This is a genomic window from Paenibacillus jepli, assembly GCF_047238105.1.
In the GTDB taxonomy this organism is placed as follows: domain Bacteria; phylum Bacillota; class Bacilli; order Paenibacillales; family Paenibacillaceae; genus Paenibacillus_D.
Genome location: NZ_JBDFMD010000001.1, coordinates 5362747 through 5420417, shown reverse-complemented (window position 1 = coordinate 5420417; position 57671 = coordinate 5362747). Strand labels below are relative to the sequence as shown.

The 57671-nt window shown below is 58.2% G+C and carries 36 protein-coding genes (2 of these 36 only partly in view); 4 read left to right on the top strand and 32 right to left on the bottom strand.

The annotated features are described in order from the left end of the window. From ABC336_RS22980 to ABC336_RS22965, 4 genes are all read right to left on the bottom strand, one after another. Window positions 1-1473 carry the beginning of a carbohydrate binding domain-containing protein gene (locus ABC336_RS22980; protein ID WP_413240861.1) on the bottom strand. 2364 nt of this gene lie to the left of the window's left edge, so 1473 of the gene's 3837 nt are visible here — the first part of the coding sequence; the start codon lies at window positions 1471-1473; its stop codon lies off the left edge, out of view. Between the two features lie 34 nt (window positions 1474-1507). Continuing rightward, complete coding sequence (locus tag ABC336_RS22975) at window positions 1508-3028, bottom strand: ABC transporter substrate-binding protein (RefSeq protein WP_413240860.1); 1521 nt, start codon at window positions 3026-3028, stop codon at window positions 1508-1510. A 91-nt stretch (window positions 3029-3119) separates the two neighbouring features. Next, entirely contained in the window at window positions 3120-4013 is an 894-nt protein-coding gene (locus ABC336_RS22970) for a carbohydrate ABC transporter permease (RefSeq protein WP_413240859.1), read from the bottom strand. 36 nt (window positions 4014-4049) lie between these two features. Next, window positions 4050-5036: an ABC transporter permease gene (locus tag ABC336_RS22965; protein ID WP_413240858.1), complete on the bottom strand. Its 987-nt coding sequence runs from the start codon at window positions 5034-5036 to the stop codon at window positions 4050-4052. Between the two features lie 220 nt (window positions 5037-5256). On the opposite strand from ABC336_RS22965, the gene ABC336_RS22960 reads away from it, so the two are divergent. Then, window positions 5257-7593, top strand: a complete 2337-nt coding sequence (locus tag ABC336_RS22960; RefSeq protein WP_413240857.1) for a helix-turn-helix domain-containing protein — start codon at window positions 5257-5259, stop codon at window positions 7591-7593. Window positions 7594-7659: 66 nt separating this feature from the next. Here the strand turns inward: ABC336_RS22960 and ABC336_RS22955 are convergent, their stop codons facing one another. Next, on the bottom strand, window positions 7660-10191 hold the full coding sequence (locus ABC336_RS22955; RefSeq protein WP_413240856.1) for an S-layer homology domain-containing protein: 2532 nt from the start codon (window positions 10189-10191) through the stop codon (window positions 7660-7662). A 97-nt stretch (window positions 10192-10288) separates the two neighbouring features. Further along, window positions 10289-11332 carry a glycoside hydrolase family protein gene (locus tag ABC336_RS22950; RefSeq protein ID WP_413240855.1) on the bottom strand — a complete coding sequence of 348 codons (1044 nt, stop codon included), beginning with the start codon at window positions 11330-11332 and terminating at the stop codon, window positions 10289-10291. A gap of 218 nt (window positions 11333-11550) precedes the next feature. Between ABC336_RS22950 and ABC336_RS22945 the strand changes: the two genes are divergently transcribed. After that, window positions 11551-13014, top strand: a complete 1464-nt coding sequence (locus tag ABC336_RS22945; protein WP_413240854.1) for a sulfatase — start codon at window positions 11551-11553, stop codon at window positions 13012-13014. A gap of 2 nt (window positions 13015-13016) precedes the next feature. On the opposite strand, the gene ABC336_RS22940 is transcribed toward ABC336_RS22945, so the two are convergent. The 8 genes from ABC336_RS22940 to ABC336_RS22905 form a co-directional block, all read right to left on the bottom strand. Then, window positions 13017-13874, bottom strand: a complete 858-nt coding sequence (locus ABC336_RS22940; protein ID WP_413240853.1) for a helix-turn-helix transcriptional regulator — start codon at window positions 13872-13874, stop codon at window positions 13017-13019. A 72-nt stretch (window positions 13875-13946) separates the two neighbouring features. Further along, window positions 13947-15707 carry an arylsulfatase gene (locus ABC336_RS22935; RefSeq protein WP_413240852.1) on the bottom strand — a complete coding sequence of 587 codons (1761 nt, stop codon included), beginning with the start codon at window positions 15705-15707 and terminating at the stop codon, window positions 13947-13949. A 52-nt stretch (window positions 15708-15759) separates the two neighbouring features. Beyond that, window positions 15760-17262 (bottom strand): sulfatase-like hydrolase/transferase, encoded by a 1503-nt coding sequence (locus tag ABC336_RS22930; RefSeq protein WP_413240851.1) that lies wholly within the window; start codon window positions 17260-17262, stop codon window positions 15760-15762. Window positions 17263-17345: 83 nt separating this feature from the next. Beyond that, entirely contained in the window at window positions 17346-19055 is a 1710-nt protein-coding gene (locus ABC336_RS22925; protein ID WP_413240850.1) for an extracellular solute-binding protein, read from the bottom strand. Between the two features lie 110 nt (window positions 19056-19165). Next, window positions 19166-20062 carry a carbohydrate ABC transporter permease gene (locus ABC336_RS22920; protein WP_413240849.1) on the bottom strand — a complete coding sequence of 299 codons (897 nt, stop codon included), beginning with the start codon at window positions 20060-20062 and terminating at the stop codon, window positions 19166-19168. 12 nt (window positions 20063-20074) lie between these two features. Then, on the bottom strand, window positions 20075-21049 hold the full coding sequence (locus tag ABC336_RS22915) for an ABC transporter permease (RefSeq protein ID WP_413240848.1): 975 nt from the start codon (window positions 21047-21049) through the stop codon (window positions 20075-20077). 194 nt (window positions 21050-21243) lie between these two features. Further along, window positions 21244-23553, bottom strand: coding sequence for a helix-turn-helix domain-containing protein (locus ABC336_RS22910; protein WP_413240847.1), 2310 nt, complete (start codon window positions 23551-23553; stop codon window positions 21244-21246). Between the two features lie 133 nt (window positions 23554-23686). Beyond that, window positions 23687-25108, bottom strand: a complete 1422-nt coding sequence (locus ABC336_RS22905; protein WP_413240846.1) for a sulfatase family protein — start codon at window positions 25106-25108, stop codon at window positions 23687-23689. A gap of 105 nt (window positions 25109-25213) precedes the next feature. Between ABC336_RS22905 and ABC336_RS22900 the strand changes: the two genes are divergently transcribed. Continuing rightward, entirely contained in the window at window positions 25214-26011 is a 798-nt protein-coding gene (locus ABC336_RS22900; protein WP_413240845.1) for an AraC family transcriptional regulator, read from the top strand. Window positions 26012-26014: 3 nt separating this feature from the next. Here ABC336_RS22900 and ABC336_RS22895 read toward each other — a convergent pair whose 3' ends face one another. After that, window positions 26015-26911: a helix-turn-helix transcriptional regulator gene (locus ABC336_RS22895; RefSeq protein WP_413240844.1), complete on the bottom strand. Its 897-nt coding sequence runs from the start codon at window positions 26909-26911 to the stop codon at window positions 26015-26017. A gap of 104 nt (window positions 26912-27015) precedes the next feature. On the opposite strand from ABC336_RS22895, the gene ABC336_RS22890 reads away from it, so the two are divergent. Continuing rightward, entirely contained in the window at window positions 27016-28893 is a 1878-nt protein-coding gene (locus ABC336_RS22890) for an ADP-ribosylglycohydrolase family protein (RefSeq protein WP_413240843.1), read from the top strand. 55 nt (window positions 28894-28948) lie between these two features. Here ABC336_RS22890 and ABC336_RS22885 read toward each other — a convergent pair whose 3' ends face one another. From ABC336_RS22885 to ABC336_RS22805, 17 genes are all read right to left on the bottom strand, one after another. Further along, entirely contained in the window at window positions 28949-29872 is a 924-nt protein-coding gene (locus ABC336_RS22885) for a formylglycine-generating enzyme family protein (protein WP_459564714.1), read from the bottom strand. Between the two features lie 85 nt (window positions 29873-29957). Beyond that, window positions 29958-30485, bottom strand: a complete 528-nt coding sequence (locus ABC336_RS22880) for a chromate transporter (RefSeq protein WP_413242580.1) — start codon at window positions 30483-30485, stop codon at window positions 29958-29960. A 23-nt stretch (window positions 30486-30508) separates the two neighbouring features. Continuing rightward, the gene (locus ABC336_RS22875; protein WP_413240842.1) at window positions 30509-31117 is read right to left on the bottom strand and encodes a chromate transporter; all 609 of its coding nucleotides are present in this window, start codon (window positions 31115-31117) and stop codon (window positions 30509-30511) included. A 166-nt stretch (window positions 31118-31283) separates the two neighbouring features. Beyond that, window positions 31284-32399: an SGNH/GDSL hydrolase family protein gene (locus ABC336_RS22870; protein ID WP_413240841.1), complete on the bottom strand. Its 1116-nt coding sequence runs from the start codon at window positions 32397-32399 to the stop codon at window positions 31284-31286. Beyond that, window positions 32396-33850: a sulfatase family protein gene (locus ABC336_RS22865; RefSeq protein ID WP_413240840.1), complete on the bottom strand. Its 1455-nt coding sequence runs from the start codon at window positions 33848-33850 to the stop codon at window positions 32396-32398. The genes ABC336_RS22870 and ABC336_RS22865 overlap by 4 nt, the downstream gene beginning before the upstream one ends. A gap of 25 nt (window positions 33851-33875) precedes the next feature. Then, on the bottom strand, window positions 33876-35258 hold the full coding sequence (locus ABC336_RS22860; protein WP_413240839.1) for a sulfatase family protein: 1383 nt from the start codon (window positions 35256-35258) through the stop codon (window positions 33876-33878). 17 nt (window positions 35259-35275) lie between these two features. Beyond that, on the bottom strand, window positions 35276-36784 hold the full coding sequence (locus tag ABC336_RS22855; RefSeq protein ID WP_413240838.1) for a sulfatase family protein: 1509 nt from the start codon (window positions 36782-36784) through the stop codon (window positions 35276-35278). 44 nt (window positions 36785-36828) lie between these two features. Further along, entirely contained in the window at window positions 36829-38196 is a 1368-nt protein-coding gene (locus tag ABC336_RS22850; protein ID WP_413240837.1) for a sulfatase family protein, read from the bottom strand. 21 nt (window positions 38197-38217) lie between these two features. Then, the gene (locus ABC336_RS22845) at window positions 38218-39636 is read right to left on the bottom strand and encodes a sulfatase family protein (protein ID WP_413240836.1); all 1419 of its coding nucleotides are present in this window, start codon (window positions 39634-39636) and stop codon (window positions 38218-38220) included. 14 nt (window positions 39637-39650) lie between these two features. Further along, entirely contained in the window at window positions 39651-42761 is a 3111-nt protein-coding gene (locus tag ABC336_RS22840) for a glycosyl hydrolase (protein ID WP_413240835.1), read from the bottom strand. 18 nt (window positions 42762-42779) lie between these two features. Beyond that, complete coding sequence (locus ABC336_RS22835; RefSeq protein ID WP_413240834.1) at window positions 42780-44183, bottom strand: sulfatase family protein; 1404 nt, start codon at window positions 44181-44183, stop codon at window positions 42780-42782. Continuing rightward, window positions 44180-44986 (bottom strand): alpha/beta hydrolase, encoded by an 807-nt coding sequence (locus ABC336_RS22830; protein ID WP_413240833.1) that lies wholly within the window; start codon window positions 44984-44986, stop codon window positions 44180-44182. Before ABC336_RS22830 ends, ABC336_RS22835 begins: the two co-directional genes overlap by 4 nt. 31 nt (window positions 44987-45017) lie before the next feature. Continuing rightward, window positions 45018-46454, bottom strand: coding sequence for a sulfatase-like hydrolase/transferase (locus tag ABC336_RS22825; RefSeq protein ID WP_413240832.1), 1437 nt, complete (start codon window positions 46452-46454; stop codon window positions 45018-45020). Between the two features lie 73 nt (window positions 46455-46527). Beyond that, window positions 46528-47532 (bottom strand): LacI family DNA-binding transcriptional regulator, encoded by a 1005-nt coding sequence (locus ABC336_RS22820; RefSeq protein WP_413240831.1) that lies wholly within the window; start codon window positions 47530-47532, stop codon window positions 46528-46530. 136 nt (window positions 47533-47668) lie between these two features. Then, window positions 47669-51274, bottom strand: a complete 3606-nt coding sequence (locus ABC336_RS22815) for an S-layer homology domain-containing protein (RefSeq protein ID WP_413240830.1) — start codon at window positions 51272-51274, stop codon at window positions 47669-47671. 1 nt (window position 51275) lies between these two features. Next, window positions 51276-57566: a hypothetical protein gene (locus ABC336_RS22810; protein WP_413240829.1), complete on the bottom strand. Its 6291-nt coding sequence runs from the start codon at window positions 57564-57566 to the stop codon at window positions 51276-51278. Between the two features lie 18 nt (window positions 57567-57584). Continuing rightward, on the bottom strand, window positions 57585-57671 hold the 3' portion of the coding sequence (locus ABC336_RS22805) for an S-layer homology domain-containing protein (protein ID WP_413240828.1). It continues 81 nt past the right edge of the window; the window shows 87 of its 168 coding nt (coding positions 82-168); its start codon lies off the right edge, out of view; its stop codon occupies window positions 57585-57587.

Sequence of the window (57671 nt, the reverse complement as noted above, 5' to 3'; positions counted from 1 at the left end):
GACGCCATCCAGCACATTATAATCGGATTGCTGGTCGTATTTGATCGTTGCGGCATGAATATGCAAGTTTTCCAAATGAATGTGATCCTTGCCCGCCAGATCAAAGGCATATAGGCGCTTCTTCACTTCAATCAGCCCGTTCGGATTCCCGCCTCCGGGCACCCAGGCATACAGCGATGCGCCATCGTAGTACCACTCGCCTGCGGTATCCAGTGCGTCCTTGATGCCGTACACGTAATAGCTGCCCCCTGCCTTGGCCAGATGGTTGCCCGCAGCATCGGCATTGTTCACAATCTCGAGCGACCCCGTGCCCGAACCGGTGATGAGCCCGGTCCAGCTTAGCCAGCGATGGTCGCTGTTCACCCATACCGAGCCCCCGGTCCAGTCATAATCCGGCAGCTGCGCATCGACTATAGTCGTCGCCGTCGTGCCCTCATCCATCGTGGCCTTGTCGAACTCCAGCAGCTTATCCGGAGTATAACCTCCGGCATTCGGCCAACGGGCCTCGAACAGCATCTCCCCGTTGTAGAACACCTGATTTTCATGGCCGAGCTCCATGGCGACAGAGGCGCGGTAGATATGGCCCTCGTCCTGCACCCAGCCCGTTACTTCATCCGCGCCGCTGACCGTGACCTGCTCTCCCGGATACGCGCGAAACGTAATCGGATGCGCCTCCACCCCTCTGACAGCAGGCTTGACCGTCTCCCGATACGTGCCCTCGCGGATGATGACGGTATCGCCCGCGACAGCTTCATCGGCCGCCTTTTGAATGGTGCGCCAAGGGTTCTGCTCACTGCCGTCGCCCGCGCCATCATCACCGCTTGCTGAAGAAACATAATAGACGGCATCGCCGATGTCCGGTTCTTCCTCTCCAGGCTCCTCTGGCTGCTTGAGCAAGCTAAGCTCATCGATATAGAAGCTGTCGAGCGAATGGGTATTGAAGCTAATCTGGATATTTTTCACATCATCCAGATCAAGGCCAGTAAAATCTACATTCGCCTGCACCTGGGTCCAAGCTTCGGTGATGACCGTACTGTTGGTTAAATTGTCCTCTCGCAGGATGCCATTGTCATGACCCACAATTTTTAGATTGATTCGGGCATTCGCGGCGCCTGTGGAAGCCAGTCTCATATACGCACTGATGCTATAGACCTCTGCACCATGCGCCGCGACAACTTGCTGGATCTGCGTCTGTATCCCGGTCCAGGCCACGGTCCTGGCGCTGACCAGAGCTGCCCGTTCGCCTGCATATACTTCATCTGTGACACTGGCAACCTGAACCTGAACGCCTTGCTGTCCATTCGCACTGAAGCCAAGCGGCATCGCAGGGTTATTGGGATTCAGCGTCTCCAGTCCCGAGTTCGGCAGAAGCGACACCGGCGGCGACTGCGCTTGGAGCCTCTGCTCCGTGGGCAAGGCGAACAAACCGACGGCCATAGCCGCGATCACGATAACGGATAACCATTGTTTCATTTCGTGAACCACCCTTCCATTTTTTTGGAATGGACTAGCCTTGCGTCGCTTTCCATTCGGCGAGCTGCCGCTCCACTTCTTCTTTTACAAGCTCGATGCCCGAAGCCTTCATCTTCTGCTGGTATTCGGCAAATACCTTCTCGGCATCGTCGAGACCGTTTTGCAGAATCGGGATAAATTCCTTGGAGGTCGCGATGCAGCGGGCGATTTCATTTTGTACCGGGGTGCGGTCGAACACAAAGCCGATCAGCGGATCAATGATCGCTTCCTCGTCCATCTGCTCCGTAGCTTGCCACACATCGTCTGCCTGTCCCGGAATCAGGTAGCTGTTGAACACATTGCCCACCATCCAGTTGGTCACGTAATAGCCTCCGGCGATCGGCTCGATCCGTTCGTCCGATACCTTCGTGTAGTCCTGACCTTCCAATCCGAACACCAGTGTATTGTAGATTTCCTTATCGCTATTCAACAGGTCGAGCAGCATGAGCGCACGCTCCGGATTGTCGGAGCTTGTGCTTACCGCCGTCAACGAGCTTTGCACCGAGCTCTGCTGGATCACCGGCTCACCTGCGGCGATGACCTCGACATCGATGCCGAAGTTTTTCTGGATCTCCGCTTCATTGCCCGGCTTCTGGCGGCTGTACATCGAGAAGATCTTGCCGGCCTGGATCAGCTCATTCTGATTCTTGAGCGTAGCTACATCCGGCGGGAAGAACCCTTTTTGATTCCAGTCACGGAGCAGCTTGAAGCGCTCCAGCAGCAGCTCCGAGTCATCGATCACCTTCAGCGTCTCGGCATCGACGCGCACCCCGTCGGAATTGTGGAATTGTACGACGAGCGGGTTGAACTCGGTAAAGGTGTAGAAGATGCCTTCTCTCGCCGGATACACCTCCGGCTCATTGTCCTTGATCGTCTGCAGCACAGGCTCCAGATCCTCCAGCTTGGCGATACCGCTTACATCAAGCTGATGCTTGTCGAGCAGCGCCTTCTGGAACCAGTAGCCCTGCTGGTTGTTCATGATCTGCTTGTTGGGGATGCCATAGATCTGTCCGTCCATCCTGACCGCATCCCAGATCTCGGAGCGGAACATTCCCTTCAGATTCGGGAGCTTCTCCAGGTATTCATCCAGCGCCACATAGGCCCCTTTGGAGACGTTATTCTGATAATTGTTAGACCAGGCGGAGGTAAAAGCCAGGTCATACGCTTCCCCTGAAGACATGGCCAGCTGCATCTTGCTGTCATAGTCCGCAGGATTGACGAAGATGAATTCGACGGTCGCGTTGATCTTCGCTTCTACCATTTCATTGAAGCGGGCCAATACCGACTGTGCATTGTTGGGCTCGGCCTGCCTCAGATACCAGCGCAGCTTGACCGGCTCCAGCGGGTCTTCTGCTGTCGCATTGGTCTCTTCCCCTCCCCCGTTCGGTGCTGCAGGCGGATTGTTGTCTGCAGATTCGGGTCCCGAGGAGCAGCCGGCGATTACGATGCTCAAGATCAGCATCACCGCCAGCGCCAGATTCCATTTCTTGCTTGCCAGATTGCGGGTCGTTGCCATTGTGTGTACCCTCCTATATCTCTTGTTATGAATGTATCTTAAAGTCGGACAAGGATCCAACCTTAATTCGGAGATCAGCATTGCGTCACGCCTACTCTTTGATCGAGCCGACGGTCAGACCTTTTACAAAATACTTCTGAAAAAAGGGAAAGATCATCAGCATCGGCCCGATCGACAGGACCGCCATCGCCATGCGTGCGCTTTCTGTCGGCAGGCTGGCGATCTCGGCCGCCTGAAGAGAAAGCCCCTGGTTCATGCTTCGCATGATCTCATCCATATTCCTCAGGATGACCTGAAGCAGGTACTGGAGCGGGTACATCTCTTTATCGGAGATATACAGCAGCGCCTGGAACCACGAATTCCAGTACTGCAGCAGCTGCAGCAGGCCGATCGTCGCCATCACCGGCGTCGATAGCGGAAGGATGATGCGCCAATAGATCCTGAACTCGCCCGCGCCGTCGATCGTCGCCGATTCGACCAGGGCGCCCGGCAGCTGCTGGAAGAAGGTCCGCATGAGCAGCAGGAACCATACGCTGCCCATCAGCGGGATGATCAACGCCGGATACGTATTTTGCAGCTTCAGATAGTTGGTCATCAGGATATACGTCGGGACGAGCCCCCCGTTGAACAGCATCGTGAAGAACAAGAAGAACGTGACGCCGCGCCGATAGGCAAAGTCCTTGCGCGAGAGCGCATAGGCGCACATCGAAATCATCAGTACCGAAAGGATGGAGCCCGCCAAGGACATGATTATCGTTACTTTATAGGCGTTCCATATAACGGCAGGCGTAGAGAAAATATAGGCATACGCGTGAAAATCGATCTGTTTGGGCAGCAGCCGGTAGCCGTAGGCCATAATGTCCGCTTCCTTCGATATCGAGATCGCAAGCAAGGACCAGAGCGGGACAATAAATACGGCGGATACTGCGATGAGAAATACGTGAATGGACAAACTCGCTAGCGGGATAGGCTTGCGGCGATTCATGAGAACGCTCCTTTCATTTCTTTATTGCAACGGCAGCTAAAACAACGCATTTTCTTCGTTAGCTTTTCGTACCAGCGCATTCGCCCCGATAACCAGCACGAGCCCCACCACCGACTTGGCCAGCCCCGCCGCACTGGACATTCCGATATCGCCCAGCTCGACCAGCGCCCGGAAAATGTACGTATCGAGCACATCCGTCGTCTCCAGGATCGACGGCGAGTTCATCGGCAGCTGATAGAACAAGCCGAAGTCGGCGTCCAGGATGTTGCCGATCGCCAGAATCGTCAGAATCGTCATGATCGGATACAGGAAGGGCAGCGAGATCCGGAACACCATCTGCAGCCGGTTGGCCCCATCGATCCTGGCCGCCTCATAATACGTCGGGTCGATGCCCATCAGCGCGGCATAATAGATGAGACAGGCGACGCCGATCTCCTTCCACAGATGGGCAAGCGGAAAGATGAAGGCCCACGGCCCTGACGTATTGTACCAATCCACCCTTGTCAAGCCGACCAGCTCCAGCAGCTGGTTGAGCATGCCCGACGTGGCGTTCAGGAAAGCATAGGCCATGAAAGCTACGACAACCCAGGAGAGGAAATGCGGGATAAACATGATCGTCTGATACGCCTTCAGCGCCCCTTTGCTTGTCACTTCATACAAGAGCAAGGCGAACCCTACCGCGCAGATGAGCGTCAACACAATGAAGATGATATTGTAGCCCAGCGTATTGCGGAGCAGTCTTCCCAGGTCGGGAGACTGGATCAGAAACTTGAAATTGTTCCAGCCTACCCATTCGCTGCCGAAGATGCCCTGATTGAACTGATACCGTTTGAACGCGACGATCGACCCTGCCATCGGGATGTATTTGAAAACAAACGTAAACAAGATCATCGGCAAAGCGAGCAACAATAAAAAACGGTTTTTGCGAAAGCTCTTGCGCAGGGCTTGAAGCTTCCTGCTCAGGAAGCTCCGTTCCCCGTCCTCGCTCCCGGAGTGCACTGCGGTTGTCCCTGCATGTTTCATTACGCCACCTCGTGATTCGATTTAATACCTCTATCGTAATGACCTCCCCGGGCCCGAGGATAGAGTCAAATCGTGCGAATGAGTGGATTGCAAGCGGATCTAAAGGTTCAAAATCAGCGAATTCGTCTAATAATCGGCAAATTGCACGGCTCATCTTCCTATCCCGGGGGCATTCATCATATAATTGGGATGCTTTACAATCGGAAAGGCAGGGATGGGAATGTGGAAGCGCATCAGGTATCGGGGAAACGAAATTTACTTTTACAAGCTTTTTACGACCATCGCCTTTTCGATCTCCATCATGATTCTGATTCTGACTGTCTTTTTGTACGTCAATTTCAAATCCTACAGTCTGGACTTGCTCTACCGCGCCGACCAGCGCCAGATCCAGACCTCCTTCGAAAACGCGCTCCAGCTGCACGCCTATATGAAGACCTATTCCAATGCGCTGTACCATCATCCGGATACGCTGCAGCTCATGAGCGGGGACAGCTCGTCCGTCCTGGATACGTTGAACAGCCTCCGCGCGCTCGATACCACGGTGAACAGCGCGCCTTACCTGTACTCGGTGTATATCTATAATGGCAGCGAGGATATCTTCTATATGACAGGCGCCAATGCGATATCGCGCAGCAGTGCCGACTTCCATGACGAAGAAATGACAGCGCTGCTGAAAGACCGGCGGCAGCTGCTTACGGGACAGCCGGTGCCCCGAAGCGTGCCCGTCTCCAGCGAAAACGACGGCCGTGTGCAGGTGTTTACCTATGTATTGGCCGATTACCGTCTCGATGCCGCGATGCCGGTCCAGGCCTTGATCGTCAACGTGCGCATCGAATGGCTGTTCAGTACGCTGGCCTCCTACGGCCAGAAGGAACGTCTGGAAGGCCAGTCGCTGCTCGTCCTGGATGCCGACGGCCGGGCCGTGGCGCATTCCGACCGCCGGCAATTTCTGTCGGACCTCTCCGGGGAGAGCTATGTCCAGGCCTTGCAGCGCAGCAGCCCAGCGGCGGGTTATGCGCTCGATGAGGTGGACGGACGAGCATCTGTACTAAGCTACTCCACGTCCACCGATGCAAGGTGGACGATGGTCAGCATTACTCCGTATGCCTATATTGCAGACACCGTCAACAAAGTAAGGACGATTACGCTGCTGATCGGCTTCGCTATGTTTATCACTTGCCTGATCGTAGCCTTCCTGCTGTCCAGACGCCTGTATTCTCCGGTACGCCGTCTTCGCGAGGAAGTCGGCGCATGGCCTTCCCGGCCGGAGGCGGAGGGGCGTGAAGATGAGTTTTCCTTTATCTCCCGTTCCATGAACACCACGAAGAGCCAGCTGAGCTCGCTCGCCTTGTTCAAAAATTCGAATATCCATGCCTTGCGGCAGACGTTGCTGAGAAATGTACTGGACCGGACCCTTCCGGCTGCCCTGGAAGCGCGGTTTCAGGAATACCGCATCCCCCTGGATGCGCACGGCGGTGTGGCGCTCATGCTGCTCAAAATCGATCGGTATGCGCAGTTTGTGTCTGCTTACAGCGATCAGGATCAGGCATTGATCAAATATGCCATGATGAATATTGCGGAGGAGATCGTCAATGCGCACCAGCCAGGCGTTGGTGTGGATATGGGCGGGGATCATGTGGTCCTCATCCTCAACACCGAGGATGCGGAGAGCGGACAGACACGCCGGCTCGGCGAGGAAATCCAGGCCGGCTGCCGGCGCTTCTGCTCAGTCTCGCTGTCGCTGTTCCTGAGCGATGCTTCAGGCAGTCTGCGCGAAGCAGGCATGCAGTACCGCGAACTGCTGGACATGTCGCGGTACCGGATCTTTCTCGGTCACGGCTGCCTGCTGACCGCTGCCGAATTCGATGAACAGAGCTATGCGGAGCATCCGATCGAGCACCAGGCGCTGAGCCAGCTGATGGATGCGATCCGCAAAGGCAGCTTCGAGGATATGCAGCGCATGTACCGTGAGATGGCCGCTCGTCTGGAGGCGACCAGCTATAATGAGCTGATGCACAGTCTGTCGATGATGACCGCGCTCATCTTCCAGACGCTGGGCACGCTTGAGCGGAACAGCTCGGTCACCTTCGAGACGGATTTCATCGCCTTCGACCAGAAGATCAAATCGCTCGAAACCCTGCAGCAGATTCATGACGAGTTCGAGGCCTTCTTCGGCCTCATCGCCCAGCGCATCAACCAAAATAAAGGAGAACGATCGCTCCGCCTGGTCAACAGCGCAGAGCGATACATCCTCCTTCACTTTACGGATAAGACGCTGACTACGCATCGCATAGCCGAGCATGTCGGACTGTCAGCCGCCTATCTCGGCAAGCTGTTCCGCGAGCATAACAAGCAATCGATCTCGGAGTTTCTGACCGAAGCGCGCCTGCAGCAAGCAGCCAGACTGCTGCAGGACACGGGCGATACAGTAGACGAGATCATCCATCAGGTCGGTTGGGAAAACAAAAAGTACTTTTTTACGCTCTTTAAAAGACAATACGGCAGCACCCCTACCGAATACCGGCTGAAGGTCCGGCTGGCTCAGGACGGGGAGTAAGCGCCCGCAGCCTGTCGCCTGCCCGGCAGCTCCCGTCCCGCCCTGCAGCTCCCGTCAGTCTCTTGCTCAGCCCAGGCTGCCGGCATTGACGATCATCGTCGCCGCTTCTGCCCGGGTAGCAGGCTGCCTCGGCCGAAAGCTGCCGTCCGGGTAGCCGCTAATGACCGCATGGTGCTGTGCAGCAGCTACTGCTTCAGCCGCCCAGGACGACAGCTCCTGAGTGTCTGCAAATGCCGCATCCGCGCCAGAAGAGCCGAGGCTGGCCGCGCGCATCAGCATCACCGCCAGCTGTTCGCGCGTAATCCGGTCGTCCGGCCCAAACGACCCGGCGCCGTAGCCTTCCACGATGCCGCTCTCATATGCGGCAGCGATATAATCTCTGGCCCAGTGCTGCGAAGTGTCGCTGAACGTATGGCCCGGCTTCACGTCCAGACCGAACACCAGCGCCAGCAGCTTGGCGAATTCCGCTCTTGTGATGTCGCGGTCCGGACGGAATGTGCCGTCGGGATATCCGGATATCGCGCCGAGCTCCACCAGCCGGGCGATCTCTCTCGCCGCCCAGTGCCCGTCGGTATCGCCGAAGGCAGCAGGCCCGCCAGACGGTTCCGGCTCCCCTGCAGGGTCAACGGCAGACGGCTCCGGGTCCGCTGTCTGTTCCGCATCCTCCTCCATCTCTTCCTCCTTGTCCTCGGCCACTACAGGCACATACCCGCCGCCGTACCAGCCGGAGGGCGGCTGGTTCGCTTCTCCTGCCGTCTCCAATGCTACGATCAGCTCGGCGCCGTCCGCGTCCAATACCAAGTCGGCCGTTACTTCCTCCCCATTATGCGTGACCGTTACTTCATGTTCGCCGTGGAAGGCGCGCGTATGGAATTCCCCATGCTGATCGGTCGTTCCCGCCTCGTCGGTCCACCACTGATTATAGATCAGATCCATCCAGACCTCGCCGTTGGGCTTGATCGAGAAGTCCTGGCGGAACATCGCCGAACCGCTCTTGTCCATCTGGCCTTCCCAGAGTCCCCAGGTATGGAAGCCTGTAGTGGAGGGGTGACTGAACATGACGGTCAGCACATCCCGCCAGAAATCCGCCTGCAGCTGCTCATCCAGTGTATCGAACGTGAACTCGGTCACCTCGATATCCAGCCCCAGTCCGCCGAACCGGTCCAGTATCTCCAGCATCTTGACAGGCGCTACCGGATTTCTTCCGCTGAAATGGCCCTGCATGCCCAATCCGTGGATATCGGCTTCATTGTCGACCAGATATTCAAGCAGATTGTACGTGTAATTGCCATGGCCTACATCATTGGTCAGCAGTCCGTAATCATTCAGGAACAGGCGGGCGTCGGGATCGGCCTGATGGGCGGCCGCGAACCATTCGAGCATGACCTCGTTCCCCAGCACATTCGTGAAGTCCTGCGAGGACAGCGGCTCGTTGACGACGTCCCATGCCTCCAGTCTGCCCTTGTACTTCGTCACCGCCGTCGTGATATGCTCCAGCGTGCGCTGGCGCAAGAGCTCGGGGTCGCTCTGCATCTCGGCGACCAGATGTGCGGGCGGCTTGCTCCACTGACCCCAGATGAGCACATGACCTCGCATCTTCAGCTCATTCTCCTCGGCCCAGCTCAGATTGCGTTCGATATTGTCCTCCATCTCGTAGATCCGGTGCCACTTCAGGTTGTTCGTCTCGCCGCTGCTGTTCGAGGTCATCCGGATCAGGTCCAGATACTGGTCCTTCAGCGCCTGCGACCGGTCGCTGTCGATAACATTGAAGTTCATGATGCTGCCAAAGCTGTAGGCATGCCGCTTCTGGCGGACAGCTACCTCGGCGCCGGACAGCGGAGCTCCATTGTCGTCGACGACCTTCACCACGACATCGGACTTGCGGATATCCTCGATGCGTTGAGCCGCCGCCGCCCGCCATGGCGCATCGGCCTCTCTGCCCTCATACGTGATCTCGCGGTCCATCTGGGGGAGCTGGGACACATCGATATGCTGGCGGAAATTGATGATCTGGATATCTGTGATCTCCAGTTTTTGCAGCTCGTAGGCCATGTGGATGACAAATTGGGGAGTCTCTCCCTCCTGCGTGTCCCAGGTCGCGACGACGCCGCCGAAGATCTGATTCCACTCGCCGTCTGCGATTACTGTCGCATCGACCCCGACGCTTCTCCCCGGACGGGACGGCGAGGGCCGGACTTTATCGGAGACGGTCACTTCATTCGCCTCGTCCAGGCTCTCGATGCCTCTGAGCTTGTAAGCGATGAAGATGACATCGCCTTCATGGATCGGTCCTGCCAGATCCAAGAAGGACTGTGTGCTCCACCGGGCGTCGCCGAGATCGTCGACTTCGGCGTACAGCCCTTTCTGTGTCGTGCCTTCGTAATCAAGGTCCACGACCGAGACCTTGCCTGACTTGTCAAACGTGTCATACATGTCCTCGGACGTGATCAGTTCGCCGTGAGTATCCAGCAGCTCGCCGAACACCTCCTCAAATGTATACGCTTGCAATTGTTCCGCTGCCGCATAAGGCACCGTTATGGCCGTCATGGTGATGGCAATCGTGAGACAGATGGCCTTGTACCAAGCTCTCATTCTCATAGCCCTGCATCCTCCCTTGATTCAAATAATAGTCCGCCTGAGCGGTTGTCTGCCTGACGCCTAAACCGGGTTCACCTCCTTTGCGGGAAGAGCCGGACTACGGCTCCTCTCTTTCGGCCAGAAGCGGGATCACCATGTTCCAGGTGCGGACTGCCGTGTCGAACCCGCCCGGTCCCTCGGCCGTTGCCGCGAACAGATAGGCAGGCTCGCCGTTCTCCAGCAGCAGCTGCGGCCGTTCAAAGCTCGCCTGGACCGTCACGCTCCCGTCATCCCAGCGCACACGGCGCGAATAGGCCTTGGGCGGCTGGGACAGCGTCCACGACAAGCCGTCTGCGGAGTACGCATGAACGCCAGCGTGCAGCTCTCCGCTCAGTCCTCCCTTCATGTCTTTCATAATCAGCTCGTAACGGCGCTTGCCTGCCGACCACCAGATATAGCCATCCTCGATATGATCCCCCGTCTCGTCGAAGCGGAAGATCGGCTCCTCGGATGCGCGTTCGTAAGGTCCTGTCGGATGCGGCGCCCGGGCGATGCCGAACCTGAGCAGGTCTTGCTGATCCGCCGCCGATTTGTAGACTAGCAGCACGCTGCCGTCCTCCCGGATCCAGGGCGCCGGATTGGTCGTCATGAGCGCATCCCACCTTCCCTGACGAGGCTCCAGGATCGGCGTATCGCTTCGCTTCCAGGGACCGAATACCGAGGAAGAGGTGGCGAGTCCGATCCGCTGATTGGCTCTGGCCTCCAGCGCCTTCGGCGAGCGCACAAGCTCCGGCGCCTCTGGAGAGGGTCTGCCGCCGGTGTAGGTGGTTCCGACATAATACAAATAATAAGTGCCGTTATAATAATGAATCGTCGGATTGTGCTGCATCCCGCCGTCCCACAATGCTGCGTCCCGCTCCCCCAGCACCACCTCTTCGAACCGGTAGGGGCCGACAGGCGTATCCGAGGAGGCCCGGACAATCTCCGAGTTGGTCAGCCAGTGGGGCGAGAATGTCAGCGCCTTGGGCCAGCGCGAGGCGAACAGATGGTATCGCCCATCCTCTCCCCGGACCGGGGAACCGCACCACACCCAGTAATCGTCCAGCTCGAAGCCTCCGCCGACAGGCGCGTCTCCGAGTCTCTGATAGAATGAACTGCTCACGCGAATCTCTCCTTTCCCAGTCAGTGTACCTCCTTCGCATCGCCTCGCACGAGACACGAAAGAAGGATTAAATAGGACGATTCAACGATTCTTCGCCTCCTGCGTCCAAGACAATCAAAGTCGGATCGTCCTACTATCCCGGCGTCTTCTGCGTTCCTGTACAGATCTGAATGCATTATCGTAGATAGAGAAATCAATCAACTGGAAGGTGATGACGTATGAAAGCTATTATGATCATGTTCGACTCCCTGAATCGCCACCTGCTCTCCTCGTACGGCTGCGACTGGACGCATACGCCGCAGTTCCGCAGGCTCGCCGAGCGCTCCGCGCAGTTCGACAACTGCTATGCCGGCAGTCTGCCCTGCATGCCTGCCCGGCGGGAGCTGCATACCGGGCGCTACAACTTCCTGCATGGGAGCTGGGGACCGCTGGAGCCATACGACGAATCCATGCCGGAGAAGCTCAAAGAGCACGGCATCTATACACACCTGGTCACCGACCATTACCACTACTGGGAGGATGGCGGAGCGACCTACCACAACCGATACGCCAGCTGGGAGATCGTCCGCGGGCAGGAGTTCGATCACTGGAAGGCGCCCGCAGACGAGGCCGATGTGCCCGAGCACCTGAATGCCCCGGATATGCGCATCAACTGGGCCAACCGACTGCAGATGCCGGACGAGGACCGCCACTCGCAGAAGCTGACGTTCGAGCTCGGTCTGGACTTTATCCGCTCCCAGGCCGGCAAGGACGACTGGTTCGTGCAGATCGAGACCTTCGATCCCCATGAGCCCTTTTTCAGCAGCGAGAAGTACAAGGCGCTGTACCCGCATAGCTATGACGGGCCGTTATTCGACTGGCCTCCCTATGGCCGTACCGAAGGACACAGCCCGGAGCAGATCGAGCACATCCGCTATGAATATGCGGCGCTGCTCAGCATGTGCGACGCGTACCTCGGGCAGGTGCTGGATACGATGGATGAGCTGGGCCTGTGGGAGGATACGATGCTGATCGTCAATACCGATCACGGCTTCCTGCTCGGCGAACATGGATGGTGGGCGAAGACGAAGATGCCTTACTACAATGAGATGGTCCGGCTGCCGCTGTACATCTGGGACCCCCGGTCCGGCGCGGCAGGCGTGAGGCGGGACAGCCTCGTCCAGACCATCGATCTGGCGCCGACGCTGCTGGACTGGTTCGGGGTAGCCATCCCGGACACCATGACCGGCCGCCCGCTGCGCGACACGATCGCCCGAGATACGCCGGTGCGCGAGGCCGCGCTGTTCGGCATCTTCGGCGGCCAGATCAACTGTACCGATGGACGTTATGTGTATATGCGCGCGCCGTCAACGGCGGACAACAAGCCACTGTACGAATATACGCTGATGCCCACCGGTCATGGCACCGACCGGGCCTTCACTTCGCTGGACATGCTGCGCACAGCCGAGCTGTCCGGGCCGTTGTCCTTCACCAAGGGCTGCCGCCTGCTGAAGATGGACGCCGTCCCGCGGCCGGTCCAGGCTGCCACCCTTCCTACTGCGCTCTATGACACGGCTGCCGACCCCCAGCAGCGACGGCCGATCGACGACCCCGCCGCAGAGCGCAGGATGATGCAGCTCATGAAGACGCTCATGGCAGCCTCCGATGCCCCGCCCGAGCAATATGAGCGGATGGGCCTGTAGCGTTACGTCGCGGCATGCTTGCGCCGGTATACGCTGGGTGCGACGCCTTCAACTTTGCGGAAAACCCGGCTAAAGTAATTCCAGTCCTCAAAGCCGGTCACTTCCGCAATCATCCGGATCGGCTCGTCGGTCCGCTGCATCTGCTCCTTCGCCTTCAGCAATCTGACCCGGAGCAGATACGCCATAGGCGTGAGCTGCAGGCTCCGCTTGAACAGGCAGCGCAGATGGCTCTCGCTCAGATGCACCGCGGCGGCCATCTCGCGCAGCGTCCACTTGTCGGCATAACGCTCGCGGAGCAGCGAGCACAAGCGCTCGACCCGCTCGTCCACTGCCCGCGGCCTGGCTGCGGGGCCGGGCAGCAGGTGGTGGAGCGCCATGGCAAGCCAATGATGAAGAAGCGACTGTATGCGGATGTACTCCGCCAGCTCCGGCCGCGCCTGCCTGACGAAGGGCTCCCACCGTCCCTGCAGCTCAGCGAATATGTGCTGCAGCTCCATGCGCTCCTTCAATGTATCGATCGGAGCCACCGGCCGGACCGGATAATATTCGCTCAGATGAAGCGAGCCGACCCGACAATCGCAACCGATCGCCATGTACTCCAGCGCCGCATCCCCATCTCCCGCATGCTCGGCATCGAACGTTTCATTCGGGGGGATCGATACCAGATCCCCTTCCCTTACCTTGTACTGCTCGTTGTGCAGGGTGAGCCGCCCTTCGCCGCCCAGCACCAGCCAGAACGCCATATAGGGATTGCGCGCCTGCTCCATGCGCCACCCGCTTCTGCGTATCCACCGATAGACGAATTTGGGATGCATCTGCATCTCTCCCAGGCCGCCTCCCGCATGCTCCAGCCTTCCCATAGCCTCTCCCCCTTGCTTCGCGGATGGCAGGGCAAACAAGCCGGCGGTCTCCGCCGGCTGCGCTCTGCGGTATTACAGCTTGCGTACATAGACATAATAAGCCCCGATCGCCAGTTCTCCTTCTTCATCGGTCAGCCAAGTTTGCAGCGTCGTCTCGCCCTCTTGAAGCTGTATACGGAAATATACCGCATCCGCCCCGCTCTCGATCCGCTGCTCCGCCACCGGCTTATCGCTGCCGATCTGCAGCCTTGCCCTGGCCAGCGGCAGCGCCTTGCCGCCGGTGTAATAGTGACGCCACTGCTCCGCCACGCCCGTCTTGTCCCAGTAGATGTCATCCCCTTCGATCCCTGCCGACATCGCATGTCCAGCTTCTCTGGGCCAGCGCCTGAGCTCGAACGCATATTCGCCGCTGCGCTCCACCCGGATCTCCCAGTGTCCGTTTGCCTCGACACCCTGGCGGATCAGCCCCTGGTTCCAGGCGCAGCTGCAATCGCCATTGCGCCAGTCATGGCCGGTGAGGACAACCTCTTCATCCCCTCTGCCGAGAGAGATCGGGATCGGCTCGTCGAACTGAAGCGAGACCAGGCTCCACCACTGCTCATAATGTTCGCGCAGTCGCTCCACCACCTCCGGATACCGGGCCGATACATCCTCTTGCTGCGCCCTGTCCTTCAAGGCATCGTACAGCTCGCTGCCGTTGATGAGTCTCCACTGCCGCGTGACGACGGCGCTCTGGCGCCACTTGACCGGCTCAGTCAGCCGCTGTGAATCGGTGACGATCGCCCGGCCCGGCCAGTGCCGCTCCTCCCCGCTAAGCAGAGGCTTCAGCGACCGGCCGTGAAAGGTCCGGCCTTGCGGTACGGATACGCCGCACAGATCAAGGATCGTCGGCATCACATCCACATTGGCGGCGACCTCGTCGTGATCTTGTCCTTCCGCGATGCCGCCTGCCGGCCAGCGGATAAAAAACGGCACCCGGTGTCCTCCGTCATACGGAGACCCCTTCAGTCCCCGCAGGCCCGCGTTGTAGCCGTCCAGCACATGCCCGTCTCCATCGACAGTCGCTCCCGCACTGGTGCCGTTGTCCGTCATGAAGACGAGTATGGTCTGCTCCTCAAGCGACAGCTCTTGCAGCTTCCGCCGCAGCTTGGCAAAGTTTTCATCGATGTTCGCGATCATGCCATAGAATCGGGCCCGGTTCTCCGGCGCCAGCCCCCGATACGGATCGGCATAACGGTCGTCCACGTTGTAAGGCAGATGAGGGGCATTCGTCGGCAGATAACAGAAGAAAGGCGCATCTTTGTTCTGTTCGATGAACTTCATAGCTTCGCTGAAAAAGACATCTGTGCAGTACCCTTCGAACGCTTTCGGCTCGCCATTTACTATATACGTATCATCAAAATAGTCATTGCCCCAGTAGTCCGGCGTCTGACTGATGCCGCCTCCGCCATGGATTACGGTCGTTTCAAAGCCTCTGTCCTGGGGACGGTACGGCACGGCATCGCCAAGATGCCATTTGCCGAATATGCCGGTCCGGTAGCCATTCTCCCGCAGTGCCGAGGCGAGCGTCCATTCCTCCTCGCGCAGCAGCGAGCGGCCGCCGATCGTATGCCATACGCCGGTACTATTGGCATAATGACCGGTCATCAGGCCGGCTCTGGTCGGCGCGCACGTCGGCCCGACATGATAATCGGTAAATCGCGCGCTCTGCTCGTAGAAGCGGTCGATCGCCGGCGTCCGCAGCAGCGGGTTTCCCGTGCAACCGAGATCACCATACCCTTGGTCGTCGGTGATAACAAATACAACATTCGGTTGATTGGTACGTTCTTTCATGATATTAGGTTGCTCCTCTCGGAATGATCCGTCTCGCGCGGCCGAGGCGCGGTCAGACGTTCCTGCCGGCAGTGAGCGGCAGTGTCAATGGAGGGTGTCGATCGCCTCTGGCCTCTGATATCCTCTCGGCCAGCCGCCTGCGAAGCTGCTCCAGCACGGCGCTGCAAGACGGATCACCCGCCAGATTCAGCCGCTCGCCGGGATCCTCGGACAGATGATACAGCTCTTCATAGACGGGGCTCAGCTTGCCTGCCGCCGAGTCAAGCAGGAAATCGTCGTAGCTGTCGAGAGTGCCGCGATACGGCTTGCCCTCCTGCTCCGGGTCCTCGGTACGGTCGAAATAACGGATGTACTTCCACTGCCTGGTGCGGATGCACTCGCTCTTGGGGTAATTCTGAATATCCATCAGCTGCTCGGCCATGAAATCCTCGCGCCAGTCCGGCGATTCTCCATAGATCCAAGGCCTAAGGCTGCTTCCCTGCATCGAGCTTGGTGCGGAGAGACCCGCCAGCTCCAGCATCGTCGGCGCGAGATCAGGCACGACGACCAGTGGATCCAGCGTCCGACCCCGGAGCGGCTCCGGCAGACGGGGATCGAATACGATCAGGGGGATGCGCAGATCCTCCTCGTACAGGAAGCATTTGCCCCCGAGGCCGTGCTCTCCGAGGTGAATGCCGTGATCGGAAGAAAAGACGATGATCGTATCATCGGCCAGTCCTCTGCGCTCCAGCTCCGTGCGCAGCTTGCCGACCATCCGGTCGATCCCCGTGATCGTCTGCAGCATCCGGATCTGCCGTTCCCTGAGCGCCTCCGGCGTCTTAACATAGTCGTAGGATGCCAGGTAGCGGCCATTGTACACCTGCTTCGGCAGTCTTGGGGTACTGATGTCCTCATAGGGAATATACGTGTCCGGCAGAGGCAGCTGGTCCATCTGATCCCGGTAAGCACTCACGTAGAGCGCGTCATCCGTCTCCCGCAGCTCCATCGATTGCGTACCGAAGCTGTGCGGCAGATTGAAGGTCACGCACAGGCAGAAGGGACGCTCCCCGGCCAGCTCCAGAAACCGCAGCGCGCCTTCCTCGAACACCTCCACCTGGGTATCCGCAGCGGCTTGCTGATAGCGCTTGCCCCGCTCCAGCTCTTTCACATAAAAACCGCTGTGCCCGTGGTTGCCGTACCAGTAATCGAACGCCGACTCCAGGTAGCCACTCTCGTACCCGCCGTCGCCTGCGGGCACATGGTTTTTGCCGACCCAGCCAACATAGTAGCCCTGCTGCTTCAACTGCATCGGAAAGGAGGTCTCCCAGGCCTCCTGGGCCAGGCTGGACTCACTGTTGAAATTTACGCCGTGCCGGCGCTCCCACTGCCCCAGGTAGTGCGAGCATCTGCTGGGCGTGCAGACAGGACTTGTGCAGAATGCTTCAGTGAAACGAACGCCTTCCCGGGCGAGCTGATCCAGATGCGGCGTTTTCAGGACCGGATAACCCGCACAGCCCAGCATCTCGGCTCGATGATCGTCGTCTAGGATGTAGATGATATTAGGTTGCTTGTTCATTCGCCTCTCCTTCCTTGTCGCACAACTGTTGATCCGCCAAGCTTCCGGGGAAGGCGCGAAGCATGCCTTCCCCGGTCGATGCGTTATTTCACTGCATCGTAGGCCTCTTGATGAATGGCGACAAAAGCAGCCAGATTCATGTTCTCCAGCGTTTTGACATAGTTGTCCCATTCTCTCTCAATATCGAGATCGCCGATCGCGAACCGTGCGACCATCTCATCGATATAATTCATGATCGTCGTCTCCAGCTCCACCAGTTCTCCGGCTTGTTCCTGTGTGAACCAGAGCGGCGGCAGGATCTGATCCAGTGCCGGCCTGTATGGCTCATACTGGTTTTTGGTCGCTTCGTAGATGATGACCTCGTGGTTCACCGGCAAGCCTTCCACCTCAGCGGACTCGCTGTGACGGAATGTCATGGATTGATAGTCATGATTCGTCTGACCCCAATGGGCATTCTGCACATTGCCGTGCGCATCATAGCGCTCCCACGCGGCTTCGCCGCCGTCGATGCTCTTCTTGCCCTGGCCCTCGACCCTGCCCCAGCCTTCATTCTCGGCACCGAATCGCGAGCGCATCATAATATCCTGATCGTAAAATCCTTCTCCCCAGCGCAGCGCGACTTCCGGGTGCTTCGCAGCGGCCGTAATGATGAACCCGCTAGGGCTGTATGTGAAGTAAGGATTGTAAGGCGACACCTGCAGGCCGTTCGGACCTTGAAGCGGCGGTACCGCTTGCAGATCCAGCCATCTGCCGCTCTCGCTGCCGATCTGGGAGACGACGGACGGGGCGAGTGCAGGAACTGCGCCGACGATCGGCACGCCCGGATGCTCGACCATGCTCCGCAGCTGATTGCGGTCCTGGGTGAACGTCTCCGCAGCCAGCAAGCCATCGGCATACAGTCTGTTCAGATAGAGCAGGCCTTCCTTGAATTCCGGCTTGGTAAAGGATGGCTCCAGCTTGCCGTTGTTGACGATCAGCCCTTTGTTGTTGATCATGTCATAATAGACAAATGCGTTCATCAGGAAGTTGTGAATGGCCAGGTTGCCCTTGTTGGGGTTGGAGCCGACGAGCGGAATCTCGTCCGCCTGCCCGTTGCCGTTGGGGTCCTGCTCCTTGAAGGCCTTGAGCACCTGATAGAACTCTTCCGTAGTCGTCGGCATCTCCAGGCCCAGCTTGGTGAGCCACGGCTCGTTGATCCACATCTTCATCTGGTGGGTGCAATGGTAGCACTCCGCATACATCGGCAGCGCGTAGATCTCTCCGTCAGGCGATGTGATGGCGCTTTTCAGCAGTTCTTTTTCTTCCAGCAGGTTTTTGCTGAAGCTGCCGTGCTCCTCGATCAGTTCATTAAGACTGAGGAATACGCCTTGATCACCGTAGACCATCATCTGGGAAGGCGAGACGTCGAATTTCATGATGACATCCGGGTAATCGCCGCTGGCGAGCATCAGGTTCAATTTTTCGTTGGCTTGCGCCTGGGGCGTCAGTTCCCATTCGATATGGACATTGGTCAGATCCTCGTAATACTTCGTAAATTCATTGGTCTCGATATTCTCTACTCTGCCTGTATCAATAGCCAGCACCCGAAGCGTCACTTTTTCGTTGACGATCGGAAAGGTGCCAGGCTCGGTCAGATTGCTGTTTTCTTCTGCAGTGTCTGAATTGTCGGTGTTCCTCTCACCCGCAGGGGCATTGCCGCTGCCCCCCGAAGAGCCAGTATTATTACTGCAAGCACTCGCCACAATGGCAATGATCAACAGCATGCTAAACGCAATCCACAGCTTTTTTTTCATTTCTGTACCTCCCGAATAATGTGTGAACCGAACCCCTGATTTTGCATAACCGCATTTGTTTTCGCTTTCAGCAACGTCCAGGCATCCCCCCTTTCACGAACGGACAGCTGTCAGCCCTTCAACGAGCCGATCATGACGCCTTTTACAAAGTGTCGCTGCACGAAGGGATAGATGGCCAATACCGGAGCTGAAGCCACGACAATTAAAGAATACTTCAACAGCTCGATCAGTCCTTCCCGCTCCGACAACTCCTTGACATCGCTCACCATCGCCAGATCGACCTGGTTCTGGACGAGGATGTCATTCAGGACGAGCTGCAGCGGGAACAGGCTCTGGCTCTTGAGGAAGATCAAGGCGCTGAAAAACTGATTCCAGTGTCCGACTGCGTAAAACAGACTGATGACGGCAAGGATGGGCGCCGAGAGCGGCAGCACGATCTTGAACAAAAACTTGAAGTCATTGCAGCCGTCGATATGGGCCGCATCCAGCATCTCATCAGGGATCGTCAGCTTGAAGTAGGTGCGGGCGATAATGACCTGCCAGACGCCAAGCGCCGACGGAATAATAAGGGCCCACCGGGTATCAAGCAGTCCCAGATCCTTGACCAGCAAGTACCGGGGGATCAGCCCGCCGTCAAAGAGCATCGTAAAAATAACCATCATCATAAAGAAGTTGCGCATGAAAAAATCTTTTCTCGACAACGGGTAGGCAGCCAAAATCGTCATGATCACATTGACCAGCGTACCCACTATCATGTAGAAAAACGAATTGGCAAAGCCGCTCATAATGAGCCGGTGCTTGAACACCGCCTCGTAGCCTGCGAGCGTGAAATCAACCGGCCACAGCCAGACCTTGCCGGTGACAACGGCCTCCACGGAGCTGAAGGAAGAGCTGAGCACATACACAAGCGGATAAAGCACCAGCACCAGCAGGAAACATAGTCCGATTGTGTTGACTAACGTGAACAGCTTATCGCCGCGGGTTTCTTTAATATGTTCGATATTCAAGCGTGTTCCTCCTTACCATAAGGTCTCTTGACGCATCCGCTTGGCCGTGTAATTGATCGTCACGATCAAAATGAGGTTGACGACGGATTTAAACAATCCGATAGCCGATGCATAAGAGAAGTTGACGAGATTGGATGCCAGCCCCACTTTGTAGACGTAGGTATCAATCACCTCGGCGGTTCTCAGATTGAGCGGCGTCTGCAGCAGCAGCACCTTCTCAAAGCCGATATCCATCAAATTGCCCATATTCAATATGAACATGATCATCGCAATCGGCAGGATGCCGGGCAGGTCAATATGCCAGATCCGGCGAACCTTGCTGGCTCCGTCCATGATCGCCGCCTCATGCAGCGTTGGGTCGATGCTGGAGAGCGCGGCCAGATAGATAATGCAGCCCCACCCGACATTTTGCCAAATATCGGACCAGACGAAGATCGACTTGAACAGCTCCGGTCTCGCCAGAAAATGAATGGCATCGAAGCCAAGGGAGGTCAGAATCTGATTAACCAGGCCAGTCCTTGGATCGAGCAGCTGCATGATGATGCCGACCATGACGACCACCGAGATGAAATGCGGCGCATACGTAATCATCTGCACGCTTTTCTTGAAGAAGACACGGTGTACATAGTTGAGGCTCAGCGCAAGAATAATAGGGAACGGAAAACCTGCGAACAGCTGATAAAAGGCTAATCCCAGCGTGTTCCTCAGCACCCGCCAAAATTCATAGGAATGAAAAAAACGGCTAAAGTATTTGAGTCCGACCCAATCGCTCCCTGTAATGCCCTTGATGGCTACAAAGTCCCTGAAGGCAATCTGGGCGCCATACATCGGGTAGTACTTGAATACGAGGAGATAAATCAGCGGCAACAGAAAAAGCACTTGCAGCTGCCAGCTTTTCAGAAACGCCTGCCCCCATCTCTTCCGCGGTCTTGCATTCATCTTCTGGACGGTATCGGGATCCGTCCGCGAAATCTTCAATTCGTTCATGGTCTTTCGTAATACCTCCCGTCTTGAGCTGTCTTGCCTCCCCAATGTAAGCGCAATCAGCCGGATCGTAAAGAAGTAGTCTTCTCTCGATTGTGCAATCCTCCAGAATCGGCATTATTCCATGCGCCGCAAAGGTTGCTGCAAACCAGAAAACGCTCTCCCCGAAGGGAAAGCGTTCCGCTTGGCTGCGTAATTTACTTGATGGATCGTCTGTAAACCGTCGGGCTCATGCCGCAGTTCCGTTTGAAGGCCCGCGAGAACACATTCATCGAATGATACCCGCTTCTAAGCGTAATCTCATGGACACTCAGCTCGGTCTCCTGCAGCAGCTTCCTGGCCTGCTCCATCCGCAGGCTGTTCAGATGATCGGAGAAATTCGTCCCCGTCTGTTCTTTGAAAAACTGCGACAAGTATTTGGCTGACATCTGGAATCGGTCCGCCACCAGATCCAGGCAAAAATCCGGATCGTCAAAGCCGCTTGCCATCATGTCCAGAATATCGATCTTCAACTGATGGTTATGGCTTTTCTTGCGCTTGTCCACGATGTCGCACATGCTGGTCAGAACAGAGGTGAAGGCAGCGAACATCTCCCGCACATCCTCCAGGTCGCCTACCCGGCTGAACATCTGCTGGATATAGACCGACCCGTCCTTGCCGTCGATTTCCAATTGAGACTCGAAGTGGTCCATCAGCTTGGCCGCCGTCCCCCACATCTCATAGAACCATAGCCGCAGCATCGCGATGGACAAATGGCGCTCCTCGTTCTCCCGGTACAGCTCGGCCAGCAGGTGCTCCATGCTCTCCCGTTCTCCTGCCCTGGCGTAATTCATCAGCCTTGTCTCGACATCAGCTGGATAATAGTAGTTGTTATTGTCCAAGGGAAGCTCGTGATACCAGAGGGCAAGCACACGATCATGGTCGCGTCTGAAGCTCAAGGCGTGCCGGGCGTCTTCATAAGCGCTGGCGATCGCCAGCGGCGAGGCGTAGCATCTGCCGACGCCGCAAGTGACCCACACGCCGTGCTTTTGAAGGGCGGCCTGATCGATCTCTGCCAGCTGTGACTTCAGTCCCTCGGTGCAAGCTTGGGCGTCTGTGGAGTCGAGCGTCACCATCATCGCGATTTTGTCATCTCCTGTATCGAACAGATAGCCATGGCTCCCGAACACCGATTCGAAAGCTTCCGTTGCGATAATCCGCTTGATATCCAGCTCCTCCAGCAGCTCGGGATGAGTGACCTCTTCATAGCCGCGGATCTGGATCAGCACCACAGTATAGCCCGAGCCCTCCATCCGGATGCCTGCGTGAGCCATGGAAGCCTGCAGATCGGGCATCGTCTTGAACTCGCCCCGCAGCAGCCGCTCAAAAAAGGCGGCCCGGATAAACGGCAGCTGCTGCTTGATCTTGTCACTGAGCGTCTCGTTGTGATGCCACAGCTCGGAGAACGACTGCTGGATGTAACCGAAGGCATCCCGGGGCGTCTGCCGTCTGACGCCCATCTTCTCCGCGATCAGCGAGTGCAGATGGCGGATGGGCTTGCTGGAACGATAGGCCAGGTACAACGAGATGCCGATGCCCGCCGCCACCATGATCAGCAGCATGATGAATGCGTACTGGTGAATATAATTCACTTTCTCCATCACGATGTGGGGCGGCTGTACGGCCACGTAGGTCCAGCCATTGAACGATGACGTCGTATAGGTGACCATCATATGACCCGTGGCTTCGGTCGGCTCCAGCATACCGCTCCTCGCTTGCTCCGGGATCGGGATCGTCGCGCGGGGCGCTTGCTCATCCGAGATGTAGCTGATGACCTCCCCCTGCCTATCCATAATGTAAGCCCAGCCTCCGTTGCCGATGTTGACCCCGCTGAGCATCTTCTTGATTTCATGGTTGTCGATCAGCGCGATGATCGCGCCATTGAAGTAACTGGCATTGCCCATCGTCTGTACATAGGTGAGCAAGGAATACGGCCTTCCCTTGTAGCTGACCGACTCGGCCGGCATATAGGTCTTGCGGTATTGGCCCAGGTATTGCTCGTACCAGCTTGTATAATCCATATCGTACGTGAGTATGCCATCATAGAATTCGGACAGCTTATATGTTGCCGTAGACGACATGGCCACGCCGCTGTTCTTGAACAGCACAAAATAATCAACCAAAAACCGGTTGACGAGCGCATATTCGAACAGTTCCTTGCGGGTCTCCATAATGCGGTAAGGGTTAACACCTTGGAAAGGGGTGTTCACGTGTTGAAACGACTGCACCCGGTGATTGCTCGCCAGCTGCTGGATATTCATCTCGATGTCGTACAGTCTGCTGTCGAGGATGTCCCTGGCTTGCTCCAGAACGGTCATATTGGTCTGTACGACTTCCTCCTTCACGACCGTCACGGTCTTGTCGTACACAAGCATGCCGATCAGAAGCGGTACGAGCATAATGACCAGATATGGTCCGAGAAACCGAATGACTATGGCATCTCTGCCTGACGTCCACCTTTTTTTCATGCCGCTCCCCCACTTTATCTGATAACGCTTACAAATATAGATAATTATAACACAGGGCAGCTGTTTGCGGCCAGGAGCTGCAAAAGACGGCGCCAGGACTGCCCTGACACCGTCTCTTCTCCGCATGGATGGATCAACCGACTTCCTCCACCGGCTCGTCCGCCACAGCCAGCTGCAGCGACCGCAGCTCGCGCTTGAGCTCCTGGACGATCGCTCTATACGCAGGGTCTGCGTAGACGTTGTTCATCTCTGCCGGATCCTTCGCCAGATCGAACAGCTCCCACTCCGGCGGCCGGTCCTCATCGATGGATCCCGAGGTGCCCAGCGCCTGGCCGTAGTAATAGATGAGCTTGTACTGATGCGTCCGGATGCCATAGTGGGAATATACATTGTGATACTGATCCAGGTGCATCCAGTAGCGGTAGTACATCGAAGTCCGCCAGCCCTCGGGCGTCTCGCCCCCGAATACGCCGCGCAGGCTTTGCCCCTGCATCTCCTCCGGGATCGCCACGCCGGCGTAGTCCAGGAAGGTGACCGGGAAATCGACATTGAGCGCCATCGCATCGGTACGGGAGCCTGGGGCGATCGCCCTCGGGTACCGGACAAGGAATGGCATGCGCAGGGATTCCTCATACATGAACCGCTTGTCGAACCAGCCATGATCCCCCAGGAAGAAGCCCTGGTCGGAGGTGTAGATGATGATCGTATCCTCCGCGATGCCCTCCTCGTCCAGATAATCCAGCAAACGGCCGACACTCTCGTCGATCGAGGCGATACAGCGCAGATAATCCTTGATGTACCGCTGATACTTCCATTTCTTCTGCTCCAGGGCCGTCAGTCCCTCCGGCGGCTTGCCCTTCAAGTCGACTTCGTCATTCATATCCCGGTCGATCCGCATCTTGGCTTCCTTCGCGGCTGCGGCGCGGTTCTCATAATCGTCGTAGAATGTATCCGGCTCGGGAATATCACGGTCCTCGTAAAGGTCTTTGTACTTCTCATGCGGGTGCCATGGACGATGCGGCGCCTTGTGGTGGCACATCAGCATAAATGGCTTGTCCCGGTCCCGGCCGTTCATCCACTCGATGGAGAAATCGGTGATCAGGTCGGTCGCATAGCCTTGATATTGCTTCCGCTCGCCCATCTCGATAAATATGGGGTCATGATAGATCCCTTGATGGGGAACCACCGTCCAGTAATCGAAGCCGGTCGGGTCGGCATCGCCGCCGTGGCCCAGATGCCACTTGCCGATCATCGCCGTCTGATAGCCTTCCTGCTGCAGCAGCTTGGGGAAGGTCATCTGCCGCCCGTCCAATGAATCCTCGATTGACCGGACGCCGTTCAGATGATTGTACTTGCCCGTCAGGATCGCTGCGCGGCTGGGGGAGCAGATCGAGTTCGTGCAGAAGCAATTGTCGAAGAGCATCCCTTCCTGCGCCAGCCTATCCAGGTTCGGTGTCTCATTGATCTTGCTGCCGTAGCAGCCGATCGCATGAGACGCGTGATCGTCCGACATGATAAATACGATGTTGGGGCGTTTGCCCGCTTCATTATGCACTGTTCTTCACCTCAGGTTCATTATAGCTGCGGGGGCAGTACAAGGCGATGTATTATGTTACTATTAATAGTAGGTCTTCACTTTATGTTGGGAGGCGCTTCAGCGGTGATTCATATTTACAATACGTTCTTCGACGATCATATCCCGTACTGGCATAACCGCAATCAGCAGGTACAATATCACATTCTTGCCCTCATCACGGACGGCAAGCTGACCTATCGGCTCAATGGCCGGCCCCTGCAGGCATCAAAGGGCGATCTGCTGCTGATCCCGGCCGGGACCGAGCGCGAAGCGATTAATGCTCCGGAGGGCACGCATCAGAAATATGCGGTTATGTTTCGATGCGAGTTGCCCGGGCTGCCGCTGGTCTCATCGACCGAGCATGCCCTGATCCAGTCAGACAATTTCGAATATTACAAAGAACGAATCCTGCTTATTCATCGACATTCTCTCGAACAGGGCCCCTATAACGAAGTGATAGGCAACGGCATTCTTCTGGAGCTACTCGGCACCCTGCATAGAGAACTGGCCACGCCCGCCATGCCGCTGCGCAAGCTCACTCATGTTCGTCTGCTGAAGGAGTATATCCTGGAGCACTTCCGGGAAGCGATCACGCTTCGCGAGCTGGGCGGACTCATCGACCGCTCGCCCAACTATACGCTGGCGTTGTTCAAGGAAGCAACCGGCAAGACGCCTCATGCCTACATCCAGGACTTGCGCGTCTCAACGGCGATGGAGCTGCTGCAGCACACCAATCTTACTGTGTCCGCGATCAGTGCGCATCTCGGCTTCTATGACACCTCCTACTTCCACAAAGTATTCCGCCGTCGTACCGGGATGTCGCCCTCCCACTATGCGACATCCCGGAAGACGGGCAATGACGCAGCTGCGCCGCAGCGTTGAACGCTACTGCTGCGCCTCCCCGTTCATGGTGCGGAAGTGGAGCGGCGACAGACCCTCCAGCCGTTTGAAGATACGGCTGAAGTAGAAAGCGTCCTGGAATCCCACTTCAAAAGCAATGTCGCCGACGCTCTTGTCCGAGTGAAGCAGCAGATGCTTGGCCCGCTGGATGCGGAGCTGATGCAGGTACTGCACAATCGTAATGCCCGCATATTTCTTGAACACCTGGCACAGGTATTCGTACTTGCGATCCATCTCCTGCTCCATCCGCTCCTTGGACATCTCCTTCTCGTACCCGTTGTTCAAGAGATTCACCAGACGCCGATAGGTATGGTAGGAGGGTGAGAAGGAAGCCGCATGCTCGCGGCTGTCCAGCAGATCGCCGGCGATCAGCCCGAGGATCTCGCCGAGCAGCAGGGACTGCTGGAAGCGAAAGTATCCGTGGGGCTCCTCCGAGCATTGCACCAGCCGTTCGAACAGACTCAACAGTTGGAACCTTTGGCGGGGCAGATGAATCTTGGGGAGGATGAGCAGATCCTCGTGAGCGGCCGAGGTGGTGCGCAGCTCGGTTTTCTCGGAATGGATAATGTTAAGATCGATGGCTGCTTCAGGGTCAAATGTCTTCAGCGCAGGAGCGCAGGCGAACTGAACCCAATAGAAGGTGCCTTGCTTCTCCTGCATGTTCCAGCCGGTATGCTGCTCCCACGGCAGGAGCAGCAGCGATTCCCCTGTGCGAAGCTCATAGCGCGTGCCGCTCACGTCGATCCATACCGGGGCGTCGCTGGCGACGATGAGCTGATAGTACGGATTGGCATGGCTCCAGCGAAAAGAAGCCGAGCTGGCGTCAAACAGGTTGGTCCAACGGATATCAAGCGCCGAGAGCCTGGACAATGAATAATACATGACAGCCTCCTTGAGCAGGGTGTGATCAAATCTCAAGATTGTGCATGGCTAATGGCGGCTCCGGATTCTATAATGAGGTGGAAATCAGAAACCGGAGGTTGCATATGATGCCTACACGCATTCTAAATGAAAAGGATTACTACCGCCGCGTCTATGGCGGCTGGCTGGGCAAAAACATCGGCGGCACGCTGGGCGCTCCTGTGGAAGGCAAAAAAGAATTGCTGACCCTGGATTTTTATCCTGTGCTGCAGGACGGGCCGCTTGAAAATGACGATCTGGATCTGCAGCTCGTATGGCTGCACGCGCTGGAGCAGTACGGTCCGGGACTCACCTGCAGAGAGCTGGGTCAGGAATGGCTGGAGCACGTGTTTTTTCCGTTCGATGAATACGGTTACGCGCTGACCAATCTGCGGAGAGGAGTCATGCCGCCGCTTGCAGGCGCCTTCAACAATCCTTTCACCGACTGTATGGGATCGCCGATCCGCTCCGAGATCTGGGCCATGGCCGCGCCTGGCGCCCCGCACGTAGCCGCCTATTATGCGTATCAGGATGCCGTGGTCGATCATGCGGGCGGCGAGGGCGTATACGGCGAGATGCTGTTCGCAGCGATCGAGAGCGCGATCTTCATGGAGCAGGACCGCGACCGGCTGATCGCCATCGGTATGTCCTATCTGCCGGAGAACAGCCGCACGGCAAAGGCCGTCCGGGATCTGTTAATGTGGCACCGCGAGGGCAAGGACTGGCTCGAGGCCCGCTCGCTCATCCTGGAGCACCATGGGCGCGACAACTTCACGGACGCACCGCAGAATATCGCCTTTACGCTGCTGGGCTGGCTCTATGGCGAGAGCTTCGAGGATGCGATCCTGAAGGCCGTCAATTGCGGCTACGATACCGACTGCACCGCCGCTACGCTAGGCGCTATCCTGGGCATGATCTCCGGACCGGAAGGACTGCCGGAGCGGTGGGTCGCCCCTGTGGGCGACCGCGTCGTCGTCAGTCCGCCGATCAAGGGCTTCCCGGCACCGGCCGATCTGGATGAGCTGACCACACGGACGATCCGCATGGGCAAGCAAGTGCTGGCTGCCTGGGATACCGGCATCCTCGTTCATCCGGAGCTGGCTACCGAGCTGGACGGCTCTGCCGCAGAATCAAGCGATGCCGTGCGACAGCTGTGGACAGCCGACGTCCTTGCCGACCGCAGGCTGCTGCCCGGCGGGTCGAAGGCGCCTGTAGGGCTCGAGCTGGTCATCGACTATGGAACGGGAGGTCCGGCGATCGGCCGAAGCCAGCGCAAGCCGCTGGGGTTCACGCTGATCAATCACTCTCGCATCCGTGTCGCCGGGCAATTGGCGCTGACGCTTCCGCCGGGCTGGACAGGCGACGAGGGCGAGCAGGCCTATTCACTGGACCCGGGCGCATCACAGGCGTTCACCTTCCATATCGTATCCGGACCGGAAGCTGCGCCCTCCTACGAGCTGAACGCGGTCATCACCAGAGCGCATGACGGTTCGACATGGTCGGTGATGCAGGAACGGTTCGTCCTCGTCCCCGCCTCGGAATGGATGCTATGGGGCCCCGCGGAGACAGAGGGCCGGGCCGTCAGCTGCGCCGGCAGCCGGATCGAATGGGAACAGGCCGGATCGGGCGAGACGGACGGGATGTATCGCGCCGCCACGCGTCTGCATAACCCGCAAGCGCGCGAGCTCCGTCTGATCGCCGCCGCAAGCGGGCCGGTATCGGTCAAGCTGAACGGCGAGCAGATCATCGATTGCTCCACAATAGAGGAGTTCATGCCGGCGTATCACCGGGCGCCCGAGTCCCAGCTCGCCCAGATCACCTTGCCGGAAGGCTCCCATGATCTTGAGGTCGTGGCCGAGCGCCTGGGCGAGCCGTTGCTCGTCTACCTGTTAACCGTCTCCCCCAAGGAAACGGAAGAGCCGGGCCCTTACTATTATTATACCGATCTGCTGCTTCATCCGTAATCCGACCGTTCATACACAGCAGAGCCCGACATGCATCATGTCGGGCTCTACTCTGTTATATGTCCATGACCATGCGGAAGCCGCAGTTGCCGGTCGAACTGTCCGGGGTATTGGAGCTGCGGGCGGCGATGCGGTAACGATTGCAATATGAGCGATGGCACAGATAGGAGCCGCCCCGCATCGATCGCCTGCCAGTCTCCCGCTCGAAACGCGGATCCACGCTTGCCGTCTCGATATGATAGCGCGGAGAGAACCAGTCCGCGCACCACTCCCACACATTGCCCGACATATTGTACAGCCCGTAGCCGTTGGGCTTGTACGCATCGACAGGCGCAGTTCCCACATAGCCGTCGCTGGGATTGTTCTTGGACGGGAACTTGCCTTGCCAGATATTGCAGCGATGCTCGCCGTCCGGCTTCAGCAGATCACCCCAGGGGTACGTCTTCCGGGCCAGTCCGCCGCGTGCCGCATATTCCCATTCGGCTTCGGTAGGCAGCCGGCCGCCGGCCCACTTGCAATACGCCTCGGCATCATGCCAGGAGATGTGCACCGCCGGGTGATCCAGCCGATCGTCGATGCTGGAGTCTTCTCCCTCCGGCTGCCTCCAGTAGGCGCCATGGACGACCAGCCACCACGGCACCTCCTGCGGCACATTGCTCACCTGCTCCTTCACCGCTTCGGATGCCAGCAGATGGAACACATACGACCAGCCGAACCGCTCGGCTTCGGTCACATACCCCGTCGCCTCCACGAAATGCCCGAACTGACGATTGGTGACGGCATAAGGGGAGATGCGGAAGGATCGGACCTCCACCTGGCGAACCGGACCTTCCCCGTCAGCAGGGAATCCGTCCGGCGTATCCGTACCCATCTCGAACGTCCCGCCTTCGATCGTTATCATGTGAGGGTCCTGCGCCGGCGTCACGCCCTGCGGCTGCACAGCGCTGACCATTTGCTCGGAGCGCTCCTGAGCGGGCACCGGCTGCACATGCTCCCGGGAAGCGGCACAGCATGATTGTTGTTTGGGTTCCAATACCCTTCCTCCTTTGCCTGTCATCTGAACATTAACTGTAGATAGCCATGCCGATCACGCCGGAAGCGGCGATGACCAGCAAGGGATGCTTGCGAAACATCATCAGTGCGGCAAGAGATCCAAGAAAGATCAAGATCTGGCTTGCCGTAAACCAGTTCAGGGGACCGAGAATATTGTTGTTGATGGCAAACATGATCGCAGCGTACACGATCAGTCCTGTGATCACGGTCCGCAGACCATAGAAGGACGACTTAACGAGCTTGTGCTGCTGGATCTTGAAAAAAACCATGCCGAGGATGAGGATGATCGCCAGCGATGGAAGCACCATCCCCAGCGCTGCGATCACCGCCCCTGGCATGCCCGCCTGCTGAAAACCGATGAAGATCGCAATATTCGTCGCGATCGGCCCCGGCGACATCCCGGCGACAGCGATCACATCCGAGAAGTATTCCAGCGTCATCCAGCCGTGGCGCTCGACGACTTCTCTTTCTATTAAGGGTATCATAGCGTAGCCCCCGCCAAAAGAGACAAATCCGATCATTAGAAAAGTGATAAACAACGACCACAGCAACTTGCTTCACCTCATATCATATAATCGTAGATGTGCTCTTCCTTCTCCAGCACGGTCTTGAGCCCGATCCGGTTGCGGATGGCGACGACGATAACTCCCGCAATGGCGCCGCCGACAATAATAAGGACCGGATGGATCACGCCATGTCCGAGAAATAATAATCCGACCGTGATCGCGATCATCGTCAGCGTCGTCTTGTCCACGACGGCGGTTTTGCCGATCTTGTAGGCCGCATAAGCAATCAGGGCGACAATCGTCGCACGGATGGATAGAAAAGCCGCTTCGATCTTGGGGTGGTCCTTCATCTGCATGAAGAAAAGGGATAACACGATAATAATGCAAAAGGTCGGGAATAAAATCCCCAGCATCGCCGCAATGGCTCCCGAGACGCCGGCGATCCGATAACCGATGAACGTCGCGGAATTGATCGCGATCGCCCCCGGCACCGATTCGGCCACGGCGAAGATGTCTGTAATATCATGCGTCCGCAGCCACTTCCTGCGATCGACCACCTCTCGTTCAATGACCGGAATCATCGCATAGCCGCCCCCGAATGTAATCGGTCCGATCTTCAGAAACGTGAGAAAGATCAACCATAGCAGTCTCCATTTCTCCAGCAAACCAACCGCCCCCCAAGCATTTCATTCACTTAATTCCATTTTGACATTAAGTTCGCGTACATGCAACATAAATTTTTGTAAATCTCCGCCTATTTCAAAAAAATAAAAGGAAGCCAGCAGGCAGCGTGGCTCCTCATATTTTCACTTTGACTCAAAGATCTGAATACTACTTCAAAACACCTGCAAATAGCAGCTCGAAATTCGTTCCTTTGCAGTGAAGCCCTCCCCCGTGCCTGGTGACCAACTCCACCTGATGCGGCCCGGGCCCGAGCTCGTCCGAGATCGTAAACATCTTGGGATACCCCTTCTCGGGGCACCAGCCGCTGCGATCCAGGCTTGATGCTTGCCATTCCCCGCCGTCGATCCTGTAGCTGAACTCAGCCGTATACTTGCCGAAGAGGAACGCCAGCGTCAATCCGCGCCCTTCAAAGCCAAATCGCAGCGCAGCATCTGGCGCGCTGGTGTACAAGGCCTGGCCCAGCGACGCCAGATCTCTTCTGCGGCGCAAGGACCAGGGACCCTTTCGTTCTATTCCTCGCAAGTCCAACAGCTCCGAGGCTTGCCAGTGACCTGGATCGAGCGGCTCCGGCAATGGCTGCCTCAGACGCTCCGGGATTGGCGCGGTCTGTATAGCCGCTTGCTTCCCGACCTGTCTGCGTTCCGTTTCCAGAAACGCGATGACACTGTCAGCATAGCATTGACTCCCCCGGTCTTGCGGATGCAAGCCGTCAGGCAGCCATGCCTCCCAGCGCAGTCTGCCATGTACAACCTCCTGCAGCGCATACAGGCCCATCCAGACCGAACCGAGCTGATAATGCTCCCCGAGCTGCTCCAGTCCGGCGATAGAGGACGGCATGCGTCCTGACATCATGTCCTCATACATCTCCTGACGAAAGGTATAGACGAGGACCAGATCCGCTTCCGTGCGTTCGAGGAGCTTGCGCAGCAGCCCTTCACGGGTGCGCATTCGTTTCTCTGGCGGCTCCTGGTGGTCATTCACCGCGTACTCCACGAACAGAAGGTCGCAATCTCGCCCGATGATATCCTGCTCCGCTCGGAAGAGCGCCGATTCGCTCGTTGTCGAGCCGATCGCGGCATTCTCGACCTGCAGAGCGGCATCCGGGTATTCATTAGCAAGCCAGGCGATGACCGGCTCCGACCAATTATGAGGCGCCGGAGCTGTGATCGAGCCGCCCAGCAAGCCGATGGTGAGCTCGCCCGCAGCCAGCTTCTCGAAAGTGCGTGTCAGCGGCGTGCGATGCTGATAGATGGAAAGCGTCATGAATCCCGCCCCTTTTCTGTCGTCTCTTCTTCGATCAGATCCGGCCGCCCCGGATGAAAGGCGCGCTCCCGCGCATTCCACGCCTCTGTCAGACCGAGTCTCCGGATGATCGACTTGCCGGCGTCGAAACCGTCTCCCGTCGACGTCAGCCAGCGCTCCAGCCGCTGTGCGAGCGACCTGCGCAGCGAGGCGTGCGCGCTGTCCCCGATCAGGTTATGCAGCTGATAGGGATCGTTCTGATTGTCATACAGCAGCCACTCCGTACCGTCGCTGCGGCAGGCATACGTATACCGCCCGGTCCGCAGGCCCCGCCATTCCGGGAGCTGCTGCCGCCGCGACTCGTCTACCTGGATCATATCCAGGATAAATACGCTGTCCGCCTCCTCATATTCCCCGCCGACCAGCGTCGCCGAGAAGTCCGAGCCCTCCAGCGTCATGGCAGGCAGCGGCTGGACGCCTGCGAGACCCAGCAGCGTAGGCGCCATATCGACAATACTGACCAGACTGTCGCAGACCGTGCCGTTTTCCTGCTGACGCGCCGGCCAGCGGATCAGCAGCGGGATATGGATCGACTCCTCCCACGGCTGCTGCTTCTTCATATAACCCTGCGACCACAGCATGTCTCCGTGATCCGACGTGAACACGACGATCGTATCCTCGGCCAGCCCGCGCTCCTCCAGCGCGGCAAGCAGACGTCCCAGTTGGTCGTCCAGCGCAGTGATCGCCGCATAATACAGCTTCAGCGTCTCCAGCGGATCCATGTCCCGCGCCAGACTCGTCTCGCCCGGGGCGATCGGCTTCACGTTCGGGCGCAGCTTGACGGGCCGATCCTGGTACATCTCCTTGTAGCGTTCGGGAACCATGTGATAGGGATCATGCGGCGGTCCCCACGAGACAAACAGACAGAACGGCTCGCTTCCTTGCTGTTCAAGAAACGACAGCGCCAGATCGGTCTGTATCTCCGGTTCATACCCTTCCCGCCTCACAGGCTCCGGTCCGTCCAGATAATACTTGTCCTCCCGGTAATAGTGATGCGAGCAATTGTAGCCCGCCCAGTAGTCGAAGCCATGGCGCCGCGGCCCCGGCGGCGTCCATTTGTCGCGCGGCAGGCCGTCCAGATGCCACTTGCCGATATAGCCGGTACGGTAGCCCGCCGCCTGAAAGGCCTCCCCCACCGTCGGCATCGTCTCCGGCAGCGGCAGATCGTTGCCGATCACATGGTGGCGCATCGGATAGGTGCCGGTTAGCAAGGTTGCCCGGCTCGGTCCGCACACCGGGAGATTGGCGTAAGCCTTCGCATAGCGGACGCCCTCGCCCGCCAAACGGTCCATATGCGGCGTTATCACATCCGGATTGCCTGCGCAGCCCATATCCATGCCGCGCAGCTGATCGGCGAAGATGAACAGGATATTCGGCCGCCTGTCAGCTTTGGCCTGGCTGATGTTATCCACTGTCTCCCCCTCCTCGTATCGCGTTCTAATACGCCCACGCCCGCGGCAGCGGCGCTTCGATCTCCAGCATCCGCCGCAGCATCAGCAGGCGCAGCTCCGCCAGCACCTTGCCGTAGCTGGCATCGTCCGCCAGATCCGTGTACTCTGCCGGGTCATGGACCAGATCGTAGAGCTGCTCCGAGCCGTCGCGACCCAGCACATAGCGGTAGTCCTTCGTCCGGATATTCTTCCATCCGTCATGCTCCATCAGCGCGCACGCCTTGTCCTCGACAGACCCGCCTGTCATCAAGGGATAGAGCGACCGCCCCTGCAGCTGCGGCGGCACGGGGACGCCGACCGCCTCCAGCAGCGTCGGCAGCACGTCCACCGCCTCCACCAGGCCGCTGTATACCTGACCGGGCAGACAGCCTTTCCCCTGGATAATCAGAGGCACTCTCGCCACGCAGTCCGGCCCCGGGGCCCCCTTGCCATACCGGCCATGCTCGCCCAGGAACTCGCCGTGATCCGAGGTGAAGACGATGATCGTATCCTCCCGCTGCCCGGTGTCCTCCAGGCGCTGCACGAGCTGTCCTACCCAGTGATCCACTTCGCTGATCATCGCATAATAGCCCTTCTTCGCCTGCCGGAGCTCCGCCTCGGAGATATCCGCCGGCCACTGCGGATCCATCTCATGCCGCGCCAGTGACAGCCCAGCCTCGTCATACCGCTCCAGGTAGGCGCGCGGCGCAATCCACGGGCTGTGCGGCGAGTAGAACCCGGCGATGCACAGCCAGGGCCGCCCCTCGTTCTCCTCGATAAACGACATCGTCCGTTCGGCGACGAAGGCGGTATGCGTAAACCCCGCATCCCCCGCAAACTCGCGTACGCGCTTGGATGGCCGTTCCGGATGCCGAATCGCGTCCGCCCCGCCCATCACCCGGCGCCAAGCTGCGGCGGCCTGCGGCAATCCGGGGGAGCTGGCGGCCAGCTGCCGTGGATCCTTGCGCCTGATCCAGGCCCGGTAGGCATCCTCATAACAGCCCGGTTCGTCGGAGACCTCGAGCTGGTCGAAGCCATAGGAGGGATGGGGCTCGCTGTGATCGCGATTGGCATGCGGCAGAAAATGCAGCTTCCCGAAATTGGCGCAGGTGTAGCCGTAGGGCCGGATCAGCTTGGGCAGCACGGGCACGGTATCCGGAACCGGCACGCCCATATGCGTAATGCCGAGCGTAGACGGATACTGGCCCGACAGGAAGCTGATCCGGCTCGGCATGCACAGGGGATTCTGCACGAAGGCATGGTCGCAATATAGTCCCTCTGCCGCCAGCCGGTCCAGATGCGGCGTCTGAATCTCGGTGTTGCCTGCCGCGCCCAGCGCGTCCCAGCGCTGCTGGTCGGTGTACACAATCAGAATATTCGGTTTCTTCATCCTGCAGCTCCTTTGCGTTACGTGCGGCTCTTTCTTCGTTCCAGATGATGCGGATCATACTTGGAGTATTGGCGGTTGCGCCTGGTCGGCACGTCCGTCAGCGGAATCTGACGCAGCTCGGTGCCCTCCTTGTTCAAGGCCGGCGCGAAGCCCGCCTGACGGTAGAAGTCCAGCAGCTCCCTGCGCAGCCTGTGCTTCTCCTCGCTGAACCGCTCGTCATCGTGCAAGCTCTGCAGCTCATCCGGGTCGCTATCCAGGTCGAACAACAGCTCCGTGCCGCCATTCGGAGAATAGATATACTTCCACCGCGCATCGGCCGCCATATAGATCGCAGCGACCTCCTCCATCTCGCTCCGTTCCATCAGCCGGTAAGGATCGGTGATCAGCTCGCCGAACGTCACCTGGCGCCACTGCGTCTGCGCTCCCGATAGCCGCGGCAGCAGGCTCTCTCCAGCGCATGCCGCCGCATGCTCCCGCAACCCGGCTGCATCGAGCAGCGTCGGGGCGATATCCCGATGACCGACCAGATCGCCGCTGACCGCCCCTTCCGGCACCCGGCCTGGACAGGAGAGCAGGAAGGGGATGCGGGCGGAGCCGTTGTAGTAGGATCGTTTGCCCCATTGATAGTGATCCCCCAGCATTTCTCCGTGATCGGACACGAACAGGATCAGTGTGTTCTCGCGCAGGCCACGCGCCTCCAGCGTATCGAGGATGCGTCCGATCTGCACATCGATCTGGGTGATGGACGCATAATAGGCCGCCTTGATGAGCCGGGCTCTGTTGTCGTCGGTCGTGTCCGTCCATTTGGAATAGTTCTGCGCCTGCTGCAGCGGCCACATCCCTTCCCGGTCCGAGTCGGTCCGAACCGGAAGCGGCAATGCCGCAGGATCGTACAGGTTCAGATATGGCGTTGTCGGATCGAATGGCGGATGCGGCTTGATAAAGGAAGAGACAAAGCACCACGGCTGCCCGGATGCGGCCTGTTCCAGAAAATCGACCGTATGGTTGCCCACCCACGTCGTATTGTGATGGCGATCCGGCACTTGCGCCACTTGCGGGATATAATAATATTCGTGGCGGATGCCGCTCGGCTCGTACACCCAGTCCAGCCCCTGATCGGCGATATATTGCGCATAGGTGCCCGCTTCGAGCCCCGAATTTTCCTCGGAGATATGCGTCTTCCGGAAGCCCCAGCTGTTGCCCCGGGGAATCGAATGCATCTTGCCGGCATATTCGGTCCAGTATCCCGCCTCAGCCAGCCTGTCGGCAAAGGAGGCTTCGATCTTCTTCACGAAGCCATTGCCCAGATTGCCGGTCTGATGCCCCCACTTGCCGCTGAAGATCATCGCCCGGGCCGGACAGCATTCCGGACTCTCGGCGTAGGCCCGCTCATAGCGAACCCCGGATGCCGCCAGCCGGTCAAGATTGGGCGTCAGTATATCTTTGTTCCCATAGGCGCCCATCGCATCTGCCCGGTGCTGGTCGGTAATGATCAATAATAAATTTAAGGGTTGTTCTTTTGTCATCTGATGCGCCTCCCTTCATCCCTGCTCCGTTCTGCTGATCGTTGTCATTTTTTAAACTGTCCATTGTAGGTCGGCGCCTGCGTCGCCTGCGGATAGAGGACGGATACCCCTTCGTGCAAGGCCGTCAGCGAGAAGTCCCGCAGCCGCTGCTGGATGCGGTCGCGAACCGGCGCATAGTCCGGGTCGTGGTACAGATTGACCTGCTCCTCCGGGTCTCCCTTCAGATCATACAGCTCCGTGATGCGGTCCCCCTCCCCGCACACCTCGTACCACAGCTTCCACGACTCATCCCGGTAGAGCTGGCCCCGTCCGTTCGATAAAGTGCTGTATACCCAGTCGCGATGCTCCCGGGTCTCTCCTGCCGCCGCGCGCCAGAAGCTGCGGCCGCTGCGCCCGACGGGCCATTCCTGCTCGGGTATGCCGGCTCCCTCCAGGATCGTCGGGAACAGATCGACCATCTCCGTCATCGCCTCGCTGGTCCGGTCAGCCGGGACGACGCCCGGCTGCCTGATGATCAAGGGCACGCGGAGCGCCTTGTCATACCCGACTCCTTTGTTCCACAAGCCGCGATGTCCCATCTGCTCGCCATGATCGCTGGTATAGATGACGATCGTATCGTCGGCCAGACCGAGCCGGTCCAGACCGTCCAGCAGGATGCCGATACAGGCGTCCATCATGCTGACCATCCCGTAGTAGGCCGCTTGCAGCTGCCGCTGCCGCTCCTCTGTCAGATGCTCGCCGTAGTGCCGTCTGACCGTCTGCGCGATCCGGCTGCCTGCCGGCGGCGGCGCCTGCGGCTCATAGCGGATCGCATCCGCGCTGTACATGCTGTAGAAGGGCTCGGGCAGGACAAAGGGCGGATGCGGCGCCAGCAGCCCGACATACATCGCGAACGGCTGGTTGCGGCCCAGATCCTCCATCAGGCCCACGGCGGTATCCGCCACCTTCTTCTCATAGAATTCCTCGAACGGCACAGGGCTGCAAGCCGTGAAGCCTTGGGGTCCCCAAGGAATCTCGTGAACGTCGTTGTAATCGATCATCGGATAGGATTGCCCGTAGGGGACGCGCACCGTTTCGAAGCCTTTATCGATATGATGCGTCCGCCCGACCGCTACCGCCTGGTAGCCGTGACGGTCCAGCACCTCAGGCCAGGTCGTCTCCACCTCGGACATCACCTCCTGGTTGCTGAACGTCCGGTGCAGCTCAGCGTACCGGCCCGTCATCATGCACGCTCTGGCGGGAACGCACGCTTGCGCAGAGGTATAGCAATGGTTAAAGCTCGTCCCTTCCTTTGCCAACCGGTCCAGATGAGGGGTGCGAAGCTCGCTGCGGTGGGAGCCCAGGATATCGGCCCGGTGCTGATCCGACATGATGAATACAATATTCGGCGCTTTTTTTCTTTGTGTAGGCATGCTCGCTCTCCTCCTTTAACTCTATTCGTATGCGGTCAGTATGCTTGCTTGTCGCTGCTCAAGCAGCTGCGCTCTCGTCCAGCGGTTGATGATCGCGTCGCCGCACCGTGTCAGCTCCGCCTCCAGCCGCTGCCGCAGGTCAGCCACCACCGCTTCGCAAGCCGGATCGGCGATCCGGTTGCGCAGCTCTTCAGGGTCGTTCCGCAGATCATATAGTTCATCGATATCCGTAAGATTCCATACATACTTCCACTCCCGCGTCCGCAGCATCCGCTGGCTGTACAATCCGAACTGCTGGCCGTTATAGGTCGAGACGGCCTCCTCTCTCCAGTCGCTCACCGCTTGCCCGGCGAGGATCGGCATCAGCGTCCGGCCGTGGAACCATTCCGGCACGGGGAGGCTGGCTGCCTCCAGCAGCGTCGGCGGAAGATCCAGCAGGTTGTAGACGAACGCATCGCAGACCGAGCCTGGCTGGATCCGCTGCGGCCAGCGGATGATGAAGGGTACATGGACGACATCATCATACATAATGTAGTGCTTGTCCATCATCCTGTGGCCGCCGCACATATCGCCGTGATCCGAGGTGTAAATGACGATCGTGTTCTCTGCCAGTCCCAGCCGGTCGAGTGCAGACAGCACCTTCCCGATGGCATCGTCCACCTGGCTGATCGCGCCGTAATAGAGGGCGACCGTCGGCGCCCAGTCCTGCCACGTATAGTCCTCCACCCTCCAGTTGTACAGCTGCTGCTTCTGAATATACGGCTTGCCCTCGAAGCGCTCGTCAAAGCTGCGCCACTGCGGCACCTCATCCGGCTTGTACATCGAGGCAAAGGGCTCGGAAGGCCGGCACGGCAGATGCGGATCGGGGAAATCAAGACGCAGGTGCCACGGCTTGCCTTCCGCCGTGAACCGCTCGATCATGTCGATCGTCCGATCGGCCAGATAATGAGTATACGCATCCTCCAGCTCGACCGGGTTGCGTTCGCCAAACCAGCCGTTCGTATAGGTCAAGCCCGGGTAGCGCTGGTCAATATGCGCCCGATATTCCGCTTGGCCCACCGTCTCGTCGAAGCCGAACGCCTCCGGACCATGATCCGGATTGACATGCCATTTGCCGCAGAATCCATTGCGATAGCCCGCCTTGCCAAGCTCGCGCGGCCAGGCGTAAGCGTCCGGCTGCAGCGCCTGCATGGGCGGCGCGCCATTATAATTCCACAGGGCGCCAAAGGCCTCTGGCCTCCGCCCGTTCAGCAGCGATTGTCTGGCGGGGCAGCACAGCGGTATCGGCGTATACGCCTGGGAGAACCATAGTCCTTCCTCTGCCAGCCGGTCCATGTGCGGCGTCCGCACCGGATAATCGCGGCTGCGGCCGACGCAGTCATACCGGTGCTGATCGGATTGAATGAGCAATATATTAGGTCGTTGAAGTTCTTCTGACATGCTGCCTCATCTCCTCATGATGGTGTCCACTTGCCCGCAAAGCCCGTCAGTCCGCAAGCCACAAAGCTGTAGCTGTCTGTCCATTTCTCCTTCAAGCCGCGGTCGACCCAGCCGAGGCGGTCCGTGAAGCTGCTCGGCCCGACAAAATGCAGCTCCCCGCTGACATGATGATGCGGTCCCAGCCAATTGCGGCACGAGGTCATCAGCGTCACCCTGATCTCATTGTCGCCCGGCTCCAGCTGCTCTGTAATATCACAGACGTAAGGCGCCCACAGCACCGCCGTTGCCGCGCCCCCATTCACCGTAATCGCCGCAGCCGGAATACGGCTCTCCTCCCAGGTCAGCACGAAGCGCTCCCCCGCTTGCAGGCGCTGCTGCTCCTCCGGTCCGATCGCGATCGTCTGGCTTAGTGAGGCTTCGCCTGCATAGAACCATAACCCGGCCGGGGTCATATCGTGCAGGAAGGCTTGCACAGGCGGCGCGGTCAGCCGCCAGCCGCCCCCGGCCCGCCATACGCCCGGCTCTGCGGACGCATCGAAGACATAGTCCCCCGGCTGAACGCCAAAATCGCCAAGCAGATACACCGATTCGATCTCCACGTCATAGGTCAGTTTGTTCCTGACAATCTCGTGCACGCTCGTGTTCTCGTGATACGCATACACATCCTCGCTGCAGTGGAAGTCCCGCTTCAGGAGCAGCCGGTTCTCGCCCGGCCGGACAAAGGCCCCCACCGCATAGGTCCCGATCGCATGATCGCGGCAGCTGCCCGACGCCTCCAGGGGAACCGGCTGTCCGTTGAGCTCCGCCAGCCAGCCGGTACGATCCTCCATAGCCAACTGGATCCCGCCAGTATGGAGACCTGCTGTCTCCTCCACATGGAACGTGAATTCGAGCTCGACCTCCACCGGCTGCTTGCATGCGATACAAGCCTCTTGAATGTTCAGGACATAGACCGGCTGCTCCGACCATGCGCCGCCATCGATGCGGTAGCGTGCATAATCCAAGGTCAGCGCATTGGGCTCATGCAGCCGAAGCTGCCAGGCCTCCTGGAAGGCTGCCGCCTCCGCACCTCCTTCCGGACGGATACGATCCGGCAGCCGCAAGGCTGCGGAGGACGGAACTGGCTGCCGCCCGGCGTCTCCCTTGTCTCGGGCGAGAAAAAGATACGACTGTCCCGGACGGAAGACGACCCGCTCCAGCGCGTCCCACCCCAGAGGCAGCATGCGCCCGCTCTCCAGCTCGATCAGCGAGAGCGCCGCGTGGTCGCCTGCTTCGGCGCGCAGCGACAGCATCAGCTCCAGCGTCTGGCGATCACTCGTATTGACGCAATAATACAGCATCGCGCCGCCGATCCTGCGCTTCTGAACATAGAGCTTCGACAGGTCCTGTGTCACCCGGCTTGCAGCTCGTACGCGCAGCGTAGGACGGATGCTGGCGGACAGGCTGCCGAGATGCTCTGCCGCCACGAACCCTGCGTGCTTCCGCAAGATGGCAAAGTCGTTATCTCCTCCGGGAGCCCCGTCGATGCAGGTCGGACACTCCCCGACGACCAGCACCTTGCCGCCCTGCTCGGCAAACGCGTTCAATAGGCTCAGCGTGTGGCGGTCCAGCCCGAGCAGTCCCGGCAGGATCACCGTCTTGTACGTCTGGCGCCCGATCCTCAGCTTGCCTTGCTCCACGGCTCCGTGCTTGTGCATCAGGCCCTCATCGCCATAATCATAATCGATCTGCTGCGCCAGGAGCGCTTGCGATACCTCCAGCCAGCGCGCAGAGAGCTGCGCCAACTCCTCTGCGGAGCTGCCGCTCCGATCATGGATCAGCCAGGCCGAACGGATCGGATGCAGCACCAGCGTATCTGTGACGGCTTCGCCAAGCGTCAGCATATATGTCAGCCGCGCGAAATAATCATTGAACTGCCGGTATGTCTTCCACCATGGCTGCTGATCGAACAGCGACGGCGGATAGTCACGCTTGCGCACGCCTTTGAGCGAATAGGACTGCAGGTGCGGACAGAGCCGGTTGATGCCCAACACGAACTGCCATTCCGCGATTCGCTTCATCTCCTCCAGGCTGAGGTCCCAGCCGCAGCAGCCGAAGGTTTCCGTCAGCACCTCGCGCATGCCGAGCTGCCTGGCCACGGATGAAGCCTGCTTCGGGATATTGACCAGCTCCAGCGTCCGTCCCAGCAGATCGATGCCCGGCATCGACATATGCTCGTAATACGGCATCGCGCCGCCGGTGCATTGCATCTGCGACATCAGGTTGTTCTCGCCCATCACATGGCCGGTAAAGCCCCAGCCGTGCGCCTCGCACCATTCCCCGATGATCCTGGAGCCGGCCGCGAACTGATGACTGACGATCTTCCAGTAACGGTATCTGACAGCTCTGGCCGCCTCGGGATCGCTCGCAGGCTCGAACAGCAGATGAAGGACCGGGAGGATGCTGCTGCCGTACCAGCTTTCATACAGCTCGGCGATCCGGACCGACCAGGGCCAGCCCTGCCGGGCCAGCTGCGGCTCATCGGTAAATACACCCCGGACGGCATTCCCGCTATATGCGCCGAAACGCTGCTCATACCGCTCATGACAAACCTGGATAAAGCAGCGCACCGCCGCTTCATTCAACAGATCGGTGTAATGCGGACTGCTCTTCACGACAATGGCTATTGTCTGCCCCTGAGCGCCGGTGTAGGTTGCGAGCAGGGCTGAGGGATCAGCCGCTTGCTCCGGCTCTGCCCCAGCATCGGGACATGGCACCGCTTCCAGCCATTGCTGCCGATATGCCGCCGCCGCAGCCGGAACCTCTCCGTTCGCGGCGCCGCTCGGCCAGCCGTTCTCGTCATAATACCAGGCCTCGAGACCCTGCGCCTGGGCCTCCTCGATGGAGGCCTCGATCATCCGCATCCATTCGCCGCCCATATAGTCCGTCAGCAAGCCTGCCCGGGCATGCATGAAGAAGCCGCCCAGACCGGCCGCCTTCATCTCCTGGATCTGCCGGCGCAGCTCGCCGGCCTCCAGCTTGTCATTCCATGACCAAAATGGCAGGCTGCGATACGCGGCGGGCGGATCCCGCAGCAGTTCGTCATTGAGCGTCTCATCGGTTTGTTGCGTCGTTGTTAGCTTCATTGTTTCTTCACGTCCTATTCATCCATGTTTGCCAAACGGCCTCGCGCTCGAATACCGCGGGTCCTGGACAGCCATCAGCGTATCGGTCATCAGCTCCAGCATGGTCAGCTTGGCGGAGCGGGCAGACGGCTCGGCATACAGATTGACGGTCTCGCCAGGGTCTGCAGCCAGATCATACAACTCGGATTCGCCATTGGCATAGCGGCACAGCTTCCAATCCAGCGTCCGGACCATACAGCCCTGCATGGCGCTGATCATCCAGTAAGGTCCCGGCTTCTCCAGCGTCTGCCATTCCTCGATCGTGCTTGCCGGCGGCAGCTGCCCCGGATGTCCCGCCTCAGCATAGACCTTGTCTTTATGGACATCGGTCTCTCCCCGCAGCAGCGCTGCGAAGGACCTGCCCTGCACGCCTTCAGGCGGCAGCAGACCGATCAGCTCAAGGAGCGTAGGCAGCAGATCGACGGACTCGGCCATCGTATCTGTTATCCGCGCAGGCTTCAGCTTGCCCTTCCATTGCAGCATGAAGGGGACGTTCATGAGACAATCGTAGAAATTCCAGCTTTTGCGCACCATCCCGTGATCGCCAAGATACTCGCCATGGTCCGAGGTATAGACGATGATGGTCTGCTCGCTCAGCCCCAGCTGCTCCAGCTCGTCCAGGACGCTGCCGACCTGCTCGTCGATCAAGGCGACCATGCCGTAATAGATCGCCCGATACTCGTCGATAAGTGCCGGCTCTGCCGCGGCTACGCCCTGCAGCCGCTGCAGCAGCTGCTGTGAGTTCGGTTTGCTCTTATCCAGCATCGGCTCCACCCGGGGCGGAAGCTGCTGCCGGTTGACGATGGTGTCATACGGCTCCGGCACCTGGATGGGCGTATGCGGATCAGGGATCGAGAGCCACAGGCAGAACGGCTGCTCCGGCTGCTCGGCGGCTGCCTGTCGCATATATGCCTTGGCATCCTCGCACAATTGCACCGTTGAATACTGCTCCAGTGATCCGGGATCTCGTCCGCTGCCATAGACCCCCGTCGCGGATGGTACGGAGGCCTTGCGATGACCGCGCTCCAGCCGGTGATCGAACAATGCCAGCTCCTCTTTGGGCAGGGCGTGATTTTTGCCCGCGAGCGCCAGCCGGTAGCCGGCCTCCTGCAGCAGCCGGAACAGATGAGGCTCGCCCGGATCGAGCGGACGCTCCAGGTCGCGGCTGCGATGGGCGGACGGATACCGCCCCGTCAGGAAGCTGCAGCGGGAGGGGACACATACGGGATTATTCACATAGAAATGGTCAAAGGCAGCCGATGAGGACGCGAGCCGGTCCAGATGCGGCGTGGCAGCCGAAGTCCCCCCGTAGCAGCCCAGCGAGTCCTTGCGCTGCTGATCCGTCATGATGAACAACAGATGAGGAAGCGTTCTTGCCCTCATCGCTCCGACACCTGCCATCCTTGTCCCGATTGCCCCAGCGGATAACCCAGCTCATGCAGGAAGCGCTCCGCATAGCGGATCGTCTCCTCCAGGTCGCCCGGCTGGCCATTGGCGTGGCCTTTATTGAAGAAGCCGTGTCCCCTGCCTTCGAAGGGAACCAGCGTACAACGATTGCCATGCTCCAGCATCTGCCGGTGAAACCGTTCTCCATTCTCATAGGGCGCTACCTGATCGGCGGTGCCGTGCATGATAAGCGTCGGCGGCAGGCCGCCTCTCACATGATGAGCCGGAGAGAGCTCCAGCTCCCGTCCCAGCAGCCTCGGCACGCCGGCAAGATAGCCGGTTGCCGTCGTGTCCAGCACAGGGTTGAAGAGCACGAGCGCATCCGGACCTGCCGCGCTCGCACCGCTGCCGCTGCCGTGTCCGAACAGCGCCGTGCATGCGGCGAGATGACCGCCAGCCGAACCGCCTGCAGCGACTACCCTCTGCGGATCGATCGACCACTCCTCTGTCTTGCCGCGCAGGAAGGACAGCGCATCCGCGCCATCCTCCACACTGTCGAACGGCGTGCTGCCATGCTTGCTCTGAATGCGGTAATCCGCTGAGGCGGCGACGAAGCCGCGCCTGGCAAAATGCTCGCACAGGCTATAGAACTGCTCCGCCGTGCCGCTCATCCAGCCGCCCCCGAAGAAGAACAGGATCGCCGGTCTTGGACCCGGATAGATGGTCCTGTCCGGTGTAAATAGGTGAAGCTGCAAGGTAACATCGTTTATCGTTTTGTAGGGTACTTGATGAGGCTGCATGCTTATCCCTCCTGTATATGTGTAGACATTCTCAGGAATAAAACTGTTCGATGCGCGGATAGTCCGTCTCCGTCCGGATCGCCCACTGCAGCAGCTGCTCCATGAGCTGGTGTCTGACGGCCTGGTACTCCGGCCTCTCGGACACATCCGTCCCTTCCATCGGATCATTCGCCAGATCATACAGCTCCGTGACTCCATTGACCCGGTAGACCAGCTTCCACCGCTTCGTACGAATCATCTTCGACCGGCAGATGGTCCAGGGATGCTTCACGATCAGCTCCTGCTTCCAATGGTAGTTGGGATGCCGCTGCTTGTGCAGCTCCGTCTCCAGGCCGACCGTCCGCGCCAGGGCCGCCTCCTCCACGCCGCCTTCGCAAAATACCGCATCCTTGTGCGTATTCGCATGTCCGGCGAGGACGTCCATCAGGGAGCGGCCTTGCATCCACTCCGGCGCTTCCCCTCCTGCAAGCTCCAGGAGGGTCGGCGCTACATCCACATTGTCCGTCATCGCTCCCGACACCTGGCCCGCCTGCAGCTTCTGCGGGTAACGAATCATGAGCGGCACCTTGATCAGACAGTCGTAGAACATCGTATCCCACTTCTCCACACAGCCGTGTTCTCCTGCAAAGTCCCCGTGATCCGAGGTCAGCACGACGATCGTGTTCTCGCTCAAGCCGCTGGCATCGAGTTGCGCCATCAGCTCGCCGACTTGACCATCGACGAAGGACACCAGGCCATAATAGGCCTCCACCACCTTGCGCCACTGCGCCTCGCTCAGATGCTCCAGCCCGTAGACCTCCCGGTACGCCCGCAACACGGCAGGTGCTTGCTCCAGGGGCTCCACAGCCGGAAGCCGGATCCCCCGTTCCCTGATCCGCTCGATATAAGGGGACACATCGGTATACGGGGGGTGCGGGGCGTTATAATTGACGAGCAGGAAGAATGGCTGCTGCTTGTTCTCCTCGATGAACGCCTTGGCATCCAGCGTCGCATAATAATCGGACATCTGTTCGACCTCACTGAAATCGCCGCGATAGAACGCCCGGAACAGATCATCGTCCCGCTCTGCCGGCCCTCTTCCCCACGGCACGTCCTTGCCCTTGCGCACCGGACGATAGGCATCGAACAGCTCATCCAGACCGGACGGCTCGATCGTGTGATTCTTGCCGTACATCGCAGTCTTGTACCCGGCATTCTTCAGCTCGCGTATCAGATTGTTCTCGCCTGCCCGCACCTCGAACCCCGGCAGCGTCCGGTGGCCTTCCACATGCGGATATCGTCCCGTCATCAGCGCTGCGCGGGACGGCACGCACTTGGGAAAGGTGCAATAGGCTTCCTCGAACAGCATCCCTTCGCGGGCAAGCTGATCCATATGCGGCGTCAGCGCATCCTCATTGCCGTAACAGCCCAGCGCCGAGGCTTTGCATTCATCCAAGGTAATAAGAACTATATTAGGAACCGGTTTCACCTGGCACTATTCCCCTTTCAGAACTAGATCATAATAACTTTACGAAAGTCTTTCGAATAATAAAAGAAAGGGGTCACCTTTCGGTTAACGCCCTGGTCGAATTGCGGATGATCAACTTCGTTGATTCGATGATGAGCCTCTGATCCTGCGGCTTGTCATGGTTCTCCATCATGCCGATCAGCATGCGGCACGCTTCCTTGCCTACCTCGTAAGTCGGCTGGTACACCGTCGTCAGGGACGGTGTAATATTGGTGGAGAAGTACAGATCGTCATATCCGACGATCGACAGATCATCCGGAATCTTGACCCCCAGCTCGCCAAGCAGCCGCATCGTCCGGATCGCCTCATGATCGTCGGCTACGAACATCGCCGTCGGCATCGATTTTTGTTGCACAAGATTTTTGAGATAATGGCCATAATCCGTATCGCTCAGCAGGAGCGAATCGTTCAAACTGGCCGGATGCTTGTGCAGACCTGCCTCCTGCAGCGCCCGCTCGGCGCCCCGGATGCGCATCACATGGTCGTGAAAGCTCAGGCTGGGCACGACAAACAGGATATCCCGGTGACCGTAGTCGATCAAGTGCTTCACCGCATCATAGCCGCCAGCTTCATTATCAGGCTCCACCGATGCGATATTGTCGAATCTGCGGGAGAGCACGACAAGCGGCTGCTTGCCGGCAAAATTGGCAATGTAGGTGTCCTCCAAGGAAGACAGCACAAAAATGCCGCCATAAATCTTGCGCTGCTGGCAATACTTGTTGAAGCTTTGCTTGTTGCGCGGGATGCGCAGCGTAGACACCAGCGTAATCGAATAATCATGGTCAAAAGCGACATCGCCAATGCCGCTCAGAATCCGGGAAAAATAAGGGTTGGTCAGCTGCCGGTTATTGCCCAGCGGGGCAAAAACCGCGATGTTCCGCACGTTCACGGCTGATAATCTCGGTTTATAATTATTCTCTTCCATGATCTTCAACACTTTGTCCTTGGTCGCCTGACTGATGTCGGACTTGCCGTTGATCACCTTCGATACGGTTGCGATCGATACGCCAGCAAGCTCAGCCACTTCGTAGATGTTCATCGCTTCATTCCCACTTCCTTAATATGACCGAGCCGCCCCGGGAAGGAGCGACCGGTCCGAAAGACTTAAGTAAACCTCTTTCATTCTAGCATAGAATTTACGATATGACAATCAAAAATTTACATATTTTTACTTTTTAAAGTTGTACAAACCCGAGTTCAGCTAGCATGCGGTGAATGACTAGAGCAGCCTGCGCGCGTGTTGTCTCGCCTTGGGGATCAAATATCCTGTCGCTCACCCCGTCCATCAGGCCGCGATGCCGCACAAAACCGATGGCAGCCTTCGACCAGTCAGCTATGGCAGCAGCATCTTCATAGACCTGAATACCCGCTTCGCCTGTCTGTTCATGACGGGAAGCTCGCTCGACACCCAGCCCGGCTTCCGCGAACGCCACTGCTCGCTCCAGCATCAGCGCCATCTGCTCGCGGCTCACCGTCTCGGCCGGACGGAAGCTGCCATCCTCGAAGCCATGGATCAGTCCTGCTGCTGTTGCGTCTGTTATGGCCTGTGCATACCATGCGCCAGCCGTTACATCGGTGAATCGCGGCTGCTCTTCGAGCGGGACTGACCGTGTACCGCCCAGTCCGAGCGCCCTGACGAGCAACGCTGCGAATTCCGCTCGCGTCACCGCATCCCCCGGGGCGTATACATGCCCGGTTCGCCCCTTGACGATCAGCTTCGACGCCAGCTGTTCAATCTCGCGCTGCGCCCAGTGACCCGCCAGATCCGCATAGGCCCGCTCCAGTTGCAATACCGTGTATACGCTGTTTCCCGGACGCAGCATGCGCGCCCAATGCGCGCCCTCCTGCAGCTCGAACACGGTCGGCACGAAGGCCAGCTCTCCGCTCGCCGGATCAAGCCATACCCCTGCCGCTTTGAACATGTCCACTGTGTCCGGCAGCTGCAGTCTGCGCTCTACATACTCGCCTCCGCCCGGCTGCAGCTCGAAGCTGCCTGTGCCCGTATCAGCACGGACTTCAAAGCTGGTTCCCGGGAGCAGCAGCTCCCCCCCGGCTTCTTCGGCCGCTGCTTGCAGCTGCTGCTTCACATTGTCCGGCGCTTGCCCGATCTTCACGGTCAGCGTCGCCGCCTCAGCGGCGTCACCCCCCTGCTCAAGCAGGGCGGTCAGATCCCATGCGGCCAGCGGCAGCACATAGTGTACGCCATCCACTTCAATAGACAGCTCTAGGGAAGGCGCAGCCATCGTTCCTTCCGCAAGCTGTTGCAGCGGTAACACCAGCTCCAGGTCTGACCCGTTCGCCGTCAACGCGATCGTCAATCTTTTGTCTTCCAGCATCTCCAGCTGCTTGATCGCTGCTTCCAATTGCAAAGCATCCGCTTCTGCCCGGAGAAGCATCCTGTCTGTTTCATTGGCGATGAGTTGAGTCTTAAGAGCGCTTGCGTCAAGCATCCCCTGCGGTGTGCTCGATGGAGGATTGGATGGAAGCCCTGAAGGAGACCATCCCGGCTGCTGCCCCGGTCCCGGGTTATCCGTCCCGACCTCGATCAATTCCAGCACAGCTACACTGTAACGCGGAATAATCCATGACTCATTCGCTTCATACGATTGTGTTCTTGTATACACATGCTGAGTCTTATCCATCGGGATGTCGGCCAGAAAGTCGGCCTGACGGTATTTCACACCGCCATTATTATTTTGCAGCGTAAACCGATTGTCGCCTTGATCGTCCACGATCGTCTCGCCCGTTATATAGCTCATCTCCGCTCGATACTGGCGATTGTCATTTTCCACGTGAACATCGATCGGCTTATCCAGGCCCGACTTGTTGACAGCCGCGACAAACAGCTTGCCCGTGGCAGAATCCCTGAAAGCCGTTGTCAGCAGCTCCGGTATCATTCTTCCGTGTTCATACTCGTCCGGCACCAGCTGCTTGCCGCCGGCAATTGCTGCCTCGATTCGTTGATCCGACTGCTCGAACAGCTCCGCCAGCAATTGAAAGGCGTAATATGGCGCTCGTATCGTTGCATCATGAGAATTGCTCGCAGGCGTCCCGGTGTATCCGATCAGCTCGTATTGGTTTGTTGCCAGCACATGCCGGTTTGTAATCGTTATATTGTCATACTGGATAAAATTCAAGATCGATTCCGCATCGTACAGTACATTGAACAAGGTCTTGCTCACGCGCGTATTATCCCTCAGAATGCCCCATTCGGTAATCGCCGCCTGCTTGCCCGGGAAGTAATGCTGCAAGGCGCGCGCCATATCCTCGATCTGCGGCTGCGCTCGCCGCATGCCGATGTGAATTTCTTCAAAGTAGTCGACTTCAGCCACGTCATACAGGTTCTGCCAATATAAATGATAAACGACAATTTCATAAAAATCCTCTTGTCCGAGCTTCTCCGCCCAATCCCTGTTGAATTCATTATCGGGTTCGTCGCCATATACCGAAAAGAATTTGGGACCTACTACGATAATGTTAATCGTAGGATCGACCGCTTTCAGCGCCAGGGCAAACTCCTTGGCCTTACGGATATAATCCTCCACAGTCGGAAAAGCAACGCGGTAAGGCGCTCCTGCTCCGCCAAGGTAGCTAAGCTCATTGCCGATCTCCCAGTACTTCACCTCATAGCCTTGCTGCATGGTATATTCCAGGAACCCTACCGCCGAATCGACATCCGCCGTATACGGATTAAGCTGTACTATAGGCTCTGCTCCAACCTCATCCGTATAAGCGATAAAATCGTCAATCGAGATGATTCCTTGACTGTACGGATCATCGATCATGTTCTGATAACTCGCGAGGTCATTCGGATTGCTCAATATATGCGGAATATAGCCTTCAATCTGCCATTGATAATAATTGCCGCGCGATCCGCCGGGAAACCGGATATAGGCCGGCTTTAGCGGCATCGTCAGATCGATGATATCCTGCTCCGTGTACCGGGAAGCGTTCACTCCCCAACGGTTGTCGTTATATCCGAGCAGATCGTTATGGTAGTCCTGGGCTAATGCGGGATCGATCCCCAGCTGCAGTGATGGCACGATCTCGATCGCCAGCTCAGCCTGCAATTGCACCTCTGCGTCGTATGCTGCTGCAAGCGCCACAGCATCGCCATTCTCTGCCGATGGAAATGAGACTAGGTTCCCGTCCAGCTCAACCAGACTTTGATATTGTGCGGGAACCGACCAGTCCACGCGTGCGCTCGCATCCAGCGAATAGCTGTTCCCTTCGTAAGTCCCGGTCAGCCTCGCGCGTACGTGATCGCGGAGATGCAGCGTTTCATCCGGCAGCAGCTTTAATGCCGCAGGCTCGATAACCAGCTCCTCAGGCTGGACAAAGTGAACCGGAATGGCGTGCGATATATCATTGTAGGTAGCCCGGATGACGACGGTCCCCTCCGTCAGCTCAGCATTCTGTCCGATGAACCTGAGCACAGGCTGATTCTGCGAGTTCATCACCAGTTCGCCGACCGGCTCACCCGGATCTTGTTCCAGACTCCAGACTACCTGGCTAGTAAGCAGTGTGGAGTTAAGCAGGTTATCGTACACCCCTCGCACTTTTAGATCCCGGTAAAGATTCAGACTCGAGCCGCTTTGGATATACAGCTCGTCAAGTATATACTGCTTCTGCTCGAACCTCAGCCCCTGAAGCACATCGTAAGGCGAAGCCTGGTTCACGTTGGACTCATCGTATTCATCCTCACCGCCCGGCATCGGCTCATGCGCCACTTCCACGTGAAATTCATTCGTAAGCGTCCGGGCTCCATCGATTGTCTGCACTTCATAGGCGACCTGAACTATGATCGAATCCCGAGGTTGAGCATTCGGGGAGATCGTCAGCGCTGCCATCCAGCTCGGCGATATCTGAGCCCACCTTGATGCTCCAGTCCACAAAGCCCGATACGTTATCAAACTGCTTGCTCTTGTTTCCCGTATATACGCTGGTCGCCAAATCCAGATTAAGCGTGTCATTCATACCAACCAGACCATGGCTCGGCTTCATAGCAATAACCTCGATATCCACGGGCTGCTTGATCTCAATAGCTAGTGTCGCGCTGTGAACCATATCTTCCTCATCGGTATATTCGGCCAGCAACGTAATCTCACTGCCCGGCTCGGCAGCTTCATCAAGGATTAACCTTCCATTCGTTATCGTTGCCTTCGTGTGGCTCCCATCCGCTTCGTTCAAGCGGATCGTTGCTTCCGCTGTCACATCCTGCTTGACGCCCTGACCGAACTCCGCCTCCAGACGCAGCACCCGGTTCAATACAAGCTCATCATGCGGAAACATCGCCATCGTCTGATCCTCGACAATTGCGCCGAAGTTCTGGAATGAAAGGGATACCACCTCGGGCTGCATCACCTCGCTGCCGCTGGATACTTGTACGCTGAAGGAAATGTGCGGCGCGTCATACAGCCTTGCTGTAATAACAGCGCTGCTATGCGTATCCAGCATCGTCAAGCCTCCGTCTGCTGCAACGACCGCAACCTCGGGGTTGTCGCTTATCCATTCGATACGGGTTAGCTGGTCATCGATTGGCCGATGCGTCACGCCATCGAACGCTTGGACTAACGACGCCTTTACGCCCAACTGAATCGGCTGGTTCACGACTAGAGACTCTGTTAACGAGACATTCTCTTCCTTAGACACAATCTCGATTTCGTTGATCGATTCCTTCACTCTGACAATAATATTGTCGTAATAGGCTTTGCTCTGCTTCTCTACCAAGCCCGCCTGGCCTTGCGCAGCCAGCTTCGAGGGGGTTTGTCCGGCGTCATCGTATTTGGCCCCATTCCGGCTTGGTGATAAACTGTCGGTCCCGCTATTCATAACGTAATAATCCAGGCTGAAGCGTTGCGAAACATCCTGCGCCAATTGTCCGCCGGCGGAAAAGTAATTTTTGCCTCCATCGTATCGAACGAGAAATGTGCGCCAGCTTGTGAATGCATCCGTTGCTTGTGTGGCACTGCTGGCATAATTCTCGTCAGTACCTGTGAAGGTACGGTAAGAAAAGCCATTCATCCCACGGAAATAAGTCGACTTTCGATTGCTCGTATGCTGCCCCGCATCATCTGAGCCGAAGCGCCCGATCAAGCCGAAATAGGAATTGACCGCGGGCGGTTCCACCGGCATGATATCCGCTTCGATCGTATAATCCGTCCAAACCGGTGCCCCGAAGGGCAAGAAGTACGGCCCTTGGTTAGCTGATGAGGTGCGGGTGAACACGTGGTTGCCCGCATCTGCCGGATCGGCGACGATTCCCCACTCACTGCCAGAGGTGCCTGCCGTATTCCAGCCGGCAGGGAGACCATCCTCAAAATCATATTCATACACCACGTAAGCCTCCGCAGCTTCTGTGCCGCCCTCGAGAAGCTCCAATACCGCCACACTGTAACGCGGGATGACGATACTGTCGCCTGGCTGGAAGATGACCTCCTGAATGGTGACCTCCTGCGTGCCGTCGAGCGGCTTGGGCGCCAGGAAATCCGTGCCTGGGTAGAGCACGCCGCCGTTGTTGCGCTGCAGGGTGTAGACAGGGTCACCGCTGCCATCGGTCAAGGTCTCTCCCGTCACATACTTCATTCGGACAGGCTGCTGCACGGCAGCTCCATCCAGGCTGATCGCGACCGGCTTATCAACCTCGCCTTTATTGATGGCAGCCAGATACGTCGTGTCATCCGCCGAATTGCGGAAGGCCGATACGTCCAGTACAGGAACCATTTCTTCGTACGGGCTGACCGGTGTCAGATAGTTGTTGTGCTGCACCACAACGTCGGCACGCTCATCCGTCACATCAAACAAGCTTCCCAACAGCTCGAACGTATGGTAGGACGCCCGCTTTACCGGTTCATGCGAGTTTGCCGTAGGCGCGCCCTTGTATCCGATCACCTCAAAATTGTTGGCTGCCAGATTATGCCGATTGAAGAAGGCAATGTTGTCGTATTTCACCATATTAAGCACGATATCGGCATCGAACAACGCGTTCAACAACGTTTTGTTCGTCTTATACTGATTGTCCGGCAGGATTCCCCATTCGGTGAAAGCGATCTTCTTGCCCGGATAGCGCTCCGCCACATGCTCCGCATCATAGCGGATGATGCCGGGAGCTACCGTCAACGCGGCTTTCACTTCATCGCGATATGCGATGTCGCTCGGGTAATGATTGATATACCAATACCAGTGATTCGATACGATATCATAATAGGAAGCGTCCTCCATCAGCCCCTCGGACCAGCGAAGCATATACGCCTCATCCGCTTCCAGCCCCTGGGCGCCCAGGTAACGTTCCCCGATGACGATCGTCTCGATGTCCGGGTCGATCGCCTTGAGCGCCATCGAGACTTCCTTCGCTTTTCTGGCATAATCCTGCACGGTCGGAAACGCATTGCGGTGCGGAGCTCCTCCGCCACCTTGCAGATGCATCTCATTGCCGAGCTCCCAATATTTGATGTCATAGCCCTGGCTTTTGGAATACTTCAACAGCTCAACGATCGAATCGGTGTCTGCGGTATACAGATTGACGACCACGAGCGGCTCGGCTCCGACCTCTTCTACAAAATCCATGAAATGATCCAGCGAAAACTCCAGGTTGTTCTGCGGATCATTAATCATAAATTGATGGCCGTTCTTGCTGTGCGCCGCTAAGGTCTCATTGATATAGCCGCCAATCTCCCAACGATAGTAGTTGGCTCTTGTCCCGCCGGGAAAACGCATGACACTCGGCTTCAGAGGCTTCACCAGATCCGTAATCTCCGGGTCGCTGTAGCCGTTGGCGTTGCCGCCCCAGCGCATATCGTTGAAGCCCATAATGTTGTGGTTGTACTCAGTAAACGTACTGGTGTCGATCTGAACCTGCAGTTGCTCGACCAGTCGGACTGTCAACGTAGCCGTGACGCTCGGATCGGCAACATAATGCGCTTGAAGCCGCACCTCGTCCCCGTCGTTCATCTGCAGGATCGACAGCTCATCTCCCACTAGAGCGGCTTTGGCCGTATCGTCCGGATGCACGGTCCACTCGATGTCGCCAGGCACGTCAACCATGTACTCTGTACCTTCATAGCTGCCGGCAATCCGTGCTCTCGCATGGTCGGCCAGATGAAAGGCTTCTCCATCGACCAGATCCACCTGATCCTGATCCAGTACCAATCGCTCCGCCTGAATGCCTGCCACCTCAAACGACTGCTCCACGCCCTGGTATGAGGCTTGGATGACTGCGCCGACTGCCGGCCCTTGACTGGACGGGTCGACGAAGGAGAGAATCTTCTCATTGGAGCTGTTCGTCGTGATTTGTGCTGCCGGTTGCCCGCCTGCCGGCGTCTCGACGGACCACGCGACCTGATTCGTGATGCGGGTCCGGTTGTTCGGGTTGTCATAGTAGCCGGTGATCCGGAGCTCCTTCGACAGATTGAGGCTCTGTCCTTTGAGCATCGGCAGCACATCCAGGATGCCGACTCCCGACTGCGCCAGCTCTGGCGGATTGCTTAGGATAACAGGGTCCTTGACGATCTGCATGCCTGTCAGGATGTCGTCAGGCGAGGCCCCGTTGACGATCTCGGGATCGTAGACGTCCTCGCCTCCCTGCATGATGGAGTCGACGACCTGCAGCTTCAATTCATTGGTCAGCGTGACCGGACCTTCCGGACCTTCCGCCGTGTAGCTGAAGCCGATGATGATCGAATCCCGCTTCTCGGCATTGGCCTTGAGCGACAGGATGCTGCCGTTCAGCTCGGCGATGTCCGCCCCGTGCTCCAGCGTGAAGTCGACGAAGCCGGTCACTTGCCCTACAGGACCGATCCGCTCATTGGCCGCCGGCTTGCTGCCGGTGTACACTGTCGTAAACGTATCCAGGTTCAGTGTCGTATCCAGGAAGATCACGCCGGTATAAGGATACATGGAGAGAACATCCATCGGAATGTCCGGCTTCACCTCAATGGTGAGCACCGCCTCCTCCGTGATGTCATCCTCTTCATACACTACATTCAGATGGATCCGGTCACCGGCGATCGCTTGCTCTGTCAATGTCAGTACGCCTTGATCTATGGTCGCCTTGGCGCTGCTTCCGTCGGAGCTGTCCAAAGCGACGTCAACCTCGCTGCTGACATCGGCCGCTGCCTCGATATTATAATGGGCGTTCACGCGCAGCACCCGTTCAATATCCAGCTCGTCGTGGGCAAACATGCGCACGGCTGCATCTTCGACAATGCTTCCGTAGTCGGCGATCTCGATGCGCTCCAGCACCTTCTCTATCGCTTCGCTCCCCGTCTGGATGACCAGCTGTCCTGCGACGCCCGGCTGCTGCTCCAGATGATAGGTAATCGTCGCCTGTGCGTTCGGCGCAAGCGCCCGCAGGACGCCCTCGTCCGACACACTGATCGCTTCAGGATCGCTGGATTGCCAGATGATCTCCGTCAGGTTGGTATCGATCTGCCGATGCTCGATTCCGTCAAACGGATCGGCGATCCGGCCTTCGACCACGAGGGGAATCACTTGATTGACCAGCAGCGGATCCCCGAGCGGCGTTCCGTCTGCCGCAGAAGCTGCCAGCTCATTGATTGTCTCCTTCACACGCAACGTTACGTTATCATAGATTGCCCAGCCCCTCCGCTCCGCAAAGCCTGCCTGACCGACTGGCGAGAGCATCGAAGAGCTCTGCGTGCTGTCATCGTACCTTTGCTGATTGTTCGAAGGGCCGAGCACCACGGTGCCGCCGGCGATCGCGTAGTACTCCGGCGAATATCTGTTCGCCGCAATCTCCGTGAGCTGGCCATCTGCCGCAAGGTAATTGCGCGTATCATCGAATCTGGCAAACAGGCTTCTCCAGCCCGTATGACCGTCAGCCACTTGTGTGCCGGCATAGAACGCATCCCGGCCTGTGAACGCCTGGTAAGCAAAGTTATTCGGGCCCGAGTTGAATTTGAAGGTGCGATTGTTCGTATCCAGCCCGGTTCCCGCTCCCACGTAACGTCCCATAATGCCGAAGTTGAACGAGATCGGCGCAAGCTCGGACCGTGGCTTTACATCAGCGTCAAAGATATAATCGGACCATTCGGGATGGCCGAAGGCGTACTTGTAGGAGGTCGCATCCACCGTGCCCTGGCTGAATGCAGGCAGCGTCCGGGCAAACACATAATTGTCCGCATCGTCCGGATCCTGGATGACCGACCATTCCGAGCCTGAGCTGCCGGTCGAAGACCAGCCTGGAGGCAGCGTCCCGTCCTCAAAGTCGTACGTATAAAGAACATAGGCTTCGCCGTCCGTGCCCGGGCCAGGCTCATCCGTTACGCGAGCCAGGCTCAGGTTGTCGATGCCGATCGGCCGATAGTTGGCATCCGAGCCGGCAACCATATTCATAAGCATGAAGCTGTAGAAGGCATTCAGCGTGCCCGTGCGGAAGTCGATATCCGCTTCACTATTGGCATTCACTTGCTGTACGCCGTCGATCGTCAGCGTGTACGTATGTGCGGTGAAGTCCAGCACGCCGCTGATGGTTACCCATTGGCCCTGCTGCAGTACGAGATCTGCACCCGCAGCGTTCTTGGCCACGAGGTTGGAAGTCCCTTCGCCATACGCCAGCTTGCCGTTGGCGCGCACCTGCAAGCGCGCGGCCATCGCCGCAGGATTGGCGCCCGTGCCGACACCGATCGTCCAGACATTGGCCGATGTTCCGTCAGGTGCGCCATTCATGAGCAGATCGAAGCTGTAGCTCACCTTGATGCCCGGCAGCGTCTCCGCTCCGAGCTCGGCTGCCGTCGGGATGAGCTGCAGCCGATGATTGGCCGGCAAGCCGACAGGCGTTGCCGGGGCGACCAGCGCCTGCCCTCCTCCTGCGCCTGCCCCGTCTGCGATCTCCATGATCGCCGTACCGGATGGCGCATCCGAGACCCACACCGTGCCCCCTGAGGCAGGCTGACCCGCGACGTCGCCCGTCGCATAGCCTTCGGAGGTCTCAAAGCCGATGGGGAATACCGCTCCATTTGACGCATTCACCGCAGAGACAGGCATAATCATGGCAAGCAACATCGACAACGACACCAAGATAGATAACGCTTTCTTAATTGATCGTTTTTTCATTGACCGCTCACATCTCCCTTATCTGGAATCATGAATCAGAGCCCACTGGTCGAGCATGCGATACAGCGCAACCGCGGCCTGGGCTCTTGTCGTCTCACCCTTGGG

Bases quoted from the DNA above. Each gene is read 5' to 3' on its own strand.
- ABC336_RS22975 (WP_413240860.1), bottom strand. From the start codon at position 3,028: ATGGCAACGACCCGCAATCTGGCAAGCAAGAAATGGAATCTGGCGCTG.
- ABC336_RS22860 (WP_413240839.1), bottom strand. From the start codon at position 35,258: ATGAAGAAACCGAATATTCTGATTGTGTACACCGACCAGCAGCGCTGG.
- ABC336_RS22835 (WP_413240834.1), bottom strand. From the start codon at position 44,183: ATGAGGGCAAGAACGCTTCCTCATCTGTTGTTCATCATGACGGATCAG.
- ABC336_RS22925 (WP_413240850.1), bottom strand. From the start codon at position 19,055: ATGAAAAAAAAGCTGTGGATTGCGTTTAGCATGCTGTTGATCATTGCC.
- ABC336_RS22955 (WP_413240856.1), bottom strand. From the start codon at position 10,191: ATGAGAATGAGAGCTTGGTACAAGGCCATCTGTCTCACGATTGCCATC.
- ABC336_RS22895 (WP_413240844.1), bottom strand. From the start codon at position 26,911: ATGTATTATTCATTGTCCAGGCTCTCGGCGCTTGATATCCGTTGGACC.
- ABC336_RS22945 (WP_413240854.1), top strand. From the start codon at position 11,551: ATGAAAGCTATTATGATCATGTTCGACTCCCTGAATCGCCACCTGCTC.
- ABC336_RS22930 (WP_413240851.1), bottom strand. From the start codon at position 17,262: ATGAACAAGCAACCTAATATCATCTACATCCTAGACGACGATCATCGA.
- ABC336_RS22970 (WP_413240859.1), bottom strand. From the start codon at position 4,013: ATGAATCGCCGCAAGCCTATCCCGCTAGCGAGTTTGTCCATTCACGTA.
- ABC336_RS22840 (WP_413240835.1), bottom strand. From the start codon at position 42,761: ATGAAGCTAACAACGACGCAACAAACCGATGAGACGCTCAATGACGAA.
- ABC336_RS22890 (WP_413240843.1), top strand. From the start codon at position 27,016: ATGATGCCTACACGCATTCTAAATGAAAAGGATTACTACCGCCGCGTC.
- ABC336_RS22870 (WP_413240841.1), bottom strand. From the start codon at position 32,399: ATGACGCTTTCCATCTATCAGCATCGCACGCCGCTGACACGCACTTTC.
- ABC336_RS22910 (WP_413240847.1), bottom strand. From the start codon at position 23,553: ATGAAAAAAAGGTGGACGTCAGGCAGAGATGCCATAGTCATTCGGTTT.
- ABC336_RS22810 (WP_413240829.1), bottom strand. From the start codon at position 57,566: ATGAAAAAACGATCAATTAAGAAAGCGTTATCTATCTTGGTGTCGTTG.
- ABC336_RS22855 (WP_413240838.1), bottom strand. From the start codon at position 36,784: ATGACAAAAGAACAACCCTTAAATTTATTATTGATCATTACCGACCAG.
- ABC336_RS22940 (WP_413240853.1), bottom strand. From the start codon at position 13,874: ATGGGAAGGCTGGAGCATGCGGGAGGCGGCCTGGGAGAGATGCAGATG.
- ABC336_RS22845 (WP_413240836.1), bottom strand. From the start codon at position 39,636: ATGTCAGAAGAACTTCAACGACCTAATATATTGCTCATTCAATCCGAT.
- ABC336_RS22965 (WP_413240858.1), bottom strand. From the start codon at position 5,036: ATGAAACATGCAGGGACAACCGCAGTGCACTCCGGGAGCGAGGACGGG.
- ABC336_RS22935 (WP_413240852.1), bottom strand. From the start codon at position 15,707: ATGAAAGAACGTACCAATCAACCGAATGTTGTATTTGTTATCACCGAC.
- ABC336_RS22915 (WP_413240848.1), bottom strand. From the start codon at position 21,049: ATGAACGAATTGAAGATTTCGCGGACGGATCCCGATACCGTCCAGAAG.
- ABC336_RS22820 (WP_413240831.1), bottom strand. From the start codon at position 47,532: ATGAACATCTACGAAGTGGCTGAGCTTGCTGGCGTATCGATCGCAACC.
- ABC336_RS22960 (WP_413240857.1), top strand. From the start codon at position 5,257: ATGTGGAAGCGCATCAGGTATCGGGGAAACGAAATTTACTTTTACAAG.
- ABC336_RS22850 (WP_413240837.1), bottom strand. From the start codon at position 38,196: ATGCCTACACAAAGAAAAAAAGCGCCGAATATTGTATTCATCATGTCG.
- ABC336_RS22830 (WP_413240833.1), bottom strand. From the start codon at position 44,986: ATGCAGCCTCATCAAGTACCCTACAAAACGATAAACGATGTTACCTTG.